The sequence below is a fragment of the Hyphomicrobiales bacterium genome (assembly GCA_017642935.1).
Classification (GTDB): domain Bacteria; phylum Pseudomonadota; class Alphaproteobacteria; order Rhizobiales; family MH13; genus MH13.
Window position 1 is genome coordinate 1,385,587 of the sequence record JAEPOK010000002.1, and the last position, 57,671, is coordinate 1,443,257.

Consider the following 57,671-nt stretch of genomic DNA (forward strand, 5'->3'; position numbering starts at 1 on the left):
GTCGGTCATGACGTTGTCCGGCGAAATGTTGAGTGACACATAAGCGCTGTCCGTGATCAACTTTATTTGGTCGAGTGCTCGTTGGATCGCCAAGCATTCCAGCTTAGTTCCCAACCCGACACTTTGAGCATCACTGAACCATAGATTGGGTGGCCGATAGGGCTCTGAGCTGAACCGCGATAGGCTTTCAAAACCTTGGATTGAGCCGTTGGACAGGCTCACAATGGGCTGAAAAACAAGCTGAAACCGATCGGTTTCGATAGCCGCTTCGATGGCCTGTTTTTTGGCGTCGAGCTGACGTTCGTGCTTGATACGCTCGGCAACACGCTCGGCCGCAAGGTCGGCGAACATGCGCATAGTGTTGAGGTCGCGCTCGTTGAGCGAAGGGTTGGGCTTCGCACTCAGGCAGCAGAACATACCGTAGACCTCACCGTCCGGCAGTCGCAGCGGAATGGACATATGCGACCCTATTGGCACCATCTTGGTGATCGGCATCGCAAGTGCAAAATCATTGTCTCCCGTATCGGGGATCAGCTCAGGTAAGCGGCCTTCCACGATGTGTTTGCAGTAAACATCATCGAGTGACTTGCGGTCGCCCGGTTTCGCCAGCTCTTCAAGGCCCGGCGCATCGACAAGTTCAAAAACTGAGTCGTTACCATCAATCCGGGAAAGGTAAGCGACATCCATATTGAGATGCTGGCGAACAGCCGAGAGCGCCCGCTGGAGTGAAAGTTTGGATGCATCACCGGCCATTGGTAGTGCTGACTGAGACAATAAATTGGCCCCCTAGAGTTCCAAGCCCGTTGGATTCGGACCCACTGATCGACGCATATGCAGATTGTGTTGAGCCGACCCCAAATGAAGCATTGTTGTCCACGAGGACTTAATTTTACTTGAACGTATTGCAACTTTGCTGCCGCTAAACGACCCAGCAGAACAGAAGCGTTGGCTGCTATGCCGGTGAAGTCGATTGGGTGCGTCACGCTTCTCTCAACCGAGTTTCGAGTTCGTGTCCCGTTAGCGGCTAATGGACAGACTTGGCTAATTACTTAAGGGGGTGAACATGGCTCCATTATTGCTAATCTTGGAGCAAATGATGAGACTAAAGAATGGACGCCTTACCGATGATGCAAATCGGGTCGTGAAGGATATCTAGCGCCAGACCCAGCGCCAGGTTTTCGCAGAAGAGCGGAACATCGGCATGCTCGCGGAGAATAAGAGTAGGCTTTAGCTCTCAATACATTGCGCGCTCGTAAGCGCGCAACCGAAAGTTCTGCTGTTGGATGGCCTCAAGCCACTGCACTGACTCCTTGGTCAGCTCGTCGTTTCTCAATGACGAGCTTCTCAAGAGCCCTAATTAAAGACCGTATGCTGCCGTTTGTTGCCTTGAGAACGCGTCGTAGGTGTTGCTCATCAATGTTAATGCCCTCTTCCGCGACAATAGCTTGCGCCCTTCCCAACCAATCATCTGAATTTGCCGCGGCCATCTCCACAACATCGCAGCGATCGCGCAAACCGCCGTCAACGTTGTGCAGATTGTTAGTTGTGAAGAAAAAACTGACGTCGTCTCCATAACCGTCGATCATCGGCCGAATCCGATGCTGAAGTTTCTGATCAAGCTGATCGATTTCATCGATGATCCAAATTGTATGCTCATCGCTGCTAAAAAGGACGGCGCTCGATCGAAAACACTTAACGCCGTCGATCATCTTGGCCGTGACGTCTGATGCATGGTTCCGTTTGATGCTAAAATCACCCAGGCTGCCTTTCCGATCTCTGGCAATAATTTGGGCGGCTGTTGTTTTGCCGGTGCCATACTGACCAAAGAGGATCAGGCTGCCACTACACCTCTTGGCAACGTGGTCAGAAAGCTGTTTTTCGACGTCGGCGCTTGTAAAGACAAGATCGTCAAACGATCTTGGTGCATACTTTGTTGCAAATTTGTTCATGTGTAATCTCCTTAAGTATGGGGGCGTTTGAGCAGCCTCATGCCGCTCAAACGCTGCCTTTCAGGTGCTCTTAGGCCGCCTTTGACTCAGTGGCGGCGACGGCATCAGAGATGGCTTTGGTGACCTTGTCCGACTGATCTCGCGCGTTGGATACGATCTTCAGGGCTCCGGCCTTGTCGGCAATATCCTTGCCAGCAACTGCAAGAACGGTGTTGACCAAGCTGATCTTCGCCGAGCCGTAGACGATGGACATTTTGCCATTGGCCTCTTGACGCACCAGGGCGACGGCGAACGCGTTTGTGCTGTCGGATGACGGCTTAAGGCGGTCATTGCCTTTGAATGCATTGCAGATAGGCTTACTGTTGCTGAGCTCTTGCTCTGCCAACTCGCGGCAACGTTCCGGGGTGAGCCGAGCTTCGCCGTTTGCAGGCGTACGTCGAATCTCCTCAATGCCACCGCGTTCATAGACAAAAACCGACATACTTTGGTCTGATGGCTTCTCGAAACGAGCAACGTTCAGAACCTTTACATAGGCCATTTGCCGCTTGCACATATCGCCAAAAACTGCACGAACGATTTGAGTTTCTAAGCTCGTGTTGGCTTTGACCGTGTAACCTTCAGCTTGCAAATACTCTTTGAGCTGCCTGATTGCCGCTCGATTGCTGCGCAAGTGCACGCCATAATCATAGCAATCTCCAAGCAAATCATAAAGTTCGTCATTGCTGGCTTTGAATGTACCTCCTTCCCACTTTTTGCGCTTTGCGATTAATTGGCTGATATTTGTATTGCTTTTTAGTTTCGTCATTTTTTTCTCCTTTATATAACGATATTATGCATAGTAAAATTGGACGCAATTGTTGCGTTTTTTATGCATCACTAGAACATAAATCATCTATTCAATGGAAGTAAATATAATTCTGAGAATGTATATAAATTATAATAATTTCCCAATTTACTGTAATTTTCTACATAAAGGATAAAATCGGTCGAAAACAGTCGATCGTTTAGCTTTTGGTGGGCTTTCTATATCGTGTAGTGTTTGTGTTAGAGCACACTGTGCAATGACCGTGGTTTTTCACCATTGTTCAATGATTGGTTGCACAGTTTGTAGCGCATAATGTCTTGCCAACAGTAACTTATTGAAATTGCGGTACAAAATTATAGTGCAATCCATCATAATCCGCGTGTCGGGGGTTCAAGTCCCTCCTCCGCTACCATTTTTCTTTATATATTACAGCTAGTTAGGTCTGGCGATCTACGCGCGTGTCTGCGTGCGGAGCACCCGGGGTTGCATTCTGGGTTTCAAATGCGTGCGCTTGAATGGGGTAGATTGCTTCGAATTGGCAAGTAACGCGGGAAGCGATCGTTGGAGGCTTGGCCGTTTGAATGCCGCCCAATCCCCCAAGCTGCTCTCAGCGGCTACACCATAAAAGGCAAGCTGGCGCGGGTCAGGCATTTACGATTCAATCTGCCGAAGCTTTGGAAGCCTCTCTCATAGAACTGTCCAGATACCATTGAACAAGCTTAGAAAGGCGATCTTTGCTGAAGGTTTCGCGTTCTGCAATTAGCTGGTCGAACTCATGGCGAAGCGTCTTGAGCCATTCAAACTCGTCGGCCAGTTCGCGCTCAAGGCGACCATGTTTGTATCGATTTCGTAGCGCCATGAAGACCTGATGCTGAGCAGATGCTGAAAGCGATGCCGCGCGTTCTGCAAACTCCGCCGGATCGGTCTTGGCCAGTATAGGCGCAAGCGAAAAACCGTCCTCCGAGCTATCGTGATGCAGCATGCCATGCACAAACTTCTGATTATCACTCTCCATTAAATCGAGGAGATGGACAGCGGCACTTTTGAGCATTGTATCGAATGCGGCAATGCGTTGCGCTTTCAGATGCTCGTAGATTTCTGCGAAGAAGTCCTCGTCTTGCCCATGATAGCCAAGACTATCATAGGCATCAGTTTCGAAGGATGACTGGTTGGTGTCCAGCGCCCTAAGTCGATCCTCGGACAAGAGATGGTCGATGTAGTCCTTTGCCGATTGAACGACATCGTGAAGGTTTCCCTTCAAGAAACCGATCTCCTGAAGCCAAACACGCTGCGTAAAAACGTGCAGCAAAACGCCAGGAACCTCGTACTCACGGGTAGCGTATTTTTCTTCCATCCGCGCGGCCGCCACCTCCAGGAGTTCGTCATCAACTTCAACTCCATGCCTGAGAATGCGCCATTCCGGCTCGTCATCCACGCTAGAAAACTTGTGGTGAGAGTTGAGATGCTGGGTGATCGCGTCCTTGTCAAAATGCACGTCGAAGACAGTGGCCACCAGAAGACGGTTGGATAGGATGTTGTTGTAGGGATAGAAGCCGTCATAGCGTTTTGACATTGCTTCAAGCGGATTGTCCGGGAGGTCACCTTGTGCGTTCTGTCGGCGCATAGCTGCCGCCAAGCCGCTTTCCCTCGCCAATAAGTCGCTGGCTGTGAGGCGACCTGTTTTCGCTTCAAGCGCGACCACGAAGAAAAATGTAAACAGCTCTACCAACGAGTCTGATCGCTCAGCATGGCGTTGTTCAAGTAGGCTGTAGAGGCTCTCAAAATCCCACAAAGCTTGCTGAAGAACCCTAAGGTTTTGAGCTTCGGAAGCATCGTATAGCCTCATGAGCAGAGACTGCTGGTTTGTCAAAAAGCCTTTGCAGCTCTCGTTTTCGATTTGGGTGAAAAAGTGTTGAAGCGCCTGTTCTGTGGACGGTTTGACACGCAGAGTCCGGCCAACCAGCTTTTCTTTGGTTCGCTGAAATGAGGCGGGATCGCGAATTTCATCGTCGTTACAGATGATGATCACGCGACGACCGGCATGCTCGATAAACCGGTTGAGATATCCCATCACTGTCTGAATTGGCAGGTGTTCGCTGATCCTTTCCAAGTCATCGAAGACAAAAACAGCATCGACCGCGGTGTTCAAGAACTCTGATGCTTTGAGGTCGATATTGAATCCAAACTTGCTGAGAACGCTTGCGCCAATTGCAGTCGATGCTTTGGCTAGCTTTGAGTCGAATACTGGGTAAACGGCGTTCAAAATTGCTGCATCGAAATCATCTTTACTCGAAACGCCGTACAAGCTGATGTAAATGGATTTGTTAGCTTCGCCTAACGAATGTCGGAAGCGTTCGATCAAATATGTTTTGCCAATGCCCCAAGAACCAGTGACAAGGACAGCATAACCGGGATCGACGTCAGAAACCGCATACTTCAAGAGTGTTTCTAGCAGCGCTGCGTTGGGGTCGGTGGCCATTTATCCGAAACTTTCATATTCTCGCCGCATGAAGCCTCTCGCGATAATTTCTGAATTCGTAGAATTACTTTCTACAGTGCCATTTCACGGTATAAGCTATTCTAGGGCCAAATTCTGATCGGCCCGCAAGTGCAAACTGAGCTCGTTCTGATGTGCGATCAAGACAGCATCGCTTCGACTTTGACGGATGCCGAGAAAGAAGGTCGGCTTATTGATGCTCTGGTTTCAGTGGAACTGAACGCTGAGGGCACAGTCGTAGAAGATGTGCTCAGCCAACTGCACAATGACGGCAGAATTGATCTGGCTTCAGATGTAAACTTGGCTGCTATCCATGCACTTGATCAGCGCCATTTCTGGGACGTTTTTCATCCACTTTATAAATCCATATCAACGCTGCGCTGCGAGTATCGGGAGATACTGGGGCTGGTCAATGCGCTAGTGACCAAAGCCGGAAATGATGGTGCGGCAGGCATGCCAAACATCGCTCTCGTTAGCTGGTCACAAAACAACTCGACTGAAGCAGAGAAGATTGTCGACGGTATAAGACAAGGTGACAAGCTTTGCTTGGAGCATGGCCTTTTCGCAATTATCGGGCTGGGTGATGAGCGCGTCTGCTTAGACCTCATGCAGTCATCCAACCACAGCGAAAAGATACTAGGTCTTCGTGCTCTTGGCCGCTTGGAAACAATTGAAGTCGATACAATCAAAAAGGGTGTTGATGCGTCCTACGCGATTATTGACCAAGAGACGGACGAGCACTTGCGACTTGCAGCCATTGAAGCTGCATTTCGTTTCTGGGAGAAACTCGGTCATTCGCAGCCGTTTCGCCAGATCGAGATTATCGAACGTGTTGGCAGACAAAGAAACGTGCGTGAGTTGACGGCCTTATCCGGCGCTCTCTTCTACCACAAAGCCGGCTTACCTAGAGAGACCATCAACGCAGTTTTAGATTTGCTGGCGGCGACTCCATCGAACAGTGATGCCACGCTTCAAAATCTTGATCATGCAATTACAAATGATGATGAGCGCTGGGAATTCGAGAAGATAGCGTCTGTGTTTGCCTATTGCATTACAACGCTCGAAAACCAAGCTGATGAACGGAGCTACCATGGTTTCCGCGCTATGGTTTGGAGCGACCCCGCAAACGCATCCTATCTCTTCTCCGAATGGCTCAGCAGCGGTCAGTTTGGGCCTTGCTCATTCCTGTCTCAACTCGCCGCTTCAAGCGACAAAGATGTCCAGGTGTCAATTCTAAAACGACATTTGCCAGAAGATGGAGACGTTCAAAAATTCATGGTCAGAAAGAGCATTGGCTTCTTGTGGCACCATGAAGTGACGGCAGCGTTGGTTTTGCTCAGCGTCGTCAAAAACGGTAAAGCCGCCGCACGCACACTTGCCGAAGACCTGCTGTTTAATCCGCTTCTTTTGAGCTACGGCGGCAAATTGCGGGATTACCTTGAAACACAGCGCAACAGTAAATCCAAAAGGGTTGCGGACTGCGTCTCTCGTATTCTGGCAAAGCATGATGAACATCTTGCCGGGATCGAGTGTGTAGAGGACCTCATAGAATTACGGCCCTCAATTGATCAACGTCGTGCGGCAGCGGTAAAAGACCAGGAACGTCGCCGAGAAATTGAAAAAGGGGCACACGAACGCTCAATCTTGTCCAGTTTAGTGACGCACGAGACATTGCTTTACGGCAGGAAAAGTCTGTCAATTATTCAAGGCGGTGATGGAGCAAAATACCCCAGTGTCACGGAACTTTCCGAGTTCTCCTTCAGTATGGAGGTGCCTCGGCTTTCAGTATTTGACCCTGTAGGTTTCAGCGAAAGGCTGACGGTTTTGCGTGCCATGAAGCGGAAGTCGGAATGAAGATTATCCTGAAAGAGTATCTTGCATCGCTCAAAGAGCGCGGCGAGCTGGATAAGTCTGTACTGCCCAACCTGCTCGCAGAGATTGGCTTGCGCGTCTTGAACACGCCAATGATTGGCACGCGCCAGAATGGTGTGGACATTGCCGCTGTTGGCAAAGTCAAAGGAGAAGACACAGAGAAGCATCTCTACCTCTTTTGCATCAAAGCCGGAAACATCAATCGTAACGATTGGGATGGCGGTCCACAGTCCGTACACGCCGAACTCAACGAAATACGCGAGGTTTATCTGCGTGCCAACGTAGCAAGCGAGCATGCAGATTTACCGGTTAAAATCTGCCTTTGTTGCGGCGGCGAAATTGAAGAGACGGTCTTGATGAACTGGGCCGGTTACACTCAGAGTCAGCAAACTGACACGATCCGTTACGAGGAATGGAACGGAGATCGACTTGCCGATCTCATGATGCGTTGCCTTCTTGCACGTGAGCTGCTGGAAGAAGAACACCGGCGGAACTTCCAAAAGGCGGTCGCGATGGTGAATGAGCCGAGCGCCTGCTATGAGTATTCAAGCTTGTTTCTCCTTGGACTCTTATCCGAGACTGGTCTTACTCCTAAGGCTCAATTGTTGCGGCTTCGGCAGTCTTACATCTGTCTAAATGCGGTGACAGCTTGGGCGATTGAGGCAGACAATCTCGAAAGTATCTATCGGATCTCCGAGTTGGGTGTTTTGGTCTGTTGGCACGTTGTCAATTCGCAACCTGGCAGGACAAAACCGACCAAGCATGATCAAGCTCTGAATGTGCTTCTCGACCAGTACGTCAAACTCTATCTGAGTTGTTCAGAGCGGTATTTGAGCAAGACCGCACACAAACATTGTGGCCGTCTCCATGCCTTGTCTGCCGCCGTTCAATCCCGAGAAGCCGTAGACGTCAATCTTGCGCTGTTCGAACTGCTAGGGCGTCTGGCAACTAACGGTCTTTGGACAGCTTTTCTTTCTCAGAATCTTTCTGGAAACTCCGACGAACTCTCGCGGGCATTTGCAGAAAACACCAATCGTACGCTCGATACCCTGGTGGAACTCATCAATTCGAATCCTACGCTGAACTCGCCGTTCAAGGACGACCACATGATCGAGATTTGCTTGGTCATGTATCTTGCGCAACTGACGGGATCGACCTCAAGGTTCGCTCCTTGGATCATGACTATTGCGAACCGGACGACGCTAGCTCTCGTAATCAACTCGCACTACCCAATATGCCAGCGCGACTACCGCGATCTGCTCAACCATCCTGGCAAAGCTGACGCGGCATACCGCAAAGAGGTCTGTAGTGGCAGCGTATTATATCCTTACTTGTTCGTCTGGCTCCATCAGCTTGGGGATGACGCCGACAAAGAGGAGTTCGTTGACAGGCTTGACGAATTTCTACCGGATTGTACGCATCAAGCCTGGTTGCCCGATGAAGACACCGACACCGGTATTTGGTTGGGCGATACGGACAGTGGAGTTTGCGTGACCGACTTGTCCGCCAGCAAAGGCTTCACCCATGTTGCAGAAGTGCTGAACCTCGCCATCGAACAATGCACTGATATCAATGAAATCGGCGCCGTTAGGTCAGGTTTAAGTGTGCTGTTCCTGACAGCGTGTCGGCATCATCGATTGCCCATCCCACCCCACTTCTGGATACTAAACAACTGAAGCAAGGCGAGTTTATCGGGCGAAGTGATTGAGGCCGTTGAATTGAGCTCGTAGACTTCGGGTAAAAGAAGCCAAATAATACGCCTCTGACAAACACTGTGTGATGTACCACGCCATGCCGACGATCAATCACTCCGATGGTGCAACGTTCTGCCAGATCAAAGCCAACAGTGACGAGGGCCATTATACCGGTATTCTAAATTACAAGACGTTTGAGGTCGGCAGAATATCAGGTGTCGACCCGGATTCTGTAATGTCGCAATTCCAAGCGATCTGCGATTTGATCGACGGTCAGGGCGCTATGGTTCGTCGCGGCGTCATACTGCTCGGCTATCACAATGGAGCGTTTCGCGGCGAGGTCTTGCTTGTAGATGGCGAAGTGCTTGGCGAATGGCAATCAGACGAAATGGAATGGTGCCATTTCACGCCAACTGACTCCGATGAAGTCAAGTTCAGCGCGCCATCCCCTTGGATGCTGCATGATGAAATTGCCGACCGGTGGGACGGCGAAGGTGACTCTGACGAAGGCAGTATCCGACGAGACAGTCCTTAGGGCAGTAGCATGTGTTTCTGGCACTTGCGGAATCGCAAGTGATTGAGCTCTGTTGAATGGACCGTTAAAATATCATTGCAAGGCCGCCCCTCAGTCATCGAGCTATGTCGGCCCTGTCGTCAATGACTGACGATGCCGAAGCAATCAGCTGAAGTCACCTAAGGACCGTTTGCTTCGCAGACAGCCTTGGCAATAACAATCCTGATTGGTCGGGTTTCACTTAAGGACTTGTCGCGCTTCTTTCTCCCCAGCCGATCCTTTGACCCAGCTCCATGGTGCGCGCGGCTTGTGCAGCTTCGCCAGTTCGGGGTGTTTTTTCGGTTCACGGGCTGCTGCGCGTAGACGTTCGCGAGCTTCGCGCGGGTCGAGCTTGAGTTCCTTGCAGAGCTGCTTGAGCGTGATGATATCGGCCATTGATCGTCTCCTTGGTTGGGTTGGACGATCATTCCAATAAGATGACCTAAGAAGGCGTGTCAGGGAAAAGCCTGGAACGACTTCAGTCAATCAAGGCGGACAGCATTTTGCTTGCCCTCACCAGCTGCTCGCCATTCATTCGCGACAACGTGGTGTGGATCTTTTGAAGCGTGTGGCCACGTTCACTGTCGGAAATTGCAACCAATCCTAATCCGAAGAAAACGACTTCCGGCACACTTAGTACATCGGCAAGCTTTTCGATGGTCGGGAAAGATGGGGAAGCGATACCTCTTTCGACCTTGCTGATCATCTCAGTTGAGACGCCAACGCGCTCGGCCAATTCTGCTTGGGTCAGGTTTTTCGCTTTGCGCTGGTGGCGCAAGTTCGCGCCGAATGTTTGGGTAAGTGCCAAGGCCGTTCCTCCGAGCTGACCAAGACTCGGTCACGGCATCGACACCTCGAAGGAATTCACACTGCGAATATCCTGCATTTAGTAATACAGTTGCGATTATTGCAGATACTGTCTTATTGATACGGTATGATGCAAGGCGTCTTTGACTTCATGCGGAGCTATCCAGGCGTTCTATCGTTCGCCGTGCTGTTTGGCTTGGTGGGCCTCTGGCAGCTCTGGCGCTTTCGCCTCAAACCCCTGTTCATCCCGAAGGCCGACATCGATTGCATGGTCGATGCGCTGATCGCTGAACATGGAGAGCGCGCTGAAGATGTAGCGATGATGGAGGAAGATCGCGCGTGGCGTCGGAGCAAGGCGTTGAAGCAAGGCATCTGGCGTCGGGTGCGACGTGAGCTATGGCGCAGGTACGACGCGGGCGAATGGAAGTAGCGTCTGTAACCAATCCAGCCGGGAGACAGTCTTAGGCGCCTGCGGCAGCGTTGCGTTGGCTCCCACGTATGTCGTCTCGGCACACAGGAGAGCCAGCAGCACCATTCACGCTGATATCCGATGTCGCCTACCGGAGAGCGCCTCAGCGCGCCTCCTGGGTCGAACATGAGCGTCGATACTCTGCTAGCATTGTCAGCTTGTGTCCAAGGTCGCTGGCGTGTCTCTTTCAACGCTGAATACATGCTTAAACACCCACTTTGCCACCCAACCGACACCCAGCATGAACGACCACTGAAAACAGATAGGTTGGAGCTATTGATTAAGTTGGCTAATTCGCGGCGGCCTGGGGTCTGATACGCTGATCATTGATCAGCGTGTCCGTCTTGACGTTCAAGAATGGCCTAAATGGGTGTTCGTGCGACCAGTCGACCACAAGGGGAATGGGGGATAGCGTTTTTTTATGCGCGACCTCTCCATGCGCGGACAAGCACACATATCGACTGCTAAGGTTTTGGACCTATAGCCGCTTTCCATTGTACATCAGTGCCGATCAACTTGGAGTGCCACATGGCATCAACGACTTCGCTCTTAGGGGCTGCCGGCGAGCACTTCATCATGGGTGAGTTGCTGAGGAGAGGGTACATCGCGGCCCTTGCCCCTCAAGGTGTCCCCAACACCGATATTGTCGTTACCGATCTAACCGGTCATCGACTCTGTACCATCCAAGTGAAGTCCAGACGCGATCTTGGTGCCGACGGTGGATGGCATATGAAAGCCAAGCACGAAGACATCCTGGGCGAACGGTTGTTTTACTGCTTCGTGGACTTCGGCAAGTCACCTGAAGATCGGCCATTGGTGTTCGTGATGCCTAGTTCGACGGTTGCAAGAGTGCTGGCCGAGTCTCACGCCGCTTGGCTGTCAAATCCGGGAAAGGGCGGCCACCAGAGAAAGCAAACCGCGATGCGCCGTCTCGTTCCCGACTATACCTATGCTTTTAAGCCGCAGCCTAACCCGTATCCACAGGGGTGGATGGATGAGTACAGGAATGCTTGGCATTTGCTTGGGCTGGATGAAGCCGATCAAAGCTTCTGAGCGATCACGCCGCCCTCGGCTCGATCGTGCTCAAATCGCCTTCAATCTCTCGGCGGCGTTCCATTAGGTCATAGTCGGCTTGCAAGCCGAGGAAGAACCCTTCCGACATGCCGAAATAGCGGGCGAGCCGCAGATCGGTGTCGGCGGTCATCGCGCGCTTCCCGAGGACGATTTCATTAATCCGGCGCGGGGGGACATGGACAGCTCGGGCCACCGCGTTCTGGCTGAGGCCCATCGGCTTCAGGAACTCCTGAAGCAAGATCTCGCCGGGATGCGGGTTCGGCAGAAGCTCAGTCATGGTAGTCAACGATTTCGACATTGTGCGGTCCTCCGTCCTGCCATTCGAAGCAGATGCGCCACTGGTCATTAATCCGAATGCTATGCTGCCCCTTGCGCTCACCCTTAAGGGCTTCGAGCCGGTTGCCGGGCGGTATGCGCATATCCTGCAAGACGCGCGCCTGATTGAGCATGCGCAGCTTGCGCAGCGCCACCGACTGAATGTCCGGCGGCAGCTTGCGGCTCCGCCGTCCTGACCAGATGAGTTCCGTTTCGGGGTCGGCGAAGCCTTGGATCATGACGAAATATAACGCAAGGCGTTATATAACGCAATACGTTATGCCAGAAAGAAAAGAACAGGGAGCTGGGTGATAAGATTTCTTACGGTGAACCGCCAATAGCCAGATCGGCCGTTCGCCAACTACCAAGGTTTGAGCCCTGTAGCTGCTGCAGAGTCGATCCGGCTATCAGTGTATTTGATATATCAATTCGCGTACATGAATTCATATATCGATCAGTCGTCGGCGTCGGCCTTTCCCAGCACCCATTGGGCCTTCTTGCCCCTGCCAACCTGCTCGATACGCCCGGCCTTGGCGAGTTCAGCACGGACGATATTGAGCGTCGCTTCTGACGCAATTGAGCGTGCTTCAGCGGCAAGTTGTACGGCAGCCCAGGCAGTCGGCTCGTCGGACAGATAGGCGAGCACGAACTCCTCAGCGGCCTGTCGTTCGCTACTCGGTCGGCCTACGGCATTCTTCTGGACACGGCAAACGTCGAAGTGATCGGCATCGCTGAACCCGACGGGCTTCAGGAGCGGGACATCATCACGCCCACCACCGACTTTCTCGAAGATGATCGTGCGCCCCAACTCGCTCTGGTTCGACTTGCCATGGGCTAGGGCAACGCGGGTTGGGTCATTCGGGTCTGCACCGAAGAACAGAGCCGACCTGATGCTGGCCGCGAAGCCGATGGAGCCCACGATCCGGTATAGAGGGTTCTCGGTGCTGGTCTTGTTCAGGTGCGCAAGCCCCACGATTGCTGAACCGGTTGCCTCTGCCATCTCGGTCAAAAGTGCCATGAACTCACCGACCTCGTTCTGACGGTGCATGTCGCGCCCTCCGCCCATATAGGCCGACAGCGTATCGACCACGACAAGGTCGGGTCGCCACTCCTCCATATGCTCGGACAGCAGCTCAAGCCGATCGTTGGTCAGTGCCCGGAACTTGTACATCTGGTGCAGGTTATCGAGGTTTACCCCGGCTTTGATCAGACGATTGAGGATTACGCGCGGCCAGTTGTCCTCTGCCGCAAGGACCAGGACCCGGTTGCCGGTTGGCTTCTCATCCGACATTGGCCAGTTCAAACCGCTTGTGACCGTTGCTAGAAGAAGGGAGGTCAGCAGCGACTTGCCGATGCCCGGATCGCCTGCGATCAACGTCAGGCCAAAGCGCGGGAAGTACGGGTACCAGAGCCACTCCATCGGTAGAGGGTCCCGCTGGATGGGCGGTCCGAACAGTTCCTCGCGGGTTTCGCCATATCGGTTACTGCTGCTGATAACGCTGCGCAGCTCATGCTCGGGCAAGGGCTCCTGACACCCCTGAGCGTTGGCGATCCTCATCATCTCGAGAATGATCCGCTCATCATCGATCCTGCGCCGAATGGCACATGCCGTGCGGAACAGGACGTCATTGCGTTGGCCCTGCTTGATGGTGTGCGCCGGTCGGCCACGCTTGGCTAGACTGGTGGTCCTTGAAGTCCCCGGACGCAGTTGCTTGAGTTTTTCTGGTACTGGCGCAGCCACGCTGGTCCGTGACGGAACCCACCGGTACCGGAACCCGCTCTCGTGGACACTCGGCGGGAGCATCGCATAGCGGTTGCCGCCGGTGAGGATATCCACCTCTTCGGCCTTGAACGCTCCATCCTCGGGTGTGCCGATGAAGTGATGGTGAAAGCCACGCTTAGTTTTCACCTTCACAGTCTTTGGCAGCTTGAGGGCGTCGACCGCCCGCTTACCCTTCGGGCCGTCCACATCGACCACCGTCCGCCCTTCCAGCGTCGTAGCGATATTGGCCTTGGAGTATTTGCGAAGCGTTTTTCGGATCAGTACGATGTCAGTTGTGGCGCTGTTCGCTCCATTAGGGAAGAACTCGGCAATTGGGTGCTTGCCAGCACTGGAGCAGTCCTTCTTGCCGCATGTGCACCGACCGGCATCATCGATACCGTGGGTGAGGATGAGTTTAACGCCCGCCTTTGTGTAGGCGCGGGCGGCGACCAACGTGTCATGCGAGCGCATGTCATCGGTCACGCGAAAGTTCTTTCGCATGGTGTGTTCCAATCGATTTTTTTGAAGAAGGTGAGGGGCTAAAGCGCCCCTCGATCAGTAAGGATCGGCGTAGTGGTGATTGACACGCTCAGTGGCGCGGTCACTCAGCCACGCATCGACCTCGGACTTGAGCCAAGCAACGCTTGTGCCTGCCATGCGTAAGCGAAGGGGAAAGCGCCCTGCATGCTCCCATCTAAGAAGCGATGAGTTGCTCACTCGGATGCCGAGGCGTTTCAGATCTGCTCGGTTCAGCACGAGCTGTTCATTGGCCGTGGTACGGCCAGGTAGTTCGGTACTCATTGGTTTCTCCTTTCATCTATTGATGGAGGAGCCGGCTCCAACGAGTTCAGAATTGGACCGTTTTGATCGGATTGAAAAGGAAAGTCAGCGGCGATCTCAGCTTCATTGAAGCTAGCGTCTAGACGCTTCCAATCTCACAGCTTTTAGGATCGAATTCATCTGCTCTTTGCGGCCAAGCACTTCGCCACACGCTATGCGTAGAGCTTCATCAACAGTGACCACACCGCGCCTAGTGAAAGCTTCACCAAGGTTACTGTCAAATGTTTGGTACAGAGCCGAAACCGCCTCAAACTGGATCTGCGCTCTGTTCGTGATGCCATGGGCCATTTGCTGATCAAGTTCGACGAAAACGGCGTCGGCATCGTCCAGCAGCTTCTCGAGTGCCGAGACCAAGTGTTCTGTATCGATCCGTGTATCCAGGTCAGGAAACATCGCCGTGCGCATTTGGTGATGGTCTACGGTTAGGGCTTTCAACAACCTCTGGGCTGGCTTGATGATGTTATCTTCCAACCACTGAATTTGCTTCGATAGGTCCTTGTCGGATGAAGCATCCTTAAGCTTGGACGGCATCGATTTTGCGACCTCGCGATAACGCGCTGCAAGTTCGTCGAGTTCACGCTTGAGCTGGAAGCTAAACTTGACGTGCAGCAGTTTCTCTAGATCGCTAATTGCCGAGGCGCTGAAACCGTCGGCTTCGTCAATTCTGTCAACTTCTTCGCCCATAACTCCAAAGCCCCACGTTTTTCATCCAGATACGCATGCCGATTGTAGACCGCAGCAACGCCGGAGACGATACCGGATTTGTGGTTGAGGACAGCTTCGATGATATGCGGAGCAACGCCCATCATGGCCATATTGGTCGCCATGGTTCGGCGCAGGTCGTGGAAACGCCAATCCTCTGCATCAACAAAGGCGGCGTCGAGCCGTTCCTTAAGCCGACCGAAGCCGGAGATCGGCGTTGTGCCGGTTGTGGTGAAAACCAAATCAGACCTTTGAAACCGTGGGATCGACCGCAGGATATCGACGGCCATGGGGGCAAGGGGAACGATGTGCGCCGTTGCATTCTTCACGCGCGCTGACGGTAGGCTCCACAGGGCGTTGTCGAGGTCGAGTTCGGACCAGCGCATGCCGGATACCTCACCGCGGCGTTGGCCAGTCAGCATCATCATCTGAACGCAGGGCGCAAAGGGAAAGCCTTCAAGCTCAGCCATGCGGTAGCAGGTGACGAGTTCGCGATCGCTCAGTACGCGTTCTCGGGCCACCTCCTTGGTGGGTGGCCTCAGAGCAGCCACAGGCGATGTTTCGATAATGCCGCGATCAATGCACCAGTTCATGAGCTTCTTGATTGCAGCCAGCGCCCGGTTCGCCCGCGTCGGTGCGCCATCGGCGATGATCGTATCCAGCACGCGGTGAATTTCGGCGCGCCTGATCTGGTCGATGGGCCGCGAGAACAGGGGCGAGAACTTCAGGAGCACGCGCTCCGTCCCCTTCCAGTCCTTGGTGTGCTGCTTGGCGTAAAGGCTGATAAACTCCGGCACGATCTCGCCCAGCGTCTTCGTGCGCTGCTCGGCCTCGTAGGGTGCCTTCTCGACATAGCGACCAAGCTCGATCGAGCGCAGAAGCGTGCGCGCCTTCTCGCGGGCATCGTGCAGCGTTAGCACCGGCCATGAGCCGATCTTGATGCGCTTCATATGGCCATGGACTCGGGTCGAGAGGTAGAACACCTTCCCACCTGTGGCTGACACACGCAGGTGCAGGCCAGGCAACAACGCATCGCGCACCTCGTAGCGCTTGCCCGTCGCTGGCGGCAGTGCATTGATCGTCTTGGGTGTTAGGCGTCGTTTCATGATGCCGAAATTAAGATGCCGAAGTCCGCGTGTCAGGGTATGGGTTGGGACGGGCTGCTCTTGAACAGGGTGGTTTTTTCAAGGCGATCGCCTAAGGCGCTGATAAGCGGGCTGATCCGGCCCCGTGATTTTCAGCCGTCAGCTTCCGGGGGGAGTAATCTGCGGATTGTTGCCCCTCCAACCGATAAGGTGTTGAGATCGGCAAACAGCGCGGGATCGCATCGGGTGACGCGGAGGTTGGCGAGCCTATCGCGCTTTTTTACCAGTCGCGTGTTTGCTATGCCGAAAGTGAGTGCCGACGACCTCTCGCCCGGTGCTACGGTCTGCTGACGATCCAGCGACGGTCTGCTCACCACCACGGAGTCTGAGAACACCAAGATCGGTGTGGCAACGGAGGCAGCTGGGAACGCGCGGCGAACGTGCGCGTCCGGCTGAACGGAGCGTTGAAGTTGGATCTGTAACCCCAACACAAAAACAGTTGTCCTAGGAGGATAAAGCAGTCGAGAAGAGACCCTGGAGTGCTCGTGTAGACAAGCGGGGCACGGTGCCCCGCTTGGTTTTTTGATTTCTCAGTTACTTGCCACCTCCGCCGAAGAGGCCACCACCACCCGAGCCGCCAGAACCACCCGAGCCGCCGAAGAGGCCACCACCACTCGAGCTGCCAGAACCACCCGAGCCGCCGAAGAGGCCACCACCACCCGAGCCGCCAGAACCACCCGAGCCGCCGAAGAGGCCACCACCACTCGAGCTGCCAGAACCACCCGAGCCGCCGAAGAGGCCACCACCACTCGAGCTGCCAGAACCACCCGAGCCGCCGAAGAGGCCACCACCACTCGAGCTGCCAGAACCACCCGAGCCGCCGAAGAGGCCACCACCACCCGAGCTGCCAGAACCACCCGAGCCGCCAGTAACCGCACCACCAAAGTGGCCTGCGGGGGTAGTGCCCGAGGTACCTATTGTGTTGGACACCGTACCATTGGAGTGAACCGTCGTCCCATTAGGGAGGGTGGACGAAGTTGTACCGTCAGAGTGTACGGTGGTCCCATTAGGCAAGGTTGACGAGGTAGTGCCATTGGAATGGACGGTTGTTCCGTTCGGTAGCGTCGATGACGTGTTCCCGTTCGAGTGCACCGTCGTCCCACTGGGCAGGGTTGAAGAGGTCACGCCGTTAGAATGAACCGTTGTATTGCCGGTCAAGCCAAGACCTCTGCCAAACGAGGAAATAATGGCTCCAATAGAAGACTGACCCGGTCCTTTGGACTTTGCCATAGCAGCAATCCTTTCAGTTGTGGACGTCGTCACCATTGACAACGCTTGGATTTGATCAGGCTTTTTGAACACGCGCATTTGAAGTATTGAGAAGAACTCCGCTATGGTTGCGGTGTTTTGTGGGGAATTTCGGTGGGTGAGTGGCCTCTAAAATACCAATCCAAGCTAACGTCGCTTTCATCTTGGCTTCGGTTGGGCTAACGGCTGAGAGGCTTTGTAAGCGAATTGATCACTGCCTAGGCAAGTGGAGGGCCACTGCTGTCGCGCACGACAAATCGATTACTCCAAACACGCTGCGAAACTGGCTGAATGGCAAATCAAACCCAAACCCGTCGAAAGTTTGGCCGTTAGCCCTCTACTATTTGTATGGAGAACAACTAGCTGAAATGAAACCGGACGAGGTTGATCAGCAATTGGTATCAAATACCGTCAGCTCTATACTACATAATGATATCTCATCTGATCAAACAATGTTTGCCGAAGAGCATGCTTTTTTGGCAGATGAGCAATATTATCTTTACTCACTATTTTCCCCTGCTATAGAAATGGAGCCAAGTGGCCCGGATGGGATGATTGGATACTTTGTTGTATCGAGTAGTGAAGAAGGTTCCTCCAGAATCAGCAAGGGTTTTGTTTGTCATGTTTTCAAAACTGACGGAATTACATCCTTAGTGCAAAGAGGTAATTGGTCATCGAGTAATTTTCACTCGAATAATGAGAATATTCTCTTCCGCTTCCTGATGAGAAACGACCTTTCGATGTCGCAGTATGATGAAGGTGGATATGAGGGCTACATCGATATGAACATCTCATCATCTGACGATTTGATAGTTGGGAAATGTAGTTTTCGCGGTCTTTTTCAAGATTTGTCTGAATATAGAATTCAATATCGTGGAAATATATATTGCGAATTAGTGTCTGCAAAAGAAGTTGAGCTGAAATCCATGGAGCTTCATGCAGAGGATTTTATTGCTCGAGCTAGATCGTTGATTTAGATTCTGTCCGCAGCTTGGGCAGTTGCATGTTGGCAATACAGTCCAATCCAAGCCGACCGTACCACCGCTGGCTGCCTGGTCTTCGCCTTTTCGTTAGTGACCTCGCTCTCCCGCCGGTCCAGGTTCAAACCCACGAGATTGCGCTCTGCCTGCGTAAAGGCCATGCAGCCGAGGGTTTCCGCGCGTCGTCCGGGTACGAGTTTCCAGAGTCTCACAGGCGCTCCACGCATATAGCGGACGATTCGGTGTTCCGAGCCAGCTCTTCGAAGAACCGGTCCTCCCGCCTCTCTGAGAAGCGCACGGTCTGCCCAAGTGAGAGAAGTGCCGAGAGGGCAGCCTTGACCCTATCGACACCGACCATGAAGAGCTTCGCGCCTTTGTTCTGGCTAGCTTTGATGGCTGGACGTGCGCGTGATGCGCCTTTGAAGGTGACAACACGCCGATTGAACCGGGATCAGCAAAACGCCACCGCCGCATCCATGGTTATGCCATCGCCAATCCTCACAGCGTCGCCTCTCACTCACATTTCGAACGACCGTGGTATTAGAGCGACTTGGGTTCCAATTGGGGTGCAGGTGCCGGTGGGCTTGAATGAAACGCAGTGGAAAAGCTTGAGACAGTTCAGAGAGTTATTCGTCAGGCTGGTCAAACGGTCCATGGCACGAATTGGGTCGGATTGGGGTTAAGTTACTGATATCATTCACTTTATTATAAGCCCTTTCCCGGGGGTTCGGGAGTTCCGCTCGCCCAGGATCTCGTAGTAATCTCAATCGATTATACAGCACGACACACGGACCAAATGTGGCGTATTCCGAGTTTTTTCGCACGAAGCTACAGCTAAGGTTTTGTTTCACTTTCAGAACCTGGCGAGGGCTACCAGGGATACACATGGGGTCCACATCGAAACGTGATGAGCGCCCGACACACGGACTATGCTTCCCTGTCAGGGTATGAGTTGGCGCGGGCAGCACGCAATCGGGGCGATTTTTCAGGGCGTTCGCCTGCCGCGCGGATCAGCGGGGTTATCCTGCCCCGTGGCTTCCTGTGATCTAGTTTTGACGTGACCAGTCTGCCGATTATTGCCAATCAATAGCGCTCCAAACCGAGCCAAAGCTATACAGCGCCTAATTCGATGAGGCTGTGGGGAGGTCCTGTGTTTAGCCGCGTGGGGATGATTCGCCGACTGTGGCGGCAACGCTCTCGGAAGGTGTTACGACGAGAAAACCGCTCGGCATCGCATAGGCTGACGTCCAATCGGGCGACCCCGTCACCCTAGCGGCCGTTGGCGTGTTCGAGATGCCCCAAGGTACTTGCCGACGACTGCACCTCCGTTGCGGAAGACTATTGATGATCCAGCGACAGCCTGATCACCATTCCTGCACCAGGGGATACGAAGACCGGCTTCGTGACGAAATTAGCTAGGGTTGGAGCCGCAACTCTACCAGTGCAACTGGATGGTGCGCTCTGGGTTAAGGATTCATCGCAGAAAACTCCAACCCAGATCGCGGGCATCGATCGGGGTCAGATCAGGCGAGCAAGTAAAAGGCTGACAAGGCCAGCATGAAACAACAAGCTGTTGTCTCTCAGAAGGTCAACATTGCAACCGAGTTCTTCAAGTTAACGACCATATGTCTAATCGAGAAAAGGATAGAAACTTACTATGAATCTCGGAGTTTAACTGATCTGTCAGAAGCCGTTTGGGGGAGAAGCTTCACATGTACACGTACCTGCAGCCGTACGCACCCCCGGAACTCACCAAAGAGCACATCAACAAGCGTGGACGTTTGGGGCTTTACCGTGCGCTGAATGTCGGACGCGTGGTGGCTTTTCTGGGGTCCGGTGCGACGGCTGCCTATGGCCGACCGAGCTGGAAGGGGCTCGTGGTCGCGGCGATGGGGGCGATCAAGGAAATCGAGGACAAATCACCAGCCGGCGGCGAAAAGGACACCGTTGCCTACAGAGACCAGAAACGCGTCTTCGACCGGCTGCACGAACGCATCATGCAGGGCGCACAATCCCCCGATACGCTAATCCTCGCCCTTGGTGTGACCGAACATCTGGCATCGCTTTTGGACGGCACGGATGTTGTTCGTAAGACGATTGCAAACAACTTGAAAGCTGGTCGCGAGCAGGCGATCGATAAGACGATCAACACAATCAACGCGATCGTCGATTCCAGGGAGGACCCTTCCCATCTCGTCGACAGGGCTGGACCCCAGCCCAGTTCGGTCCGTGTGCTGATGGAGGCCCTTGGCGTCCAGCGCTTTCTTACTCTGAACTATGACGTTGAAATAGAGCGGGAGTTTGCCCGCATCCTGCGCATCTCCAACAAACGAACCGAGCGAGACGATGGCCGCGGGACGTCGACAGGAGAATCGTTTCGCAAGCTCATTGATCCTCCAGAAACGGGCAGGGGTAAGTACCAAGGCGGCGGAAGCGACGTAAGCAAGCGGAGCGGGAACGACGAACAAGAGGCAATCGCAGTACCTGCCAGCGACAGCCTGGTCGGCTTTGCAGACGGGCTTGGGCGGTCGGTGCTAAGCGTCAATCTAGGGTCTGACAATATCGGCGAACTGGTCAACTTCGCTCTCATGCCGAAGCGCTACGAGGCGCAGGTCTTCCATCTGCACGGCCGGTTCGATGATCCCGAGACCATGGTGCTGACTGACACCGATTATCAAAAGCGGTACTATGGAAGCGGGGAAACCGAATACAGCGTCACCGAAGCTCTCGACACGGTCTTCGCCGGCAACGATATCCTCCTGGTCGGGGTCGGCATGGATGAAGCGGACATGTTCCGGCCGCTGCGGCAGTTCGCCGGCACCGCGCGGAACCGCGATTTGACGCAACGCACTGTCTATAATTTGCGCGAACGCGGCGCCAGCTTCACGGTGCGCTTCGAGCGGATCGAGAAGGGTAAAGAGGATGAGTTTCGGGAACGATTTCGCATCCTCAACTTCGGCGAGGCGCGTGACTTTATCAAAAATGATCTGGTCACCGATGGCGAAATGCAGAAACACAAGCCGTTCGATTACCGCAAACACAAGGACGAGACGAATGATGAGGAGTTCGCCCTCAAACTGAAGACCCAGTATGAAATCTACACCATTTTTCATGGCAGCGACGAACTGCGTACCCTGCTGTGCCTGTGTGAATGCATCGACGATCTGGGCGGTCGGCTACGAGAGGACGCACGTCCGTCCGATCGTTTGCGCCATGATCAGCTGACGAACTTGGCGCTTATGATCGACGTCTTGAGGAAGCGGCTAGCTGAGGCGTATGAGAATGATGAACAACGCCTATTGAAGCTCCTTCCTGATGATGAATATGAAAGCCTCGGTAGACTCCTCATCGGCTCGACTGCTGGTGAGAAGTGTCGGTTATCGCAGAATACGGAAAAATTGTTTGACGGCGAAAAGCTGAACAATGACGGAGCCGAAGATCTTGGAAAGAAACTTCAATCATTCGCCGCCAGTTATCGCTCCCTCCTGCGCTCTCGGGCGCTGGATATTGCATTAGAGGACATTCAACACCGCCGGGAAAACTGGTGGCAAGACTGGCGAGAAATACCCGAGCCGCGCCCGGCACGTTTCCGTCGTGCTTATACTGATAACGATACATGGAGAGAGCATCCGTGCCTGAGCCGGCACAGGCCGGCGTACCGAAAGCCAGCAGTCGACCAGATCGAAGCCATCAAGGTGCTGTCAGATCTCAAGCAGCTAGCCAAAGGGGCTGACGCAGAGATGCGAAAAGCATGGCACAAGGGAGTGAGCGGCGCGCGCCAGTTGCCGATCGACGGCCCGCTGCCCCGCCGAGTTCTGCGCTTTGCCATGGCACGGGGGGCTGGAAAGGGCTCCCTGATGCATTTGTTGCAGCAGAACGCCAAGGGCGGCGGCGGCAGCGAGCGCTTCGTGCTCGACGGCCTGTTTGAGGAGGATGACGCGTTCCGCTATCACGGCTCGTTTCTCGTTCATTTGAGTTTCTCGATGGAGTTCGCATCGGTCATTGAATCGCTAGCACATTTTGTCTGCGACGCGATCGTGGGGCTCTTTGCCGATACCGCCAGCAGGGCGTCGGCAACTAGAGCGATGCGCCTTCTGGTTATCGATCAACGCGCCATGCTCAATCCGGTCATCGATTTGCTGGTGGCCGAAGGCGAGGAACTGAAGAAACTATCTCGCAAGCGATCCCCTGCCGGCAGGCGTGAACTCCACGACAAGATCTCAAAAAGCCTGTACCGCAGTTTGGAGCTTGGTGATCCTCCATGGGAAAGCCAGTTGCGGAGCCATCGGCTTGAACTGTGCCGGATCTTCCTAAGCGCATTCGGTATCCTCGTTCGCCAAATGGGGTCGAAGGACCGTCTGTTCATCTGCCTGTCGGGCCTCGACCGGCTATGCGATGGCAATGGTGTTGCCTATAACCCCATGTATCGTGCTCTATTCAGGCTTCTGACGGGCCATGGGCGCAAATATCCCGACGAATCCGATGATGCTATTCCGCTCGATCTGGTTCTCATATCAGGCACGCCCGATCGGCCCATTCGCTACCTTGCCGAAGAGGTCAACGAGGTCGAACTCAACGCTCACCAAGCAGTGCGGAAGGTTCCCACCGACTACGCCAAGGTCGCGGACATGGACCTGTATCTGCGGCGCTGGCCGGTCGTCGACGGGTTTACGATTGCGGATCGCTACTGGCTTGGGGCCAACTTCGACCTGGACACGAATGTCGAGATTTCGGACCACAGACGGCGGGACGCCACTCTTGCCGCGTTTCAAGCCGCCTTTGGCAAACTCCCCGACAAGAACGATCAGACATCGCCCGCCCGCCATCTTGATCACCTCGTTTTGGACGATTCCGCTTCTTTGCGCCGCCATCTGGCCCGCGGCGTTGCGCTGTCCTCATGGTGCGCCGGTGCTCTTGTCATCGATGCAACTGATACCACGACGACCGAAGCATTGGCCAAGAGGGTCAAGGACAGGCTCCTCGCGTTTGACGCCGCAGCAGACAGGGACGGTGTCGCCGGCATCCTTGGCGAGATCCTGCGGCTGCACCGGTCACGGGCAAACCTTCATTGGGACCGTGTGGACACGCCCCGGAAAAAGAAAGCGCAGGTTAAGTGGCCAAACTGGCACGCCAACATGCTCGATATCATTCTGCGCCATCTTGCCCTGTTCCCCATGCCGGTAACCGCTCGCGTCCTCTACGGCTGCGACGAAGTGCACTTCATGCTACAGCAATGGCTCGGAGAACCTCCATCGAAAAGCAACCCAGCCAGGCGAACGGCTCAAAATAGGGCGCGTTGCTTGAACAAGTTGTCCGGGTTTCTCGACAGCCTTGCCGAGCACTCACTGCTGATCGCGGTGGAGCCCAAATCCCTGCCTGATTGGGATGCCCGGGCTCTGAGGAGATGGCGACACGTCAATCGGCGATACATCCTGCAGGACCAATTGAGGGACTATATCTGCCGGCAGATGGACCTTTCGGTGCCCGACAGGGGCGAGAGAAACTTCTTCCAGGTTTCCTTGTTCAGCGACCAGCCCAAGGATCTGCCGACGCCAACAACCGAACACTATCTCCTGTTCCGGTCGATCCTCGATCGCCAAATCCTGCAATCCAAGCGCACGCTGTGGTGCCTGCACCAACTTCAGCAAGCCATGAAAGAATCGGACGGATCTGGTACCTACGCGTTGCGCAGCGCGATTGCGGGAGAAGGGCTCGCCCGTCGCCTTGTGGGAGATAGGGACCCCTTCGAGGAAGGCGCCGCGATCGATCCAAGTCTGCCGTCCATTGCGGGAGCCTCGCAAAGGATCCGCGCGATGTACAGCCTGCTTCGCGGCAGCTTTTCGATTGGCGCAATCACCCGGCTCGACCGGATGGATGAGCGCACGAAAGATGATGAACCCTTCGAACGCTTCCACGGCTGGCTGCGCGGCGTGACGAACGCGGCAGTTAGCTTTGGGAAGCTCGGGGATGTGCTGAAACTCCTTGAGGGCGATCCCGGCACAGAAAGCCCTTTGACACTGGCTTATCCCAGCGCAGCGCAGAAGGATAAACAAGTCACGCTAAAGCGCCCGACGGTTCAGGTGAGGCCGCCCGCACAACCCCTCTATCGAGACGAGTTTGGCTGGTTGTTTAACGAGCGCGGCGTCATCGCGCTCGTTAGGGGAAAGCTCTACGACGCCATCCCACTGTTCGAGCGCGCAATCCATGTCATGCACCATCGCGAGGATGCGCGGCGACGCGATCCAGCGCTCCATGCGGCGGTCCGACGCGTTCGGCTCAATCTGGCGATTGCGCATCTTGAGCGGGGCAACCTCGATCGCAGCACGCAACTGCTGAACCAATTGGTGCTATCGGTGGATGGCGGACGCCACTTCGGCAGCACTGTGGGGCGGATCGCCGAGGGTTATCTGGGCTTAGTGCGGCATGTTGGAGGCGACTATGCTGGAACGCTAGAATCCTACAACAGTGTGCTCAAGTTCGCCGAAAGCCGGCAGATGCTGCGCTTACAGAGCATCTTCTATCGGTATCGCGCCGACCTGCGCCGCCGTATGCAGAACATGGAGCGGGCACAGATCGATGCGCAGATGGCAGTTGCTGCCGCAAAAAACGCCGAGCAACGCGATGTGTTCTGGGCTGCTCGGCTCACAGAGGTCAAACTTGCGCTGATCGAGGGGAAGATCGCTGATCCAAGCATCAGCCAGAGGCTCGAAGACTGTTTAAGCTACGCGCGTGCCATGTCCATGCCGCGCCTCGAAAGCGATGCGATGCGGTTGCAGGCAGAACTCTTGTTGTCTCAGGGCGATCGCATTCTCGCAGGCCGGCTTGCGGCCGCAGCGGCAGCAACTGCTTCCCGCCATGGCTTGCGCCTAATGAAGATCGCCGGGATGCAGACCTACAGCCGCGTCCTTGATGCACGCCAAAATCTCACCAATGCGCGCACCGTTAGCGCGGAGGCATACCGCGAAGCAGAGCGACGTGGGTACCTCAACATCGGTCAGAGGCAACTGGAGAGCAGCGCGCAGCTGCATCGACCATGATTTCGCAAGTAATTAGCTCAATCAATCCTGGCTCAAGCGGCGTGAGTACCTCAACGGTTGAGAGAAAGACAAAACTCGGAGTAGGCTTAGTTTTTGAACAAGAACAATCCGGGGGAAAACGTCACGGTTTGCAGAAGGTTGTAAAGTCGAAACTCGTGCTGCAGGGGCCCTTTGGGTTTCATTTGGGGTGCGGTTGCTGCTGGGCTTGAATGAAACGTAATGGAAAAGCTTGAGACAGTTCAGAGACTTAATCATCAAACGGATCAAGCGGTCCATGACACGAGATGGGTCAATTTGAGACTAAATAGCTGATATCATTGATTTTATCATAAGCTCTGCCTCGGGGGGTCGGGAGTTCTACGCGGTTGAGATATCGTAATAATCTCAGCGGCTTATGCACCACGATACGCGGACTAAATGTGGCGCGTTCTGACTTTTATCGCGCGACTATTCAGCTAAGCTCTTGTGTGGCTTTCATAATCTGGCGTGGTGCGCCGGGGGCGCGCGTGGGTTTCACATCGGAGCGTCATGAGTGCCCGATACGCGGTCTGTGTTTCCGAATGTCAGAGATATGGTTTGGGTCGGGCTACTTGAAAATGCCTGATTTTTTTCAGGGCGTTCGCCTGTGACGGTGTTCAGCGGGCTTTTCCAGCCCTGTGGTTTTCAGTTGCCAGCTTCTAGCTGAAGGGTCTTGCGGATCGTTGCGACGGGCAGAAACAGGCGCAAAGGCTGCGAGGGCAGGGACTGGAAGCCGTATCGCGCATAGAGCGCTAAGCGGCGCTTGACGGCTTCTGCATCTCCGTCATCAAGCACATCGAGGATCACCACGGCGATCCCAAGCTGATCGGCTGCGCCAGCCACGCGCACCAGCGCATCGGCTAGAAGGTCGCCGCCATAACCCTTTCCACCGTGCCGATGATCGACGCCGATCATCGACAGGAACGCTGCTGGGATAGCTCCATGCGCTGGCCGTGTTCGCGCAAAGCGTTTGGGCAGGTTCTGATAATCGATGGCGTGGGCATTGATCGCGTAGAAGCCGATGATCGCGCCAGCGGGATCGGCCAACACATAGACACGCGTATTGTCGGCGCTGGTCAGCTTTCCAGCGGTCTTCTTCAGGAAGTTGTCGACCTGTTCGACACCACACGAGAAAGCTGCCCGATCATGGTGTTCAAGATCGAGCGGCTCTATGGCGAGGGCAACTGGCGGACGTCCGGTCACGCGGAGCGATAGCGGGCCTGATGACGTGAAACCGCATTGCGCAGGGCATCGGTGGGCTCGGCGGGCGTGTCCAGAGCCTCGAAGAAGGCAGCATGATCGCTGGGTTGTAAATGGGTGCGTTCATGCGCCGCGATCGTCGCCAAGGCCGACTGATAGGCCGCGCTCATCGTAAAGACGCTGTCATCGACGCCGGAAAGCGCAGCGGCCCGCTGGATGACCTGCTTGATATGCGGCTTGGTACGAAAGCCCATGCGCTCGGTGGCGCGCTCGTCAATGTTTTTGGTGTTGTCAGTGAAGGCGCGCATGATGCTGCTCCTGAAGGCTAATCTGCTGTCAATGTACGCCATCACGGCGTACTTTTCAATAGCTTTCCAGAGTTGCCAGCGAACAAGCGTGTGAAACCGACACGCGTTCTATGGGGCGAAGGGTAAGGGTAGAGAGACTCGCGAGAGACCGGGTGAATAGAGGAAAACCTTATCCTCGCATTCCAGGTTGCAAGTAGGTTTCCCTGCGTTTCCATCATTCGACGGCTCTGACCCAATGCTCATCGGCGATCCAATGCTCAATTCCAAAATGCTTCGGCTTCGCAGCGATTTTGCATATGCTAGACTTCAAGCGAGACTTCTGGAGCTCAAACATAAGCTCACCGAGCGCGATGCCTTCGATTTCGTATCTGCGGCCAGCAACGGTGCCACTCTGCTTGTTGGGGAGGGCAACTTGAGTTTCTCCCTGTCGCTTGCGCCGAGGATGGGATCAACTGCCGCGATGCTAAGGGCAACGACCTATGAAACCCGAAACAATATATCAGATGTTACACAGCATAACGCTGCTCGGTTGAGAAAGCGCGGGGCAACTGTGCTGCATTGGATCGATGCAAGAAGGTTGGAAGAACGCTTCCCAGTGACGCGCTTCAAGTTTGTGGTTTTTCAGTTTCCAAATGTTGCCAGCCGCAGACCGCTTCATGGACGGAACCCAAACCATGTGCTCATCAGACGCTTTCTGCGGAGTGCAAGACTTGTGCTGGCCAGCAATGGTCGGGTTGCTATCACGGTCATCGATAGCACACTATGATGGTGCCTTCAGCACGCACGACGCTGCCCGGTGGGCTAGACTGTCTTCGCCGCGGATTTACCCTTTTCGGATGGGGGACCATCCAAGCTATATCCATTGAAACACGCAAGACGAAAACGAAAGTGCGCTCGTCAAACAGGACAAGCTTCAAACCCATGTCTTTGATAAGTAATATCGCGCTACCTATTTTTGTCGCTGGCGAACGCGATGACTGAAGAGCCCTTGTTGCCGCCAGGCGCAATCTATGTGGCCGGGCTTATTGATCTATCCATGCAGGATGTGCTGATCGAGGCTGTTGACCAGCGACCATGGATCGAGGATCTCAAGCGCCGCGTTCAGCATTATGGCTACTGGTACGACTATCGGGCTCGAACGATAACGCCCGATGCCTATCTCGGACCTTTGCCTCAATGGGCTTCCGATCTGGCAGGCAGGCTTGTCGGCAATGGCTGGTTCAAAAAACCCCCGGATCAGTTGATCGTCAACGAGTATCTACCCGGACAGGGCATCTCGGCGCATGTGGATTGCGTGCCTTGCTTTGGCGACGTGATCGCGTCGATCAGCCTGCTTTCCACATGTGAGATGGTGTTCAAGAAGCGCGGTGCTGATCAAAGGAGGGCGGTTGTGCTCGAGCCTCGATCTGCACTTTTTATTTCTGGTCCGGCGCGCGGTAAATGGACCCATGAAATACCGGCCCGCAAATCAGACCCGATCAATGGTCAACGCGTGCCGCGATGGCGCCGCATCTCGCTTACCTTTCGAACAGTCGAGGTATCCTAGAGCTTCTGGGTTTCATTTGGGATGCAGGTGCCGGTGGGCTTGAATAAAGCGCAGTGGAAAAGCTTGAGACAGTTCAGAGACTAAATCGTCAAGCCGATTAAACGGTCTGTGACACGAGTTGGGTAAGTTTGATATTAAGTAACTGATATTATTGACTTTATCATAATCGGCGTGTCGGGGGTTCAAGTCCCTCCTCCGCTACCATTTTTTCCTTTATGTTGCAGATCGTTAGGTCTGACGTTCCATCGGCGCGGTCGCGCGAAGATCGTCCGGGGTTGCATTCTGGGTTGCAGCAAGCGTGGGCTTGAATGCGATGGGGTGGGGCCAATTGAAGCTATGGGCTGCAAACCAACACAGCTACTAAGCGAAGCCACTTACAGCCGTTCAACCCCCAAAGCGGTCATCCCGATCTGTCGTCGAAATTACAGAAGGGGCGGAAGGCAATCGCTCGCTGGCTGAGATGGCCGTGTTCTGGACGGCCACAATTGCACAGACACCGTCGCTGGGTGTGAGCCCTTTGTTGGCGCGACAGCGTAATACCCCATGCCGACCAACCGGTGCATTCATTCAGGGGCACGATGCTCCTTTTGGCCATAGGGCTGTGGCATAACGATAGTGACGATGCCCACCGGGCTTACCGCGTTACTGCTGATGCCTGCGCATTGAGCCGTTGGCGCGATAGCTAAGTTTTTTGGTCCAAATTCGAACGCCCAGGGATATCGCGTTTCAGAGCACTTCAAGGGCAAACTCAGCAAGGGATCGAAGGTGCGAGACCACCGCTTCGCGCGCTCTTTGCGGGTCGCCGCTCTCAAGCGCATCAAGGATACGTTCATGCTGGCTGCTGTCGGGTTTCAGCCGTTCGGAAAGCCGTTCGATTTCAAACAGTTTTGTGGCCACGCGAAGGCTTAGAAGAATGTCGCGAATGACCGAATTTGTGCAGGCGTCAATAAACAGGCCATGCACTTCATCATCTGATTGCCAATGAGCAAGGATGTTGTAGGGGACACGATCTCGAACCTCACGGACATGAAGGCGTGCGCGAGCAATGGCGGCTGGGTCGATCCGATTGATGGCCAGTTCAGCCGCCTCGGCTTCCAGCAATTCACGCACCTTCAGGCTTTGCAGATACTCCTTCAACTCCACACGCCGAACCACATAGGAGCGGCTTTCGAGTTTCTGAAGCAGGCCTTCGCTTTCCAGTCGTTGAAGTGCCTGGCGAAGCGGTGTGCGCGAAACGCCCAGCATATGTGCCAATTGCGCTTCCACGATGGCTTGTCCGCCGGGAAGTTCGCGCTCCTGGATCATGCGCGAGAGGGCAACATAGGCCTGTTCGGAAAGCGTTGAGGGCGCGCCAAGCGCCGATCTACCGGCAGCGTCGGGTAGTGTTGATTGTCTTTGTGCGCCAGTCACCTTGCAGGCAATCCTTTTTGCCGTTGGCCAGTTTCAAACCAACCGTTGAGCATCATTGCGATGGTTTCGTCCAGAGAGCGATCAGTGGTCATCTGCCTTAAGACGAGGCACAGCGCAAAAAGAATGACCTTGCATACGTTCGGGATCTGGTTGACACTAACTTGTATACCGTCCGTATACAAAGAAAAATTTGGAAATCTGTTGGACATTGATGACAAAGCGATAGCTTTCCTGCGCGAGCTCGTTGCGGCCCAAACGCATGGTGAGGTGGCGGTCCAGGATGTGATTGCACGGCGGCTTAAAGCCGCGGGGTGTACGGTTGAAGAACTCGATTACGACCCCGACGATGTAAAGGTAATAGGTGAGTTCGCACTTGATACTGCCCGAGCGACGGAGCGTCGTAAGGCGGTCGTGGGAACGCTGCCGGGCGATGCAGACAGGCCAAGCCTTTTAATGTTCGCCCATCCTGATGGCGAGCCGGTTGGCGACACCTCAACGTGGTCCCACGATCCTTTTGCCGGCGAGTTAGACGATGGCCGGTTGTACGGTTGGGGTATCGCCGATGATTTGGCCGGGTGCGCCGCCGCCGTTCTTGCCATCGAAGAGGCAGCATCCTCAGGCGCAGACCTTGGCCGCGCGGTTTTCGCATCAACCCCATCAAAGCGCTACGCGCGTGGCGTCGCTGCTTTGCTGCACAATGGTTTGTCTGCCGACGCGTCGCTTTATCTGCACCCAGCTGAATCTGGCGTCGGAATGCGCGAGATTAAAGCTGTGGCGTCCGGCCATATAGAGTTTCAGATTGTCGTCGAAGGGCGTGCTCCCGACACGACCGAGCCTGGCCACACGGCCTTTTCTCATCTTGCGACAAACCCGATTGATAAAGCGCTTGTGCTGCGTCAGGCCCTTTTCGACCTTGCTGAGGACCGCGCGGAGCGTGTGCGCCATCCTTTGATCGAAGGCGTTGTTGGGCGAGCAACCAATATCCTGGTTTCAAATATCTCTTGCGGCGACATGAGCCGCTTCTCGCGGGTCAATGATGTGTGCACGTTGGGCTGCGCTGTGTCGTTTCCGCCAGGCGAAACAATCGATGACATCAAGGCCGAGATCACAGAGGCGATTGCGCGTGCTGCCGCCGAAGATCCCTGGTTGAAGGATCATCCGCCCAAACTAACCTGGGTCACAGGCGTGACCGGTGGCGAGGTGGACGGTGAGCATCCGTTGTACCGCACGGCAGTTGACGCAGTGTCGCGAGTCACTGGCGACACGCCGCACGTCAACCCGATGCACACCTCGTCAGACATCCGCAATCCCATCGTCGAGGCTGGAATTCCCTGCGTTGGCCTTGGTTGTCTTGGTGGCGATCTATCGCAAAACAGTCTTCATGATGAGTGGGTCGACGTCGCGGATTTTCAGCGCATGGTCGATGTAACGACGGCCATTGTGATCGATTGGTGCGGCGGCAAACCACCACCGCCGACTTGAACTAAGAGGCTTGTGAAAAGCCCTTCCCAGCTCCCAAAAGAAAGGTAATTTCCATGAAGTATCTCCAAGTTAGCGCTGTTGCGCTAGGGCTCAGTGTCACCGGCGGTGTAGCAGTGGCACAAGACTGTCCTGAAAACTTGCCAACGATCGAGCCAGGCAAGCTGACCATGTCGATCAATGCGACGCTGCCGCCGCGACAGTTCCTCGATGCTGATGGCAACTTGCAAGGTCTGCACCCGGACCTCGGTAACGAGATTGCCGCACGTCTCTGCCTTGAACCGGTCTATATGAATGTCGGCTTCGAGGTGCAGATTCCAGGCCTCGCCAGCAGGCGCTGGGACATGGTCAACACCGGCATGTATTACAATCCTGAAAGGGCGAAAATCATGCGCATGGTACCCTATGTGGTGAATGCGCTGGCCATCGTCGTTGAAGGTGGCAACCCGCTGGGCGTGGAAGGCTACGAGGATCTGGCCGGTCAGCCGGTCGGTACCGAGATTTCCGGTTTCGCAGACAATCTGATCCGCGAGATCAATGCCGAACAAGTGGCTAACGGAATGGAGTCAATGGATATCCAGGCCTTCAATACCTTCGGTGATGCGTTTGCCGCACTGGGTGCTGGTCAGGTTCGCGCTGTTTTCGGACCTGATGCGACGGCAGCCTACCTTGCCGAGCGTGGTTCGTTCGATGTAGGTGCCTCGGGTCTCAACCCCGGCCTTCCTTCCTCGTTCGGATTTGATGGCGAGACGGGCGAAGAATTGGCCAATGCAGTCGCCGATGTGCTGCGCGACATGGTCGAAGATGGTACCTATGATGAGATGATGAGCGCGTACGGCGCCACGCAGATCCAGTTCTGGGATGACTACACCGGGGACGTTGCGATCTATTACAACCCCGAATAATTCCAAGCCCTGAGAAGAGAAGTCCGGCCGTGGTGCGCACGCTGCATCTCGGCCGGATCCAACGCCTCTGTGCTCACGGTTCGTGGCCAGATGTCTATCATCCATCAAACCAAAGCCGGAGCCCATTGTGAACTGGAGCTGGGATTTTTTCTTTGCCTACATGACGAACGGTCTGATGTTGCGCGGTGCGTGGACAACGGTCTGGCTGAGTGTCATCTCGATGGTCCTAGGTCTTGGCCTGGGTGTTTTGGCCGCGATGATGAAGATGTACGGCAACCATGCCCTGCGCTGGATCGCCGAGTTCTACATTTGGCTGTTCCGGGGCACGCCGATCCTCATCCAACTGGTGATCATCTACACCGGTCTGCCTCAGCTGGGCATTCGCCTGACCGTAATCGAGTCGGCCATCCTCGGTCTTGCGCTCAACGAAGGCGCGTACATCGCTGAGATTATCCGATCGGGTATCATGTCCGTCGATAAAGGGCAGACCGATGCTTCCCGCGCGGTCGGCATGACCTGGCGGCAGCGCATGTGGATGGTCATCCTTCCGCAGGCAACCAGAACGATTATTCCGCCATTGGGCAACCAATTCAACGGTATGCTCAAGACAACATCCTTGGCCTCGGTCATTTCCATGGAAGAGTTGATGCGCAACGCCCAGATGCTCGCGCAGATCGAGTTTCGGGTGCTTGAATCTTACTCCGTGGCGGCCGTCTGGTACCTTGTGCTTGTCTCGATATGGAGCATAATTCAGGTGCGCATCGAGGCGCATTATGAAAAACCCTTCGGGCCCGCTGCTGCCGTCTCGTCTGAGGCAAAAAAAGACCAAGCCAAAGTCCTTGGCACCACCGGTCAAGCTTGAGGGGGTTGAGATGGGTGACCAGAACGTAGCCGCATCGCAACGAGGACGGATTGCCGAAAGGACGCTTGGCGAGCCGATCGTCATGATCGAAGATGTCGAGAAGTCCTTCGGTGACAATCACGTCCTCAAGCAGGTCTCGCTCACCGTCCACCAAGGAGAGGTGGTTGTGATCTGTGGGCGCTCCGGCAGCGGGAAGAGCACGCTGCTGCGCTGCGTTGACCAATTGGAGACGATTGATGGCGGCACCATCCATGCCGCAGGTCATCTGATGGGGTTTCGCGAGAAGAAGGGCAAGCGCGTGGCGCTGCGCGATGCGGAAGTGGCGCAGCAGCAGCGGGACCTTGGCATGGTCTTTCAGAACTTTAACCTGTTCCCCCATGTCAGCGTGATCGACAACATCATGATGGCGCCGGTTCGCATCCTCAAGCGCAACAAAGCCGAGGTCCGTGAAGAGGCGCGAGTGCTGCTCAAGCGCGTGGGCCTGCCGGATAAGGAAAACGCCTATCCCCGTCAGCTTTCCGGCGGCCAGCAGCAACGCGTTGCGATCGCCCGCGCCCTGGCGATGAAGCCAAAGGTCATGCTGTTTGACGAACCCACCTCAGCGCTCGATCCGGAGATGATCTCCGAAGTGCTCGATGTGATGGTCGATCTCTCGGAGCAGGGGATGACGATGATTGTCGTCACCCATGAAATGGGCTTTGCCCGCGCGGCAGCTGATCGCGTGGTACTGATGCATGACGGCAGGATCGTTGAAGAGGCCCGCCCAGAAAAATTCTTCAAGAACCCAGACAGTGAGCATACCCGGCTGTTCCTTTCAAAGATCCTGCAACACTAGCGATGGCCGTCGTGCGGACAGTTCTTGGCGATGTAGATCCAGGCGGTGTGGGCTCGGTGGCCTTCCACGAGCATGTTCTTTTCGACATCGTGCCGCCAGATACGCCCGGAGATCGGTCCGCGGAGATTGCGCTCGAAGATCGCTGGCAGATCGACTACCGCTCCAATGAAACGCCGGCAAATGCCCTTCAAACCGATCCCGACATCGCCGCGGCCGAGTTGAGCCTTTTCGCCGAAGATGGCGGTGGCCTGATCGTGGACCAATCGGTGGCCGGTTTGGCGCGCGATCCCGATGGCCTCGCTCGCGCCTCGCGCAGCTCTGGGGTGCATGTGGTTGCGGCAGCAGGCTGCTACACGGTCACCTACGCGCCAACAGCGCTGAAGGATATGGATGTCAACGCTCTGAGCGAACTCTTTGCTGCTGAGGTGACCGAGGGCCTGCAGAGCACAACGATCCGGGCCGGGATAATCGGTGAAATTGGCTGTTCCTGGCCTATGCACCCTTTTGAGCAACGCGCCTTGACGGCGGCTGCAAGGGCGGCCTGTGAAACAGGAGCTGCCTTGTCCGTTCATCCAGGGCGTGCGCCTGACGCCTGCGCTGAGATCCTCGATATTACAGAAGCCCAGGGGCTCGACCCCAGCCGTACCGTCTTGTGCCATATGGACCGTACGCATCCGGATGGAGATGGCATTGCAGCGTTGCTCCAACGTGGTGCCACTGTCGAGTGGGATTTCTTTGGGATCGAGCAGTCATATTACTGGATGGGTGAGGTCGAACTGCCCTGCGACCGAGACCGCATCCGGCTGATCCAGACCTTCGCTGACAAAGGCCATGCCGATCAAATTCTTATCTCTCAAGACATTTGCACCAAGACGCGCATGCGCCACTGGGGTGGCCATGGGTACGGTCATATTCTGCGCAACGTAGCCCCGCTTATGCAAAGGCTCGGCCTTGAGGCCCAACTCATCCGTCAGTTGCTGCGCGAAACGCCATTGAGACTGCTGACGCTACAGGAGACGCACACATGACCGATCGGTTCCGTGGCACGTATACCGTGATGGTGACGGCTTTTGACGCCCAGGGTCGCGTGGACCTTGAAGCGCAGGCTCGGTTCACGGACTGGCAGGTGCGCGAAGGCATTCACGGATTGATACCGCTGGGGTCCACTGGTGAGTTTTTGTCCATGAGCACGCAGGAGCGGCGCGCAGTTGCCAAATGCGTCATCGACACTGTGGCCGGGCGGGTGCCGGTGCTTGTGGGGGCAGGCGCAGAGAGCACCGATGAGGTGATCGACAACGTGGCAATGGCCGAAGAGTTGGGCGCGGATGGAACCATGATCATTCCCCCGTTCTATTCGACTCCCACATGGGACGAACTGATCCACCACTTTGGCCGCATCGGGCAGGCCGCAACACGCCCGGTGATGATCTACAACAACCCAGCCACGGCGAACGTGGATCTGGTCCCACCGCTCGTTGCCGAACTCTCCCGCTTGCCCAGAATCGACTACATCAAGGAATCGACGATGGACGTCACGCGTATCCGCGACATCTTGGATATGAGTGAAGGACGCATGACGGTTTTTGGCGGGATAATGGGGTTCGAAAGCTTTGTTGAAGGGGCGGAAGGTTGGGTTGCAGTTGGCTCCAACATCATGCCTGCCGCGCTAGCAAAACTGTTTACGTTGACAGCTGACGATGAGGATTATCACGCCGCCCGCACCCTTTATCGGAAAGTACTGCCGATCATCCGATTGGTTGCCGGTCACCGCTATGTATCCGGCAGCAAGGCGGCGCTGGAGCTTATTGGAATGCCGATGGGTGCCCCCCGTGCTCCACGTCTGCCTTTGCCCGAAAATGAGATGGGCGAGGTTCGAACTGCCCTTTCTTCTGTGGGGCTTTTGCCGCGCCAAGTGGCGTAAATGGGCTCATTGACGTTCCATTTTGACGGACGGGCATGTCCCGCCAACGAAGGCGACAGCATCGCAGCGGCGTTAGCCGCAGCGGGGGAAACGGCGTTTGGACGGCGGCGCAGCGAGCTGCCTCGGGGCACGTTTTGCGGCATGGGTGTCTGTTATGATTGCCTTGTGACGGTGAACAGTCGGCGTGGTCAACGCGCCTGCATGACGACCGTCAGCGATGGCATGAGCGTGCGCAGCGAGCATGAGCGCCGACTTGCTGACGAAACGGTGCCCCCGCGTCCAGGTCCCGTGCAGACATTGAAAACAGAGATTGCGGTGATTGGTGCCGGCCCGGCTGGCCTTTCTGCTGCGCTGCGTGCCGCAACCGCCGGTGCGGATGTCGTGGTGCTAGACGAACGTGGGGAACCAGGGGGGCAATATTTCAAACCGCGCTCTGGCGGCTATCGCGGGCGCTTTGGGCTTGATCGCCAGCACCGCCGTGGCGACAGCTTGCGTACTCGCACCGTAGAAAGCGGCGCGCAGATCAAAACCGACCAGAGTGTCTGGTTTGCCCGGTCATGTGGTGACGGGTTCGAGTTACGTGGTCTCTGCCCGACCGGAGGTTTGCATCTGCATGCCCGCGCTGTGATCATCGCAACCGGGGCATACGAGCGTCCAGCCATGGTGCCGGGCTGGACCTTGCCCGGCGTAATGACGATCGGCGCCGCACAAACATTCGTTCGCCGTTATGGCGTTGCTCCCGGACGCAGGGTTTTGATCGCCAGCCATGGGCCGCTTGGACTTCAATTGGCTGCCGAACTCAGTGCGCTTGATGCGGATGTAATCGCGTTGGCTGAACGCGGGCAGCCGCATTTTGGTCCCCAGGGCTTGAAGGCTGCCATGGCCGCGCCGCGCCTTGTAGCCGAAGGGCTTGGTTATCGCGTCGCGGCGTTGCGGGCCGGCGTGCCTGTGTTGACTGGATGGGAACTTGTCCGCGTGTTCGGTGAGGATCGGGTTGAAGGAGCCGACCTCCACGAGATAGCCACTGGCCGGACTCGACACTTTGACGTCGATACGGTGGCCGCTGGTGATGGTTTCGCCCCGCAACTCGAGTTGGCCCGACTGCTGGGGGTGCCAATCCAAACGGATCCGGCCACAGGTACTATCAGGCCTGAGCGCGCGACCGACGGCCGAACACCGGTCAAGGGCGTCTGGATTGCAGGCGATGCTGGTGGACTCGGCGGCGCCGAGATAGCGCTATGTCAGGGTGACATGAGCGCCATTGGCGCCCTCGATCATATCGGCAGGTCACATGCCGCTGGTTTGACGCGAACGCGTCACCACTTCAGACGCGCCCAACACTTCCAGTCTGCCCTGTGGCATCTCTACGCAGCGCCGCCGCGCCACCCGCCTTCAGACTCAACCATTGTGTGCCGCTGCGAAGAGGTGACGGCAGCAGAGGCTCGTGCCGCGATCGCTGATGGCGCGAGCGATCCAGCTGTTCTTAAGCGCCAGACCCGTATTGGCATGGGACGCTGCCAGGGCCGGTATTGCCTGCCTCAGGCAATGCGCATGCTCAACGATGCTGGACACCCTGCGACTTCTGAAGCGCTTTTCGCCCCGCAAATCCCGGTGCGCCCTGTTCCTCTTGGGGCTCTGGCTCTGGAAAAGCCCGAATGGGGCGGTCACCGCGAGAGCGCTCCGGCGGTGCGGCCGGGCAAGCCCAGCACGCAACCACTGGCGGTGAAAACGGCCGATCTGGTCATCATTGGTGGCGGGGTTACAGGAGTTTCAGCTGCTCTCTACGCGGCGCGCGCTGGAGCGTCTGTCGTGTGCCTTGATCGGGGGCGGGTCAATGGCGAAGCATCTGGTGGGAATGCTGGCAGCCTGCACCTTCAGCTACTTTCTTGGGACTTTGGCGGCAAGGCGGTCGGTGATGGAAGCCTGCAATTGCAGACCTTGCCGCTGCAGAAGGAATCCATTGCGCTTTGGAAGGACCTCGAGGAAGAGCTAAGCGCCGATTTCGAGATGGCGGTGACCGGTGGTTTGATGGTCGCAGAAAGCAATGACCAGATAGCCTTCCTGGAAGCCAAAACGGAGGCGGAAGCACGCGTCGGCATTCAAACCGAAGTCATCGATGGGGCGCGGGTGCGAGAGATTGCCCCAGCTATTTCTGAGGCTATTGTCGCTGCCGCCTGGTGTTCTGGTGAAGGAAAAATCAACCCACTTGCGGCGACGCCGCCGCTTGCTCAGGCGGCGCGCAGCGCCGGCGCGCACATCGAAGAATTCGCCGTCGTCTCTGGGATCACGCGCGAAGGTCCTGGCTATGCCGTTGCGACGTCGCGTGGCCAGGTAACAGCACCACGGGTGCTGATCGCAGCAGGTGGCTGGTCAACCCAGGTCGCTGCAATGCTGGGTGCGTCCTTGCCCATTCGTGGCGCTCCGCTTCAGATGGTGGTCACCGCACCCGGGCCGCCAATTGTTCCCTGTCTGCTAGCCCACGCCGACCGTCATCTAACCATGAAACAAACCGCGTCAGGCTCGGTGATCATTGGTGGCGCCTGGCCCGCGATAACGGGGCCGCATGGCTACAGCGCGATTTTGCCGGAGAGCCTGGAAGGCAATCTGTGGGTTGCAGCCCACACTGTGCCCCAGGTGGCGAGTCTACAAGTGATCCGCAGTTGGGCTGCCATGAACATCGACATTGACGGCGCACCCGTGATTGGACCGTTGCCAGGCCATGCAGGTATCACTGTTGCTGCCAGCGCCAATGGCTACACCCTTGGCCCTCTTTTGGGCCGCGAGGCCGCCGCTGCGGCGCTCTCTGGCCGGCTACGCCAAGACATTGAGGCCTTTTCCATGGCCCGCTTCACCTAACCCACCGCAGGAGAACCCCAAATGACCGCCCTTAAGATTACAGCCGGACCATACACATTTGATGCGCGCCTTGAGCGAGAGGCTGCCCCAAAAACCTGCGCTGCCTTTGAAGCCGCTATGCCATTCAACGGGCAGATCGTTCATGTGCGCTGGTCAGGGGAGGGTGTTTGGATTCCGTTGGGGGACCGAGACTTTGGCGTCGGATATGAGAACCATACCAGCCATCCTGCGCCGGGCCACATTATCCTTTACCCGGCAGGTATCAGCGAAACAGAGATCCTACTGGCATACGGTGGCGTTGATTTCTCATCCAAGATGGGACAGCTGGCCGGCAATCACTTCATCACGCTGACGTCTGGGCTAGAAAACCTGATGGCACTGGGCAACCGCGTGCTTTGGGAAGGCGCTCAGGATATCGCGTTTTCCTATGCATGAACTGGCGATGCTTAGGCGGTGGCTGCCGGATCGACAGGCGTGACCGGAGACAAGGCAATGGTGCGTCTTGCACTTGTCGGCCCTGGACGATGGGGCCGCATTCTTGTGCAGTCTGTTCAGGGCCTTTCTGAAACAGTGACGTTCACCCACGCGGTCGCGCGGTCGCCTTCAAAGGTGGCTTCTTGGTGCGACGCGCAAGGCATCTCGCTTAACGATGATATGTCGACTGTATTGGCGGACCCTGACATTGATGGCATCGTTCTGGCCACGCCTCACTCCCAACACGCAGACCAGATCGTCCAAGTGGCAAAAGCGGGAAAGCACCTTTTCTGCGAAAAGCCCGTCGCGCTGACACGCGCTTGTGCAGAGGTGGCCCTGCTCGCGGTTAGGGAAGCCGACATCGTTTTCGCACCAGGCCACAATCGCCGCTTTCTGCCCGCCGTGCAGCAGATGAAAGCGGTAATCGAAGCCGGTCAACTGGGCAAAATCCTCCATTTCGAAGGCAATATGAGCAGCCACGTCGGTTTCGGTGAAGTCTACACGTCCGATATGTGGCGCGTGGCGCCTGGCGAGAGCCCAGCAGGTGGACTAGCTGCGGCGGGCATCCATGTGATCGACCTGATGATCCACTTGCTTGGACCGATCGTGTCGCTTATCGCGCAAAGCGACCGCTTGGTGCATGACATCGATCATGACGATACAACAAGCATGTTGTTGCGTTTTCAAAACGGCGCCACTGGTTACGTTGCTACAATGACCGCGACCGCCTCGATCTTTCGTCTGCAGGTGTTTGGCGAAAATGGCTGGCTGGAATTGCGTGGCGATGACACGCTCACTTGGAAGCCCGTCGTGGGTGAGCCTGAAGTTCGGACCTTTCCAGAGGTGTCGACTGAGAGGCTAGAACTTGAGGCGTTTGCGCGCGCCATAACCAACCGCTCGGTTTATCCAATCCCACTTGCAGATGTGCTCAACGGAATTTCAGTTTTTGAAGGCGTGTCAGCATCATTGAAAGACGCGCGCCGCATTCGTTTGTGATCATTGATGCTCTCCGCGTCCCAGTGAACCGTCTCTGGACATGGTCTGTAGCATTCCAAGTCGGTGCGATAGCGCGGCGCCTGGCGCTTGCAATCGCGTCTTTGCCCGTCAACGATCTTGCTCGTCAGGGTACGGCGCGCAGACACGCAATGGCGTACCAGAGATTCCCTTTTTCAGTGATCGGAAGAACCACCCTTCCAATAGCAGACGGATTCCATGGGACATGGGGAATCTCGTGCCTGCCTAAACGGCATCTTTGGGCTTAGTGTCTTCTCGCATTAGTGCTCAAAATGAGCTCAACTCGGAGAACTGACGTGACCCAGATGGCGCAGTTAGCCCTTGAGTAGGCATCGCATAGCTTTCAGGAGAAGGCTGGTCTGGCTGGAGCCTCCACACAATGGCGGCGAGATCAGCTGGTACGACCGTTTCTAGGGCTGGCGGCTGCTAGCCCAGGAGGTTGTGCGGACAGATGGGATTGAAGTGCCGCTTCCATTTGTCGACGAGACCATTCGCTTCTCTGCGGTCGTTGAACAGTCCGACATTCAGCAACTCGTCCCGGAGCTGATTGTTGACGCTTTCTTTGTAGCCAATTTCCACTATGGGTGACTGCGTTCAAAGGAGCTGGGTCAATCATGGCCAACCCCCGGGAATCGAGTTCCGCTTTGGGGCGTAAAAGGCCTGCCAACGCCCTCGGCTTCAAGACCCGTCCATGTGTTCTGACGTGGCCGCAGCGTTTGTTTCGCCTTCACTGACTTCGCGCTCGACAACGATGCGTGCCTTTGTCACCAAACCGGCGATGACGCCTAAGATCGCCAACCACGGCGCCGCAAGCACGACCACGCCGCCAACCACCAAACCAACGTTCAACGGGGTCTTCAGAAATACGTCGCCATCGTCGGCGATGATTTTCATTTGGCGGACACTGCCTTCCTGGGCCAGTTCCTTCACGCGCTCGACCAGCTTATCGCCCGCGACCTCTATCTCCTCAACAAAGGTTTTCTTCTTTTCGTTTGTGTCTTGCATACCAAGGTCCTCCACGTCTCCACTCACCAGTAGGCGCGATACTTAGCGCATCCGATTGACATCAGATTGACGTCGATCAGCGCGAATCTCGGGAAAGCCAGTGGGGTGGAGTCATCTCATGGTGCCGTCGTCCATTACTATGATGGATCGACTTGGATGACTCAGTCTCGACCCATGCTGCATCTACAGGCAAGTGGGTAAATGGACGCCCGAGAACCGCGCCCGAGGCAACCGACCCGGTAAACGCGAACTACCGCAGCTTGGCACGCCCGCTGACTGCACTTGTGCCCCGTGAACGCTGCCCCGCATGTGGCAGCGCCCAGCAACACAGAGTTCCTTCGAAGGCAGGTATCATCCCGGTTTTCGTCAGTACCCTACTACTGCAGGCGTCAATGCACTGTGGGCGCCTGCACTCTGACCAAGATCGCGACGCTTTGTGCGGCCCTGCTATCCGCATTCGAGGCCGGGGCATTTAATCCAGTCGGAAACTGAGAAAAGTCAAGCGGGCGGCCGGGAGGTTCAGTAGGCAACTATCAGGATCGCGATAGATCAAGGAGGTTCAAGCCCGATGTCCGATAGGAGCATTGAGGAAACCCTGGGGCTCGGGCAACCAAAACTGGCGATCGCTAAATGGGCGGGATATGCCGCTATTGCGTTCCTCGTCCTCGCTATTGGCTGGTATGCTCTTGTGCGCCCAAACGGCGGCAGCGCCATCCATTATGTCACCTCGCAGGCCTCCATCGCCAGCTTCGAGGTCATCGTCACAGCAACCGGCAGCATCGAACCGACCAACCTCGTTGAGATATCCTCGGAGCTGTCGGGCACGGTGAGCGAAGTCATGGTCGACTACAACGACGTAGTCGATGTGGGCACCGTGCTTGCCGAGCTTGATACGACAAAACTCGAAGCGCAGGTCGCGGTCCAACGCGCGTCTGTCCAGGCGGCGGAAGCGCGCATGGCGATGGCGCAAGCAGCACTCGACAACGCTCGTGAGAGATTTCAGAGAACCTTTGAACTGAATGCGCGCGGTTTTTCTTCTGCAGAAGAGCTGTCGACGCTGGAAACCGAGCTCATTCGCGCAGAGGCCGAACTCCAATACAGTGTCGCCGAACGGTCACTGGCTGAAGCCAATCTGGCCTTGCATCAGGCCGAGCTTGATCAGGCTTGCATTTGTTCTCCCATCCGCGGCGTCGTGCTCGATCGCGATGTCGATGCTGGCCAGATCGTGGCGGCATCGCTCTCTGCGCCCATCCTCTTCACTGTGGCGGAGGACCTGACGCAAATGGAGCTTCGGGTCGATATCGACGAGGCCGATATCGGCTTTGTAACGGTTGGCAATTCTGCCACCTTCACGGTTGACGCCTATGACGACCGGACGTTTCCGGCCGAGATCGCCGACATCCGCTTCGCACCTGAAACCATCGACGGTGTCGTGACCTACAAAGCGATCCTCGCGATCGACAACACCGAGATGTTCCTGCGCCCAGGGATGACGGCGACCGCAGAGGTCGTTGTCGCCGAGGTCACCGAGGCGCTAAGCGTGCCCAACACAGCCCTGCGCTATGTACCTCCTGCGGCCCCCAATGACGCCGACGAGCGAAGTGGCCTTTTGGGCATGTTGATCCCCGACAGCGGACCCGATGCTACCGTCGCAGACGCGCGTTCGGTTTGGGTGCTCCGAGAAGGGGAGGCCGTTGAAATTGCCGTCCAGACCGGCCTGAGCAACGGGGTTTTGACCGAGATCGTTGAGGGGGCGATCGAGGCGGGCGATATGGTCATCACGGATCGGACTGATGGCTAAAGGCGCACCGGAGGCCACCCCCCTCATCGATCTCAGGCGAATTAGCCGGGTTTACGGTGAAGGTGAGGCTGAAGTCCGCGCGCTTGACGCCATCGACCTGACCATAGCCCTTGGCGAGTTTGTCGCCATCATGGGGCCAAGCGGGTCCGGAAAATCGACGGCGATGAATGTGATTGGGTGCCTCGATGCGCCGACCGATGGCGCCTATTTCTTCGACGGCGTCGACGTGGCCGGGCTTAGCCGGGACCAACGCGCGCTGCTGAGACGCCACTATCTCGGATTTATCTTTCAGGGCTACAACCTCCTGCCCCGCGTCTCCGCGCTTCATAATGTTGAGTTGCCGCTGATTTACCGAGGCATGAAGCGTGCAGACCGTCGTAAGGTGGCCATGGCTGCCTTGGAGAAGGTCGGTCTGGAGCATCGGCATCATCACGACCCCTCTGCGCTTTCAGGCGGACAGCAGCAAAGGGTGGCCATTGCCCGGGCCCTTGCTGGAAACCCAAAAGTCGTTTTGGCGGACGAACCGACGGGCAACCTCGACTCCAAGATGTCGGCTGAGATCATGGAGGTCATGCGCGGTCTCAATCACTACGATGGGCTGACCATTGTGATGGTCACCCACGACAGAGAGATGGCAGAGTATGCTGACCGTCTGATCTGGATGGTGGACGGACGCATCGAGAGCGACACACCCACAGCGCAGGCAGCCTGACATGCTTTGGGAGACGATCATCCTTGCTGTGCAGGCGATCTTCCGAAACGCACTCAGATCGTTTCTGACGGTTCTGGGTGTGGTCATTGGCGTGGCCGCCGTCATCGCGATGGTCATCATCGGACAGGGCTCGGCGGAGCAAGTGACAACAGATGTCGAGAAGCTTGGCAGCAATGTTTTGTTGATCATGCCTGGGCAGGATGCGTTCGAACGCGGGGCCCGCAGCGTCGATCCGATGTTCACGCTCGACGATAACAACAAAGTAGAAACCCAACTTGGCATCGTAGAATTGTCGGCGCCGATTGCAGCAAACCGGGCGAGGGCCGTTTTTGGCAACGAAAGCCGGCGCACCGATATCATCGGAACCGACAATCGCTATTTCGATGCCGCCGAATGGGAGATCGAACGCGGGCGCACGTTCGATCCTTCGGAAATTCAATCCGGGCGATCCGTGTGCATATTGGGTGAGACGGTGCGCGAGGCCCTGTTTGGACAGTCCGATCCGATAGGCGAGGCGATCCGGGTCGCGTCGCTATCCTGCGAGGTCATTGGTCATGTGCGATCGAAAGGCGCCTCGACGTTCGGGAGCGATCAGGATGATTTCATCCTTATGCCGCTAAGGGCATACCAGCGCAGGATCGCAGGAAGCTCAGATGTAACAATGATGTTTGTTTCCGTGCGCGACGGTGTCTCGATGGAGCGTGCCACGCAAGAGCTTGAGTTGTTGATGCGCGAAATCCGTCGGATCGGACCACGCGAGGAAGACGATTTTTCCGTGATGGACATGGAACAAATCGCCACCATGCTGACCGGCATCACCGCTGTGCTGACCGGGCTCTTGTCCGCAGTCGCTGCTGTCAGCCTCCTGGTAGGGGGCATAGGGATCATGAACATCATGCTTGTGTCAGTCACCGAGAGAACACGCGAGATTGGCATCCGACTAGCCATCGGCGCACAGGCCCGCCAGGTTCTGACCCAGTTCCTGATCGAGGCGATTGTCCTGTCGCTGATCGGTGGATTCATCGGTGTAGTCCTCGGCCTTACTCTGGCATTTGTAGGGTCAAACTTGCTGAACGTCCCCTTCACGCCGGATATCGGAATCGTGGTGATGGCGTTCACTTTTTCCGCTGTTGTTGGGGTCGTATTTGGCTACTTTCCGGCCCGCCGTGCAGCACGAATGGACCCGATCGAGGCGCTGCGCCGAGAGTGATCCAACTGCTACGAGAAGCTAAGAAAAAACTGACCTAAGTCCAAGCGTTCTCGATGCCTCGCGCTCTGTTTCTTTTGGTTGGTCCGTGAGAATGGTGTTGAGCTGCAGATTGCCAGAACCGTTGTCGAAAGCCACAGCAGTATCATCGTGGCCTAAACTGGTGTTTTGGAAAGCGATGAGTTCGGGTCTCCAGAACAGCCAGGGGAACTGGCAGAGACGCTGTTGGACTTGATCAAAGGCAAGGGGAGCCGGGTCGCACTGCCAGAAGGGCAATTCAAAGACCCGGCCCTTGTTGATCTTCGGGCGCTGGTGAAGCGCACTTCTATGCGTCCACCGGTGAGACAGATCATCCTGGCGCGCCCACACGTCAACCGTCCAGCCGAACCAGATTCACCTCCCTGGGCACGCAGTGATCTTGGATTGCCTGATCACGCTCGCGAGCTTTCCTGTCATCGTTTGACGACCTGCCTCCTCCCCAGCGGCACCTGACCTTGATCTTCATCAACCGAGTTGATGTGCGCCGGACTAGGCTTAGCGAGTTGGGCACAGTTCCATCAGCCGGCCGGCGTTCTCACCTGCCTTTAGGTCTACCGGCAGGCTCTTTTTGCGCTCTGATTGACGCCAAGCACACCGGAAAAAGGGAGCCATAATGGATGGCCGATTACCCCGTCGCCGATAGGCCAGCTCATGCATCGGATGTGATTGTGTTTGCCGAAGAAACGCTTGGCAAGACGGATGCGATCAAGCACGCCCAGAGGATTTCGAACGCTCTTGGCGGTCAGCTCATCGTTGCGCACGTCATGGTTCCGCCCCAACGCGCCGCGAGCCCTATTGATCCGGTTGATTGGGACATCAGCAAGCAGGAGACCTACGCCTGGTTGGCGAGCCTTTCACGCTCGCTTGACCCTGCCAACGGCGACGCCAAAGTGCAGCTTCTTGAGGGGAGCTGCATCGACCAAATCGCTGCCCATATGGCCGATCGGCAAAGCCATATTGCGGCTGCCGTCCGATCACGCGGTGCTGGGCGTTGGCGATTGAGCGATACGGTCGTCGGTGTTCTGGAATCACGGAGCGCCGCGATTCTCGTTATCCCTGAAGACGCCCCTCCACCTGAACCCAATGGCTACAAGACAATCCTCGTTCCGCTGGATGGTTCGGCGCGGGCGGAGAGCGCGCTGCCAACCGCCGTTGCGTTGGCCAAGGCGGAGGCCGCTGAGCTTCTCCTCTACTATGTAGCGCCTCCGCCTGGACTAACCGAGTTTGGCATGCTCGATCGCGATGCAGCCAAGCTCAGTTCCGAGGTTCAAAAAAGAAACACACTGGCCGGACAGACTCATCTCACCAAGGTGAAGAACAGCTTGGCGCCTTATGGGCTGAACATATCGACGCACATCATCACCGACGGTGATGCCCGCCGGGCGCTGATGACCGCAGTGGATCGCGAAGCCGTCGACCTCCTAGTCATGGCCACACACGGACAGAGTGGGCACAGCGATGTTCCCGCCGGCGATGTGGCCGGTTTCATTCTTGGTCGCGCCGACGTTCCGGTCTTGTTGGTGCGCAATGATGGCAGCCGGTCTGATGCCCGTGCCTTTTTGGGCATGACCTCTGAGGGCGTTAGGCAACCAAGCGGCACCGACGGATGACCAGCGAGGAAGCATCGCGCGTAGGCGCGCCGGACGAACTGCGTGAGCTGGCTATGCGCCACAAGGACGTCATTGATCAACCGACCGTCGTTGCCAGCTACCGTGCCTTGCCGGGGCTCGACGGATGGCTGGCGAAAGTGCGCCACTATTGTGGCGATCCAGTGCAGGAGCATGCCCGTGCTGCGGATTGGCTGCTGGACAACGACTATCACGTCGCCCGTGCCCTGCGCCGCGTACAAGAGGACCTGCCGCTCAACTTCTATCGCCAGCTCCCAGCGTTGGAGAGCACGCAAGAGGCTAAGGTTCCGCGCGCCTATGCCTTGTCAGAAGTAGTATTTGACAGCCTTCACCCACAGCTGACGTTGGACCTCCTGACGGCATGCATTCGCGCCTATCAACAAAGAGTGCACCTCACGAATGCTGAGCTTTGGGCCCTGCCTTCGCTGCTCAGACTGGTCTGTCTTGAGCGTTTGATCAGCGCCTTTGTCTCGCTCGATGGCAGTCTTGCACCGCAGGGACGCCTAGGCACTGACGGCCAGGATCTAAGCGCCGAAGACGCGACCGATCAGATCGCGCGGGCCATAACCAACCTCATCGCAATCCATGGGATCGAATGGAAAGACTTCGTCGATCAGGTCAGCCCGATTGAAGCTGCGCTGAGCGATGATCCAGCTGGCATCTATGCCAGCATGACCTTTGAGACCCGCAACCGCTATCGCCAGGCCGTCGAAAGGTTGGCACGGCGGAGCGAGCATAGCGAAGTCGATGTAGCCCAATTGGTTTTGAGCACTTGCCGGAGGGCAGGGGGCGAACCGGTCAATTCACATGTCGGGTATTGGTTGATCGGTGATGGGCTCAGCACGTTTGAATCCGAATTGGGATATCGACCAACTCTGGCACTTGGTCTACGCCGCCGGCTCGCCCGCCACCGTGGCAAACTCTATGCCGCCGGACTGATTACTGGCGTGTTGGCCGCATTGGCGCTGCCATCTGCTTATCTGTGGGCGCAGAATGCGAGCCTAGTTCAATGGGTGATCGGCATAGCGATCTCTCTTCTCCCCGCCACCATCCTGAGCGTCTGGGCGGCCCATTGGGTGATCACAAAGGTGACTCGCCCTTTGACGCTGCCTGAGATGGATTTCTCGGAGGGCATTCCGGAGCAGCACGCAACCGCCATCGTGCTGCCGGTAATCCTTAACTCGCCCGCCGAGGTGGACAAGATTGCCGAGAAGCTGGAGATCTTGCATCTGGCCAACCCCGATCCTGCGCTTTGCTTTGTGGTTCTGTCCGATCCGGTGGATGCGACAACGCAGACGCTGCCGGAGGATGTTGAGATCGAACGCGCCCTTACCGCGAAGATCGCCCGACTCAATCAGCTCAATGGCAAAGGCGAACGCTCCCCCTTTCTCTTGCTGCACCGCGGCCGAACCTACAACGCCTCTGAAGGCTGCTGGATGGCGTGGGAGCGAAAGCGCGGAAAGCTGGAACAGTTCAACCAACTGATTCTCGGCGAAGATACCGACGCATTTGTTTTGGCGGAGGGCGACACGGCGAGCCTGTCGGGCGTGCGATACGCAATAACGCTGGATGCCGACACTCAATTGCCGCCGAAGTCGGCTGCGCGTTTGATTGGGATGATGGCCCATCCGCTGAACCAAGCCGTCACAGACCCGGAAACCGGCCGGGTGATCTCCGGCTACGCCATATTGCAGCCGCGCATTGAGATCCTGCCCAAGCTCGGCAAGGACACGCATTTCGCGCACCTTTATGGCGGCGATACCGCAGTGGACATTTACAGCCGAGCCGTCTCGGATGTGTACCAGGACCTGTTTGGCACCGGCATTTTTGTCGGCAAGGGTCTCTACGATATCGCAGCCTTGCATGGCAGCTTGGCTGGCCGCGTACCTGAAAATCGGATCCTCAGCCACGATCTGTTTGAAGGATTGCACGGGCGCGCAGCGCTCGCCAGCAACCTTGTCTTGTATGAAGACCTGCCGGCGACCTATCCGGAATATGCCGCGCGTCAGCATCGTTGGATACGCGGCGACTGGCAGCTGATACCGTGGCTCTGGCGCAAGGTGCCTTCAGCCGACGGTGGAAAGACAGCCACAACACTCTCGGCGCTTGATCGCTGGAAAATTCTGGACAATCTGCGCCGCAGCCTGATGTCGCCCGCGCTGTTGATGTTTTTTCTAGCCGCTTGGATTGCGTTGCCGGGCAGCGCGCTGGTGTGGACTTTGCTGGCCGTTGCCGCGCCGGGAAGCTACTTGATCGGCGAACTGTTCGCCATCGCAACCACCGGTGTTCGTCGCGGCGCTCTGGGCAATGCCGTCCATCAGATCAGGGCCAAGAGCGGGCGCTGGTTCTTTTCGGTCGTTTTTCTTGTCAGCGATACACTGATCGCCCTCGATGCCATCCTCACCACGCTGTGGCGCACGCAGGTGAGCCGCAAAAACTTGCTGCAATGGACGTCGGCGGCAACGGCATCGGCAAGGTTTGCTCGCCTTGGTACCCGCGCGGCCTGCTGGCGCATGATGTGGCCATCGTCGGTGCTGGCGCTGATCCAGGGCGCACAGATCATACTCTTCGATCCACAGGATTTCCTGCCCGCTGCGCCGGTCTTGCTTCTCTGGTTTCTAGCACCAGAGATTGCGGTCTGGAGTGCGCGGCCCAGGCGCTTCCGCAATGAGACACTCAACGATAAACAGCGCCGGTTTCTCACGCAAGTCGCTCGACGCACTTGGCATTTTTTCGAGACCTTCGTTGGACCCGATGACCATTGGCTGCCGCCGGACAATTATCAGCATGGCCACAAGGAAGAGATCGCTCATCGCACATCACCGACCAATATCGGGATGTTCTTGGTCTCAGCGCTTGCTGCTCGCGATTTGGGCTTCATCACCACAAGCGATTTTCTGGCGCGCTGCCGCAACACCATCGAAACGCTTGGCAGGGTAGAAACCTATCGCGGCCACATCCTCAATTGGTACGACACACGAACGCTTCAGCCGCTGGAACCACGCTATGTGTCGACAGTCGATAGTGGCAATCTGGCCGTCTCGCTGATTGCGCTCAAACAAGGCTGTTTGGAGCTTTCTGAGAAGCCGGCCATTGGCGGTGCCTGTTTTGGCTGTCTGGATACGACGCTTGATCTTCTGGTGCAGGCGATGAGTGCCTTGCCCAAGCATGATGCTGGCAGCCTTGAGCAAAACGTCCGCACGATCCGAGGCTTGGTCGAGGAGGCAAAGGCGTCGCCGCTCATTTGGACGACGGCGCTCGCCAAACTGAAAGGACCCTGTTGGCGCGAGCTTGAAACGTTGGTGCGCGATGCCATCGAAGCCTCACCCGATGCGCTGGAACAAGACATCATAGACATCACAACCTGGCTGCACCGGTTTCAGCACGATCTGCACGCCATCGAGCGCGACACCGCGACCTTCCTGCCATGGCTGACCATCTTGGAAGAGGCGCCGGCTGAAATCGAGCCTGTTGCTGACGAGATCGCAGCCTTGTTGCACCCAGAAGCACCGAGGGACGATGGCGATCCAGCCCTCGGGCAAGTCTTTGGCACAATCCACGCGCACCAAAGCCAGGCAGGCCGTGCAAGTGACGAGGCCCAGGCTTGGCTGACCAAACTTCATCACTCTATCGAACAGGGACAGGCTGCCCAGGCAAAGCTGCGAGACGACCTCATCGCGCTGGCTGATCGGGCGGAGCGCATCGCCTACGGCATGGACTTTGCGTTCCTTTATGACCCGACGGTGCGGCTATTCACCATCGGCTACAACCACAGCCTCGCGCAGATGGATGGCAGCCACTACGATCTCCTGGCCACCGAGGCGCGCCTGGCGAGCTATTTTGCCATCGCCAAGCATGATGCGCCCATCGACCATTGGTTTTCGTTCAGTCGGCCAATAACGCGTCTGCGCGGCAAACCATCGATCCTGTCTTGGAATGGATCGATGTTCGAATATCTTATGCCACCGCTGTTTTTGCCGAGCTATCGCGATACGCTGTTAGGCGAGAGCGAGCTGACGGCGGTCGAATTTCAGCGCGCTTATGCCCACCAACGCAATGTGCCTTGGGGCATTTCTGAATCCGCCTTCGGCGTGACCGATGCGCAAGGAACGTATCAGTACCGTGCATTCGGTGTGCCGGGTCTTGGCATTCGCAGGGGGCTAACAGAGGATTTGGTGGTCGCGCCGTACGGCTCTGCTTTGGCGCTTTGCGGCTGGCCGGAGTCCGCGTCGGACAATCTTGAGACGCTGTCTGAGCTTGGCGCGCTAACCCGCTACGGCTTCTATGACGCGTTGGATTTCACGCCGGATAGAACCGCTCCCGGACGCGATTTCATCCCCGTTCAAACCTACATGGCCCATCACCAGGGCATGATGATGTCTGCCATCGTCAATGCGCTGAACGACGACGTTCTGGTACGCCACTTTTTGAGCGAAAAACCGGTTCAGGCCATAGATCTGTTGCTGCAGGAGCGTGTGCCATGGGATGTCCCCATTGAGCGTGGTCGTGCCGATGAAGTCTCATTGGAACGCCATGCGCAAACACGACCAGTCGCCGATCTTACGCCCTGGGTTCCTTCCCCCGATTTTGCCGTGCCGCAAACCCATAGATTGGGCAATGGACGACTGTCCTCGCTGATCACGGACACGGGCGGCGGTGGTCTGACCTGGAAGCAAAACGCACTGACTCGGTGGCAGGCCGATTCAACGCGCACCGCCTATGGTCACTGGCTCTACCTGCAAGATCGACAAAGCGATGATCTTTGGTCGCTGGGCGCAGCACCAACCGGGCAGGATCCCAACCAGGGCAAATGCGTGTTCCATCAGCACATGGTCGAGGTATTGCGCCGCCACGATGGGATGGTTGCGCGCATGGATGTCACGGTCGCGCCGTTTGACGATGTGGAAATCCGCCGCGTGACGTTGGTCAATGAAAGCGACAGGGACCGCACCATCGATCTGACCAGCTATGCCGAAGTGGTTTTGGCGCCGCCCATGGACGATGAGCGCCATCCTGCTTTCAGCAAGCTTTTCGTTCGAAGCACTTTTTTGGAGCAAGACAATGCGTTGCTCTTTGAGCGCCGCCCCCGCCGTCCAGAAACCCGGCCGCCTGTCTTGCTGCATAGGATGGTCTCCAATGATCCAGCACTTGCCATCCACGCTTGGGAAACCGACCGCGCACGCTTTCTAGGTCGCAACCAGAGCAACCTACCGCCAATTGGTTTGCAGCAGGGTTTGAGCCAGACCGATGGTTGGACGCTTGATCCGGTCATGGCGCTACAAATTCAAGTGAAACTGAAACCGACCGAGACCAAGGAGCTGGCATTTCTCACGATTGCGGGATCGTCGCAGGGCGAGGTGATGCGGATTGCGCGAGATTATCCGGCCGAAGCGATCGATCGCGCCTTCCGCGATGCGCTGTTCGAGACGGGACGTGCCGTTCAGCAGCTTGAGATCGATCCCCTTCATCTGCCGGAGCTGCAAGGGCTTTCCTCGCTGTTGACCCATGCCAGCCCAACGCTGCGCGGTACACCGCCAAAGGATGCCGATGCGTGGCATGGTCAGCCTGATCTCTGGCGCTTCGGAATATCCGGCGATCTGCCAATCTTTTTGCTAAAAGTCGCCAAGGCTGGCGATCCCTCGCTGCTTGATTTACTGGTGCGGGCGCAAAGGCTCTGGCAGCGCACTGGTCTGGAAATCGACCTGGTTATTCTGCGCGATGCAGTTTCTGGCTATGAGGAGCCTCTGCGCGAGCAGGTCCTCTCCATTCTGCGCAAGACGCACGCCGACAGCGTTCTCGGCAAACGAGGTGGTATTCACCTCTTGGCTTCCGATCAAATGGATGCGGGCCTGAGACGTGGCATGGAGGCGGCGGCACATATCGTCTTGAGCGATGAACACCTGACCTTGCGCGAGATTCTTGATCATGCCTTGGAAACCCGCATTCCATCGCCGCGCTTTGATCCTGGACAGCCACCAAGCTACGAAGCCCTCCCCACGCTGGAGCGACCGGATGGCCTGTTATTCGACAATGGTTATGGTGGTTTTGAACCCGATACTGGTGACTACATCATGCACCTTGGCCCCGGCGAACATTTGCCAGCGCCCTGGTGCAATATCTTGGCCAATGACGATTTCGGCTGCCTCGTCAGCGAAGCGGGGTTGGGAGCCAGCTGGGCGATCAACAGTGGAGAGTTTCGGCTGACCCCATGGGCCAACGATCCCGTCGCAAACACACCCAGTGAAGTGCTCTATCTGCGTGACCAGGCCAGCGGCGAGGTCTGGACGACGACACCCGCACCGTTGGGACATGACGCGGTTTGCCAGATACGCCATGACGCCGGCCAAGCGCAGTGGCGACAGAACAGTCATGGCCTTGAGCAAGAGATGCTGGCTTTCGTACCGGTCGATGCATCGGTCAAGCTTGTTCGCTTGCGGCTGACCAACCGCACCAGGCGGCCGCGGCGTGTTTCAGCGACCTACTACGCTGAGTGGATGCTGGGCGCCATGAGCAGTGTCGCCAAGCCCCATATCACCAACCACTTTGATCCCGTCCTGAAGGCGATCATAGCGCGCAACCGCTGGAACCCGGAATTTGGCGATCGTGTTGCCTATTTGATCGCATCCTTGGAACCGCGCAGCATGACGGGCGACCGTTCTGATTTTCTGGGTCGCGAGGGCGACGTGCATGATCCCGATGGGCTGCGTCGCTGGGACCTTGGTGGGCGTTTCACGCCAGGCGGTGATTCCTGCGCCGCCTATCAGGTGCACTTGGACATCGCCGCCGAGCAAACCGTAGAAGTCGTCTTCGCACTCGGCGCCGTTGCCCACCAAGCCGATCTGGCTGAGGCCGTCACAAAATGGCGCGATCCTGCAGAGGCGGAACGTGCCCAGCGCGCCTTGCAAAAAACATGGCGAGAGCGACTTGCAGCCGTCCAGATCAAAACGCCTGATCCAGCACTTGATTTGATGGTGAACCGATGGCTGCCCTACCAAAACATGTCCTCACGGATCATGGCACGAGCGGGCTTCTATCAAGCTGGTGGCGCCTATGGCTTCCGCGATCAGCTTCAGGACGTGCTGGCACTGTTGCATGGCGATCCGGCACGTGCGCGCCAGCACATCCTTCTGGCCGCGCGCTATCAGTTCGAGACCGGTGATGCGTTGCATTGGTGGCATCCGCCGGCCGGGCGCGGCGTGAAAACCCGCTGTTCAGACGATTATCTTTGGCTGGTCTATGTAACGGCCCGCTACATAAAGGCGACAGGCGATACCACCATTCTGGACGAGCAGGTTCCTTTCCTGACGGCCGATGAGTTAGAACCCGACGAGCACGATCGCTATGCCTTGTTTGAAACTGGCCAGACCGCGCCGCTTTATGAGCATTGCGCGCGAGCACTGGATCGAATGATGGCCACCGGCCCACACGGGATTGCGCTCATCGGAGCTGGCGATTGGAATGACGGGATGGATCGGGTCGGCGACAAAGGGCTGGGCGAAAGCACGTGGCTGACCTGGTTTCAGATCGCCACTGTCGGTCTGTTTGCTCCCCATGCGAGAAAGGCTGACCATCACGAGGACGCTAAGCGTTGGGAGGACCACGCCGCCAGCCTGCGCGAGGCCGTGGCAGAACATGGATGGGACGGTCAATGGTATGTCCGAGCCTTTGATGATGAGGGTCTGCCATGGGGATCGCACACCAACGACGAGTGCCAAATTGACCTTATCGCCCAGGCTTGGTCGGTACTCCATGGCGCGCCGCCGGATGATCGGGCGAGGCAGGCCTTGCTCTCAGTTGGAGAAAAACTTGTCGATCGACCCGCCCGGCTTGTTCGATTGTTGACGCCGCCATTCGATCAAACCGCGCGCGATCCAGGCTACATCAAGGCCTATCCGCCGGGGATCCGTGAGAATGGTGGGCAGTATACCCACGCTGCGACCTGGCTGGGTGCGGCCTATGTTGCCTCGGGCGATGGCGAGCGCGCCCATGAGGTATTCGACATCATCAACCCCATTCGGCGTGCGGCGAGCCAAAGCGATGCCGATCACTATCGCCGGGAGCCTTATGTGCTCACCGGCGACGTTTCAGGCGCCGGCAATCGGATCGGTCAGGGTGGCTGGTCCTGGTACACCGGCGCTGCCGGCTGGGCATGGCAGTTGGCCGTTGCTGGCCTTTTGGGCATCACCCCTGAGGATGGTGATATACGGATCGACCCGTGCCTGCCGCCTGACTGGCCGGACGCCGAAGCGAGGCTGGACGGGCCCAATGGGCGCCTGGAGATATTGATCATGCGCGATGCAAACGTGAATCAAGGTCAAGTCGAGACGATCGTTGATGGTCAGCCCTGGAAAAAAGAAACGGTGCCCTATCCCGGTAAGGGCCATACAAGCCGCGTTCTGGTGAAGCTTGCCGAGGTAAATGTTCATGCCGCAATCGAACCGGCTTGACCGGTTAGGGCTTCGGCTTCAAATACTCATCGAAAACCTCGGCATAGGCTGGATCGTCCTTGGCGAGATAGAGCGTTGCGGCCAGCATGCCGGGCTTGGACCCGCAATCGAACCGCCGTCCGGAAAACCGATAGCCCGCAACACCGACCTTGCCAGCACTTTGGGTGATGGCGTCAGTGAGTTGAATCTCCCCTCCCGCGCCGGGCTGCGTCCGTTCCAACGCGTCGAATACCGCCGGATCAAGGATGTAGCGGCCGACAACCGCCATTTGTGAGGGTGCAACCTCCGGTTTCGGCTTCTCGATGACGCCGCTTGCGTAAACAAAACGATCCTTTTGCGCAGTCACATCCAGGATGCCGTACTGGGCAGTTGATGCTCTGGGCACCTCCATTACCGCGATCAAATGCCCGGCTTCGCAATCGGCATAGGCATCAATCATTTCGCGCAGACAGCCTGGTTTTCCCAGGATCAAGTCATCTGGCAGAACAACGGCAACCGGACCATCCAAAGTCTGCGGGCCTGCGCGCAAGACAGCATCGCCCAGCCCCAGCGGGTCGGGCTGCATGACAAACACCACCTCGCAATCGCGTGTATCAAGCGCAGCCTCTTCTAGTTCATGGGCCAGGGCCGGCTTTCCATGTTCAACAAGGATGGAACGTAAATCCGCATCATCCATCACATAGTGCTTGATCGCAGCCTTGGAGGGATGGCTGACAAAGATCATGCGTTCCACACCGACCTCGCGTGCTTCGTCGATGGCGTACTGGATCAGAGGTGTATCGATCACCGGCAGCAGTTCTTTCGGCGTACCCTTGGTTGCTGGCATGAACCGCGTGCCAAGGCCGGCCACTGGAAAAATCGCTGTGCGGACGGGAGGATGCATGATTGCTTTGTATCACTCTTGAGCAGGAAGCGCGATCACAGCTGAATGCTGACGCAGGTAAAGTTGGTGAACGCTACAAATCCCTTCCTTGATGCCGATCAACCTTGGTCGCGGCGCCGCATGCAGTGATCGGCCCGTCTGCCCTTTGACCATGGACTGCCATGCCCAATCCCGATGATCTTGTGTTTTTTGCTCTCAATGGCAGCGACCATTTGGGCGATGCGATTTGTGCCCGGCTTGGCCAGTTGCGAGCGCCGCATGAAGAGCGCGACTTCGGCGATGGCGAACATAAGGCCCGACCTTTGCAGCAGATTGGAGGCTGCGATGTATATGTGCTGCATTCGCTACACGGGCAGCCGGGCACCTCAACCAATGACAAACTCGTCCGACTGCTCTTCTTCATTGCGACCTTGAAGGATGCGGGCGCTAAAAACGTAACAGCTATTTGCCCCTATCTGGCCTACAGCCGGAAAGACCGCAGGACAAAGCCGCATGATCCCGTTTCCTCTCGCTATGTTGCGCAGCTTTTTGAAAGCGTTGGACTGGACCGGATCGTCACTGTCGATGTCCACAACGTCAGCGCGTTCGAAAACGCCTTCCGAGGCTGTCGAACCATTCATGCGGTGACGGCACCTTTGCTGGCTGATCACATTGAGAAGCGTTCAGATCAGACATCGTTTACGGTGATGGCGCCTGACGCTGGTGGAGCCAAGCGTGCGGAGGTGGTGCGTCAGGCCTTGCAGCAGCGCTTCCAGCATCCGGTCACCAAGGCCATCATCGACAAGCATCGCAGCGAAGGCGCGATTTCTGGATCGCTTTTTGCTGGCGATGTCGCAGGACGCACAGTGGTCATCGTCGATGACATCGTTAGCAGCGGTGGAACGATGCTGCGCGCCATCAAAGCCTGTCGAGAGGCTGGAGCAGCACGCATTCTGGCCTCGGCAACCCATGGGCTTTTTACCGCCCAAAGCTCGCTGATTGGTTCTGAAGGACCAGATGAACTGATCGTCAGTGACACGGTGCCGTTGCCAGCGAAGTTGCAAGATAATCCCAACCTAACCGTGCTGTCCGTTGCCGGTTTGTTGGCAGACATCGTTGCCCGGCTGCATGAGGGTGGCGACGTCGGCGCCTTGTTGGCTTACAGCTAAAACATCCTATCGCGATGGGGTTGCCAGGCGCAGATAGTCACGCGCCAGCGCTGGCCATCGCTCGGGTTGGCGTGGCTTGGCATCGCGCAAATGCTCGATCGACAGACGCGCGCGCATGCATGCGCGGATAGTCCGATAAAACTCTTTGAGCTGCGGTGGCACATCATCGTCCAACCGTTTTTCCAAGCCTGCATGAAGCTGATCGCCGATCCATGGGCACTCCA

Annotated in this window: 44 protein-coding genes (2 of these 44 only partly in view); 24 read left to right on the top strand and 20 right to left on the bottom strand. The window is 56.5% G+C overall.

Going from position 1 to position 57,671, the window contains the following annotated elements; genetic code table 11:
• The 4 genes from JJ917_16000 to JJ917_16015 all read right to left on the bottom strand — a co-directional run.
• On the bottom strand, positions 1-753 hold the 5' portion of the coding sequence (locus JJ917_16000; GenBank protein MBO6700331.1) for an EAL domain-containing protein. 450 nt of this gene lie to the left of the window's left edge; only the first 753 of its 1,203 coding nucleotides appear in the window; its start codon is at positions 751-753; its stop codon lies beyond the left edge, outside the window.
• Positions 754-1,289: 536 nt separating this feature from the next.
• Positions 1,290-1,949: an AAA family ATPase gene (locus JJ917_16005; GenBank protein MBO6700332.1), complete on the bottom strand. Its 660-nt coding sequence runs from the start codon at positions 1,947-1,949 to the stop codon at positions 1,290-1,292.
• A 70-nt stretch (positions 1,950-2,019) separates the two neighbouring features.
• Positions 2,020-2,754: a hypothetical protein gene (locus JJ917_16010; GenBank protein ID MBO6700333.1), complete on the bottom strand. Its 735-nt coding sequence runs from the start codon at positions 2,752-2,754 to the stop codon at positions 2,020-2,022.
• Between the two features lie 658 nt (positions 2,755-3,412).
• Complete coding sequence (locus tag JJ917_16015) at positions 3,413-5,233, bottom strand: hypothetical protein (GenBank protein ID MBO6700334.1); 1,821 nt, start codon at positions 5,231-5,233, stop codon at positions 3,413-3,415.
• A 150-nt stretch (positions 5,234-5,383) separates the two neighbouring features.
• Between JJ917_16015 and JJ917_16020 the strand changes: the two genes are divergently transcribed.
• From JJ917_16020 to JJ917_16030, 3 genes are all read left to right on the top strand, one after another.
• Entirely contained in the window at positions 5,384-7,105 is a 1,722-nt protein-coding gene (locus tag JJ917_16020; GenBank protein ID MBO6700335.1) for a hypothetical protein, read from the top strand.
• A complete protein-coding gene (locus JJ917_16025; protein MBO6700336.1) occupies positions 7,102-8,799 on the top strand; it encodes a hypothetical protein in 1,698 nt (565 codons plus the stop codon). The genes JJ917_16020 and JJ917_16025 overlap by 4 nt, the downstream gene beginning before the upstream one ends.
• A gap of 253 nt (positions 8,800-9,052) precedes the next feature.
• Positions 9,053-9,352, top strand: a complete 300-nt coding sequence (locus JJ917_16030; protein MBO6700337.1) for a hypothetical protein — start codon at positions 9,053-9,055, stop codon at positions 9,350-9,352.
• Positions 9,353-9,568: 216 nt separating this feature from the next.
• Here JJ917_16030 and JJ917_16035 read toward each other — a convergent pair whose 3' ends face one another.
• Both JJ917_16035 and JJ917_16040 read right to left on the bottom strand, forming a co-directional pair.
• Positions 9,569-9,766, bottom strand: coding sequence for a hypothetical protein (locus tag JJ917_16035; GenBank protein MBO6700338.1), 198 nt, complete (start codon positions 9,764-9,766; stop codon positions 9,569-9,571).
• An 82-nt stretch (positions 9,767-9,848) separates the two neighbouring features.
• Entirely contained in the window at positions 9,849-10,178 is a 330-nt protein-coding gene (locus tag JJ917_16040; GenBank protein ID MBO6700339.1) for a helix-turn-helix transcriptional regulator, read from the bottom strand.
• 150 nt (positions 10,179-10,328) lie between these two features.
• On the opposite strand from JJ917_16040, the gene JJ917_16045 reads away from it, so the two are divergent.
• Complete coding sequence (locus tag JJ917_16045; protein ID MBO6700340.1) at positions 10,329-10,607, top strand: hypothetical protein; 279 nt, start codon at positions 10,329-10,331, stop codon at positions 10,605-10,607.
• Positions 10,608-11,174: 567 nt separating this feature from the next.
• The gene (locus JJ917_16050) at positions 11,175-11,699 is read left to right on the top strand and encodes a hypothetical protein (GenBank protein ID MBO6700341.1); all 525 of its coding nucleotides are present in this window, start codon (positions 11,175-11,177) and stop codon (positions 11,697-11,699) included.
• 4 nt (positions 11,700-11,703) lie between these two features.
• Here the strand turns inward: JJ917_16050 and JJ917_16055 are convergent, their stop codons facing one another.
• From JJ917_16055 to JJ917_16085, 7 genes are all read right to left on the bottom strand, one after another.
• The gene (locus tag JJ917_16055; GenBank protein ID MBO6700342.1) at positions 11,704-12,018 is read right to left on the bottom strand and encodes a HigA family addiction module antidote protein; all 315 of its coding nucleotides are present in this window, start codon (positions 12,016-12,018) and stop codon (positions 11,704-11,706) included.
• Entirely contained in the window at positions 11,990-12,274 is a 285-nt protein-coding gene (locus JJ917_16060) for a type II toxin-antitoxin system RelE/ParE family toxin (protein MBO6700343.1), read from the bottom strand. The genes JJ917_16055 and JJ917_16060 overlap by 29 nt, the downstream gene beginning before the upstream one ends.
• A 215-nt stretch (positions 12,275-12,489) precedes the next feature.
• Positions 12,490-14,298: an AAA family ATPase gene (locus JJ917_16065; GenBank protein ID MBO6700344.1), complete on the bottom strand. Its 1,809-nt coding sequence runs from the start codon at positions 14,296-14,298 to the stop codon at positions 12,490-12,492.
• Positions 14,299-14,352: 54 nt separating this feature from the next.
• Positions 14,353-14,598, bottom strand: a complete 246-nt coding sequence (locus JJ917_16070) for an AlpA family phage regulatory protein (protein MBO6700345.1) — start codon at positions 14,596-14,598, stop codon at positions 14,353-14,355.
• Between the two features lie 111 nt (positions 14,599-14,709).
• Positions 14,710-15,321: a hypothetical protein gene (locus tag JJ917_16075; protein MBO6700346.1), complete on the bottom strand. Its 612-nt coding sequence runs from the start codon at positions 15,319-15,321 to the stop codon at positions 14,710-14,712.
• Positions 15,255-16,445, bottom strand: a complete 1,191-nt coding sequence (locus JJ917_16080; protein ID MBO6700347.1) for a tyrosine-type recombinase/integrase — start codon at positions 16,443-16,445, stop codon at positions 15,255-15,257. Before JJ917_16080 ends, JJ917_16075 begins: the two co-directional genes overlap by 67 nt.
• Before the next feature lie 573 nt (positions 16,446-17,018).
• Positions 17,019-17,414: a hypothetical protein gene (locus JJ917_16085; GenBank protein ID MBO6700348.1), complete on the bottom strand. Its 396-nt coding sequence runs from the start codon at positions 17,412-17,414 to the stop codon at positions 17,019-17,021.
• Positions 17,415-17,854: 440 nt separating this feature from the next.
• Here JJ917_16085 and JJ917_16090 point away from each other — a divergent pair, with 440 nt between their 5' ends.
• Together JJ917_16090 and JJ917_16095 are read left to right on the top strand one after the other, a co-directional pair.
• Positions 17,855-18,709 (top strand): hypothetical protein, encoded by an 855-nt coding sequence (locus tag JJ917_16090; protein MBO6700349.1) that lies wholly within the window; start codon positions 17,855-17,857, stop codon positions 18,707-18,709.
• Between the two features lie 1,715 nt (positions 18,710-20,424).
• Positions 20,425-25,749, top strand: a complete 5,325-nt coding sequence (locus tag JJ917_16095; protein MBO6700350.1) for an SIR2 family protein — start codon at positions 20,425-20,427, stop codon at positions 25,747-25,749.
• A gap of 663 nt (positions 25,750-26,412) precedes the next feature.
• On the opposite strand, the gene JJ917_16100 is transcribed toward JJ917_16095, so the two are convergent.
• Together JJ917_16100 and JJ917_16105 are read right to left on the bottom strand one after the other, a co-directional pair.
• Entirely contained in the window at positions 26,413-26,940 is a 528-nt protein-coding gene (locus JJ917_16100; protein ID MBO6700351.1) for a GNAT family N-acetyltransferase, read from the bottom strand.
• Positions 26,941-26,966: 26 nt separating this feature from the next.
• The gene (locus tag JJ917_16105) at positions 26,967-27,275 is read right to left on the bottom strand and encodes a DUF1778 domain-containing protein (protein MBO6700352.1); all 309 of its coding nucleotides are present in this window, start codon (positions 27,273-27,275) and stop codon (positions 26,967-26,969) included.
• Positions 27,276-27,510: 235 nt separating this feature from the next.
• Between JJ917_16105 and JJ917_16110 the strand changes: the two genes are divergently transcribed.
• Together JJ917_16110 and JJ917_16115 are read left to right on the top strand one after the other, a co-directional pair.
• Positions 27,511-28,041, top strand: a complete 531-nt coding sequence (locus JJ917_16110) for a DUF2431 domain-containing protein (GenBank protein ID MBO6700353.1) — start codon at positions 27,511-27,513, stop codon at positions 28,039-28,041.
• Positions 28,042-28,248: 207 nt separating this feature from the next.
• Positions 28,249-28,821, top strand: a complete 573-nt coding sequence (locus JJ917_16115; protein MBO6700354.1) for an alpha-ketoglutarate-dependent dioxygenase AlkB — start codon at positions 28,249-28,251, stop codon at positions 28,819-28,821.
• Between the two features lie 726 nt (positions 28,822-29,547).
• On the opposite strand, the gene JJ917_16120 is transcribed toward JJ917_16115, so the two are convergent.
• Positions 29,548-30,126 carry a GntR family transcriptional regulator gene (locus tag JJ917_16120; GenBank protein MBO6700355.1) on the bottom strand — a complete coding sequence of 193 codons (579 nt, stop codon included), beginning with the start codon at positions 30,124-30,126 and terminating at the stop codon, positions 29,548-29,550.
• A gap of 306 nt (positions 30,127-30,432) precedes the next feature.
• Between JJ917_16120 and JJ917_16125 the strand changes: the two genes are divergently transcribed.
• The 9 genes from JJ917_16125 to JJ917_16165 all read left to right on the top strand — a co-directional run bounded on the left by JJ917_16125 (position 30,433) and on the right by JJ917_16165 (position 40,559).
• A complete protein-coding gene (locus JJ917_16125) occupies positions 30,433-31,713 on the top strand; it encodes a M20/M25/M40 family metallo-hydrolase (GenBank protein MBO6700356.1) in 1,281 nt (426 codons plus the stop codon).
• A gap of 53 nt (positions 31,714-31,766) precedes the next feature.
• Entirely contained in the window at positions 31,767-32,615 is an 849-nt protein-coding gene (locus tag JJ917_16130; protein ID MBO6700357.1) for an ABC transporter substrate-binding protein, read from the top strand.
• Between the two features lie 124 nt (positions 32,616-32,739).
• Entirely contained in the window at positions 32,740-33,477 is a 738-nt protein-coding gene (locus tag JJ917_16135; protein MBO6700358.1) for an amino acid ABC transporter permease, read from the top strand.
• A 76-nt stretch (positions 33,478-33,553) separates the two neighbouring features.
• Positions 33,554-34,312, top strand: a complete 759-nt coding sequence (locus JJ917_16140) for an amino acid ABC transporter ATP-binding protein (protein MBO6700359.1) — start codon at positions 33,554-33,556, stop codon at positions 34,310-34,312.
• Between the two features lie 11 nt (positions 34,313-34,323).
• Positions 34,324-35,340 (top strand): hypothetical protein, encoded by a 1,017-nt coding sequence (locus JJ917_16145; GenBank protein MBO6700360.1) that lies wholly within the window; start codon positions 34,324-34,326, stop codon positions 35,338-35,340.
• Positions 35,337-36,233 (top strand): dihydrodipicolinate synthase family protein, encoded by an 897-nt coding sequence (locus JJ917_16150; GenBank protein MBO6700361.1) that lies wholly within the window; start codon positions 35,337-35,339, stop codon positions 36,231-36,233. Before JJ917_16145 ends, JJ917_16150 begins: the two co-directional genes overlap by 4 nt.
• Positions 36,234-39,089: an FAD-dependent oxidoreductase gene (locus JJ917_16155; GenBank protein ID MBO6700362.1), complete on the top strand. Its 2,856-nt coding sequence runs from the start codon at positions 36,234-36,236 to the stop codon at positions 39,087-39,089.
• 21 nt (positions 39,090-39,110) lie between these two features.
• On the top strand, positions 39,111-39,524 hold the full coding sequence (locus JJ917_16160) for a DUF3830 family protein (protein ID MBO6700363.1): 414 nt from the start codon (positions 39,111-39,113) through the stop codon (positions 39,522-39,524).
• 57 nt (positions 39,525-39,581) lie between these two features.
• Complete coding sequence (locus JJ917_16165; protein ID MBO6700364.1) at positions 39,582-40,559, top strand: Gfo/Idh/MocA family oxidoreductase; 978 nt, start codon at positions 39,582-39,584, stop codon at positions 40,557-40,559.
• 444 nt (positions 40,560-41,003) lie between these two features.
• On the opposite strand, the gene JJ917_16170 is transcribed toward JJ917_16165, so the two are convergent.
• Both JJ917_16170 and JJ917_16175 read right to left on the bottom strand, forming a co-directional pair.
• On the bottom strand, positions 41,004-41,156 hold the full coding sequence (locus tag JJ917_16170) for a transposase (GenBank protein ID MBO6700365.1): 153 nt from the start codon (positions 41,154-41,156) through the stop codon (positions 41,004-41,006).
• A gap of 99 nt (positions 41,157-41,255) precedes the next feature.
• Positions 41,256-41,582, bottom strand: coding sequence for a DUF4342 domain-containing protein (locus JJ917_16175; protein MBO6700366.1), 327 nt, complete (start codon positions 41,580-41,582; stop codon positions 41,256-41,258).
• A gap of 568 nt (positions 41,583-42,150) precedes the next feature.
• On the opposite strand from JJ917_16175, the gene JJ917_16180 reads away from it, so the two are divergent.
• The 5 genes from JJ917_16180 (at position 42,151) to JJ917_16200 (ending at position 55,416) form a co-directional block, all read left to right on the top strand.
• On the top strand, positions 42,151-43,383 hold the full coding sequence (locus JJ917_16180; GenBank protein MBO6700367.1) for an efflux RND transporter periplasmic adaptor subunit: 1,233 nt from the start codon (positions 42,151-42,153) through the stop codon (positions 43,381-43,383).
• The gene (locus JJ917_16185) at positions 43,376-44,095 is read left to right on the top strand and encodes an ABC transporter ATP-binding protein (protein MBO6700368.1); all 720 of its coding nucleotides are present in this window, start codon (positions 43,376-43,378) and stop codon (positions 44,093-44,095) included. The genes JJ917_16180 and JJ917_16185 overlap by 8 nt, the downstream gene beginning before the upstream one ends.
• Position 44,096: 1 nt before the next feature.
• Positions 44,097-45,305, top strand: a complete 1,209-nt coding sequence (locus JJ917_16190) for an ABC transporter permease (protein ID MBO6700369.1) — start codon at positions 44,097-44,099, stop codon at positions 45,303-45,305.
• Positions 45,306-45,958: 653 nt separating this feature from the next.
• Positions 45,959-46,951 (top strand): universal stress protein, encoded by a 993-nt coding sequence (locus tag JJ917_16195; GenBank protein MBO6700370.1) that lies wholly within the window; start codon positions 45,959-45,961, stop codon positions 46,949-46,951.
• Entirely contained in the window at positions 46,948-55,416 is an 8,469-nt protein-coding gene (locus JJ917_16200) for a cellobiose phosphorylase (GenBank protein ID MBO6700371.1), read from the top strand. The genes JJ917_16195 and JJ917_16200 overlap by 4 nt, the downstream gene beginning before the upstream one ends.
• A gap of 4 nt (positions 55,417-55,420) precedes the next feature.
• On the opposite strand, the gene JJ917_16205 is transcribed toward JJ917_16200, so the two are convergent.
• On the bottom strand, positions 55,421-56,299 hold the full coding sequence (locus tag JJ917_16205; GenBank protein ID MBO6700372.1) for a UTP--glucose-1-phosphate uridylyltransferase: 879 nt from the start codon (positions 56,297-56,299) through the stop codon (positions 55,421-55,423).
• Positions 56,300-56,460: 161 nt separating this feature from the next.
• Here JJ917_16205 and JJ917_16210 point away from each other — a divergent pair, with 161 nt between their 5' ends.
• On the top strand, positions 56,461-57,447 hold the full coding sequence (locus tag JJ917_16210) for a ribose-phosphate pyrophosphokinase (protein ID MBO6700373.1): 987 nt from the start codon (positions 56,461-56,463) through the stop codon (positions 57,445-57,447).
• Positions 57,448-57,453: 6 nt separating this feature from the next.
• Here the strand turns inward: JJ917_16210 and JJ917_16215 are convergent, their stop codons facing one another.
• Positions 57,454-57,671: the final stretch of a hypothetical protein gene (locus tag JJ917_16215; protein MBO6700374.1), read on the bottom strand. Its footprint extends 805 nt past the window's final position; 218 of the gene's 1,023 nt are visible here — the last part of the coding sequence; its start codon lies off the right edge, out of view — the gene reads right to left on this strand; it ends in the stop codon at positions 57,454-57,456.

What these genes read in the sequence shown, in the direction of transcription:
- JJ917_16175 (MBO6700366.1), bottom strand. Translation starts at nt 41,582, where the DNA reads ATGCAAGACACAAACGAAAAGAAGAAAACCTTTGTTGAGGAGATAGAG.
- JJ917_16155 (MBO6700362.1), top strand. Translation starts at nt 36,234, where the DNA reads ATGGGCTCATTGACGTTCCATTTTGACGGACGGGCATGTCCCGCCAAC.
- JJ917_16045 (MBO6700340.1), top strand. Translation starts at nt 10,329, where the DNA reads ATGCGGAGCTATCCAGGCGTTCTATCGTTCGCCGTGCTGTTTGGCTTG.
- JJ917_16075 (MBO6700346.1), bottom strand. Translation starts at nt 15,321, where the DNA reads ATGGGCGAAGAAGTTGACAGAATTGACGAAGCCGACGGTTTCAGCGCC.
- JJ917_16165 (MBO6700364.1), top strand. Translation starts at nt 39,582, where the DNA reads ATGGTGCGTCTTGCACTTGTCGGCCCTGGACGATGGGGCCGCATTCTT.
- JJ917_16010 (MBO6700333.1), bottom strand. Translation starts at nt 2,754, where the DNA reads ATGACGAAACTAAAAAGCAATACAAATATCAGCCAATTAATCGCAAAG.
- JJ917_16025 (MBO6700336.1), top strand. Translation starts at nt 7,102, where the DNA reads ATGAAGATTATCCTGAAAGAGTATCTTGCATCGCTCAAAGAGCGCGGC.
- JJ917_16080 (MBO6700347.1), bottom strand. Translation starts at nt 16,445, where the DNA reads ATGAAACGACGCCTAACACCCAAGACGATCAATGCACTGCCGCCAGCG.
- JJ917_16005 (MBO6700332.1), bottom strand. Translation starts at nt 1,949, where the DNA reads ATGAACAAATTTGCAACAAAGTATGCACCAAGATCGTTTGACGATCTT.
- JJ917_16050 (MBO6700341.1), top strand. Translation starts at nt 11,175, where the DNA reads ATGGCATCAACGACTTCGCTCTTAGGGGCTGCCGGCGAGCACTTCATC.
- JJ917_16015 (MBO6700334.1), bottom strand. Translation starts at nt 5,233, where the DNA reads ATGGCCACCGACCCCAACGCAGCGCTGCTAGAAACACTCTTGAAGTAT.
- JJ917_16200 (MBO6700371.1), top strand. Translation starts at nt 46,948, where the DNA reads ATGACCAGCGAGGAAGCATCGCGCGTAGGCGCGCCGGACGAACTGCGT.
- JJ917_16150 (MBO6700361.1), top strand. Translation starts at nt 35,337, where the DNA reads ATGACCGATCGGTTCCGTGGCACGTATACCGTGATGGTGACGGCTTTT.
- JJ917_16160 (MBO6700363.1), top strand. Translation starts at nt 39,111, where the DNA reads ATGACCGCCCTTAAGATTACAGCCGGACCATACACATTTGATGCGCGC.
- JJ917_16060 (MBO6700343.1), bottom strand. Translation starts at nt 12,274, where the DNA reads ATGATCCAAGGCTTCGCCGACCCCGAAACGGAACTCATCTGGTCAGGA.
- JJ917_16190 (MBO6700369.1), top strand. Translation starts at nt 44,097, where the DNA reads ATGCTTTGGGAGACGATCATCCTTGCTGTGCAGGCGATCTTCCGAAAC.
- JJ917_16055 (MBO6700342.1), bottom strand. Translation starts at nt 12,018, where the DNA reads ATGTCGAAATCGTTGACTACCATGACTGAGCTTCTGCCGAACCCGCAT.
- JJ917_16065 (MBO6700344.1), bottom strand. Translation starts at nt 14,298, where the DNA reads ATGCGAAAGAACTTTCGCGTGACCGATGACATGCGCTCGCATGACACG.
- JJ917_16210 (MBO6700373.1), top strand. Translation starts at nt 56,461, where the DNA reads ATGCCCAATCCCGATGATCTTGTGTTTTTTGCTCTCAATGGCAGCGAC.
- JJ917_16195 (MBO6700370.1), top strand. Translation starts at nt 45,959, where the DNA reads ATGGCCGATTACCCCGTCGCCGATAGGCCAGCTCATGCATCGGATGTG.
- JJ917_16205 (MBO6700372.1), bottom strand. Translation starts at nt 56,299, where the DNA reads ATGCATCCTCCCGTCCGCACAGCGATTTTTCCAGTGGCCGGCCTTGGC.
- JJ917_16030 (MBO6700337.1), top strand. Translation starts at nt 9,053, where the DNA reads ATGTCGCAATTCCAAGCGATCTGCGATTTGATCGACGGTCAGGGCGCT.
- JJ917_16130 (MBO6700357.1), top strand. Translation starts at nt 31,767, where the DNA reads ATGAAGTATCTCCAAGTTAGCGCTGTTGCGCTAGGGCTCAGTGTCACC.
- JJ917_16095 (MBO6700350.1), top strand. Translation starts at nt 20,425, where the DNA reads ATGTACACGTACCTGCAGCCGTACGCACCCCCGGAACTCACCAAAGAG.
- JJ917_16180 (MBO6700367.1), top strand. Translation starts at nt 42,151, where the DNA reads ATGTCCGATAGGAGCATTGAGGAAACCCTGGGGCTCGGGCAACCAAAA.
- JJ917_16185 (MBO6700368.1), top strand. Translation starts at nt 43,376, where the DNA reads ATGGCTAAAGGCGCACCGGAGGCCACCCCCCTCATCGATCTCAGGCGA.
- JJ917_16035 (MBO6700338.1), bottom strand. Translation starts at nt 9,766, where the DNA reads ATGGCCGATATCATCACGCTCAAGCAGCTCTGCAAGGAACTCAAGCTC.
- JJ917_16020 (MBO6700335.1), top strand. Translation starts at nt 5,384, where the DNA reads ATGTGCGATCAAGACAGCATCGCTTCGACTTTGACGGATGCCGAGAAA.
- JJ917_16070 (MBO6700345.1), bottom strand. Translation starts at nt 14,598, where the DNA reads ATGAGTACCGAACTACCTGGCCGTACCACGGCCAATGAACAGCTCGTG.
- JJ917_16110 (MBO6700353.1), top strand. Translation starts at nt 27,511, where the DNA reads ATGCTCATCGGCGATCCAATGCTCAATTCCAAAATGCTTCGGCTTCGC.
- JJ917_16115 (MBO6700354.1), top strand. Translation starts at nt 28,249, where the DNA reads ATGACTGAAGAGCCCTTGTTGCCGCCAGGCGCAATCTATGTGGCCGGG.
- JJ917_16105 (MBO6700352.1), bottom strand. Translation starts at nt 27,275, where the DNA reads ATGCGCGCCTTCACTGACAACACCAAAAACATTGACGAGCGCGCCACC.
- JJ917_16120 (MBO6700355.1), bottom strand. Translation starts at nt 30,126, where the DNA reads ATGATCCAGGAGCGCGAACTTCCCGGCGGACAAGCCATCGTGGAAGCG.